The 57,671-nt window shown below is 38.8% G+C and carries 46 protein-coding genes and 2 pseudogenes (1 of these 48 running past the window's edge); 37 read left to right on the top strand and 11 right to left on the bottom strand.

All coding sequences use genetic code 11. The features are described from left to right. Window positions 1-175, top strand: partial view of a PepSY domain-containing protein gene (locus AC1VU3_RS12880; protein ID WP_482983694.1) — the 3' end only. The gene continues 830 nt to the left of window position 1, outside the view; 175 of the gene's 1,005 nt are visible here — the last part of the coding sequence; its start codon lies off the left edge, out of view; its stop codon occupies window positions 173-175. A 452-nt stretch (window positions 176-627) separates the two neighbouring features. Here the strand turns inward: AC1VU3_RS12880 and AC1VU3_RS12875 are convergent, their stop codons facing one another. Then, window positions 628-1,602 (bottom strand): proline dehydrogenase family protein, encoded by a 975-nt coding sequence (locus AC1VU3_RS12875; RefSeq protein WP_482983693.1) that lies wholly within the window; start codon window positions 1,600-1,602, stop codon window positions 628-630. Window positions 1,603-1,873: 271 nt separating this feature from the next. Between AC1VU3_RS12875 and AC1VU3_RS12870 the strand changes: the two genes are divergently transcribed. Then, a complete protein-coding gene (locus AC1VU3_RS12870; RefSeq protein WP_482983692.1) occupies window positions 1,874-2,743 on the top strand; it encodes a hypothetical protein in 870 nt (289 codons plus the stop codon). Between the two features lie 129 nt (window positions 2,744-2,872). On the opposite strand, the gene menC is transcribed toward AC1VU3_RS12870, so the two are convergent. The 3 genes from menC to AC1VU3_RS12855 are packed head-to-tail and all read right to left on the bottom strand — an operon-like array spanning window position 2,873 to window position 5,198. After that, the gene (gene menC, locus AC1VU3_RS12865) at window positions 2,873-3,976 is read right to left on the bottom strand and encodes an o-succinylbenzoate synthase (RefSeq protein ID WP_482983691.1); all 1,104 of its coding nucleotides are present in this window, start codon (window positions 3,974-3,976) and stop codon (window positions 2,873-2,875) included. Between the two features lie 15 nt (window positions 3,977-3,991). Next, on the bottom strand, window positions 3,992-4,291 hold the full coding sequence (locus tag AC1VU3_RS12860; protein ID WP_482983690.1) for a hypothetical protein: 300 nt from the start codon (window positions 4,289-4,291) through the stop codon (window positions 3,992-3,994). Between the two features lie 49 nt (window positions 4,292-4,340). After that, window positions 4,341-5,198, bottom strand: a complete 858-nt coding sequence (locus AC1VU3_RS12855; RefSeq protein WP_482983689.1) for a MurR/RpiR family transcriptional regulator — start codon at window positions 5,196-5,198, stop codon at window positions 4,341-4,343. A 524-nt stretch (window positions 5,199-5,722) separates the two neighbouring features. On the opposite strand from AC1VU3_RS12855, the gene AC1VU3_RS12850 reads away from it, so the two are divergent. Then, window positions 5,723-5,920, top strand: coding sequence for a hypothetical protein (locus AC1VU3_RS12850; RefSeq protein ID WP_480390197.1), 198 nt, complete (start codon window positions 5,723-5,725; stop codon window positions 5,918-5,920). Between the two features lie 12 nt (window positions 5,921-5,932). On the opposite strand, the pseudogene AC1VU3_RS12845 reads toward AC1VU3_RS12850, so the two are convergent. Beyond that, a pseudogene (locus tag AC1VU3_RS12845) lies at window positions 5,933-7,915 on the bottom strand (thioredoxin domain-containing protein). 228 nt (window positions 7,916-8,143) lie between these two features. On the opposite strand from AC1VU3_RS12845, the gene guaC reads away from it, so the two are divergent. The 3 genes from guaC (at window position 8,144) to AC1VU3_RS12830 (ending at window position 11,075) form a co-directional block, all read left to right on the top strand. After that, complete coding sequence (guaC, locus tag AC1VU3_RS12840; RefSeq protein WP_482983688.1) at window positions 8,144-9,127, top strand: GMP reductase; 984 nt, start codon at window positions 8,144-8,146, stop codon at window positions 9,125-9,127. A 726-nt stretch (window positions 9,128-9,853) separates the two neighbouring features. After that, on the top strand, window positions 9,854-10,324 hold the full coding sequence (locus tag AC1VU3_RS12835) for a hypothetical protein (protein WP_482983687.1): 471 nt from the start codon (window positions 9,854-9,856) through the stop codon (window positions 10,322-10,324). A 94-nt stretch (window positions 10,325-10,418) separates the two neighbouring features. After that, window positions 10,419-11,075 (top strand): Type 1 glutamine amidotransferase-like domain-containing protein, encoded by a 657-nt coding sequence (locus tag AC1VU3_RS12830; protein ID WP_480390201.1) that lies wholly within the window; start codon window positions 10,419-10,421, stop codon window positions 11,073-11,075. Window positions 11,076-11,292: 217 nt separating this feature from the next. Here the strand turns inward: AC1VU3_RS12830 and AC1VU3_RS12825 are convergent, their stop codons facing one another. After that, window positions 11,293-12,669 carry an FAD-binding oxidoreductase gene (locus AC1VU3_RS12825; protein WP_482983686.1) on the bottom strand — a complete coding sequence of 459 codons (1,377 nt, stop codon included), beginning with the start codon at window positions 12,667-12,669 and terminating at the stop codon, window positions 11,293-11,295. 103 nt (window positions 12,670-12,772) lie between these two features. Here AC1VU3_RS12825 and AC1VU3_RS12820 point away from each other — a divergent pair, with 103 nt between their 5' ends. The 19 genes from AC1VU3_RS12820 (at window position 12,773) to AC1VU3_RS12730 (ending at window position 32,127) form a co-directional block, all read left to right on the top strand. Continuing rightward, window positions 12,773-13,438 (top strand): GntR family transcriptional regulator, encoded by a 666-nt coding sequence (locus AC1VU3_RS12820; protein WP_480390203.1) that lies wholly within the window; start codon window positions 12,773-12,775, stop codon window positions 13,436-13,438. Continuing rightward, a complete protein-coding gene (locus AC1VU3_RS12815) occupies window positions 13,435-14,445 on the top strand; it encodes a DctP family TRAP transporter solute-binding subunit (RefSeq protein ID WP_480390204.1) in 1,011 nt (336 codons plus the stop codon). The genes AC1VU3_RS12820 and AC1VU3_RS12815 overlap by 4 nt, the downstream gene beginning before the upstream one ends. A 15-nt stretch (window positions 14,446-14,460) precedes the next feature. Beyond that, window positions 14,461-14,955: a TRAP transporter small permease gene (locus tag AC1VU3_RS12810; RefSeq protein WP_480390205.1), complete on the top strand. Its 495-nt coding sequence runs from the start codon at window positions 14,461-14,463 to the stop codon at window positions 14,953-14,955. Next, window positions 14,952-16,235 (top strand): TRAP transporter large permease, encoded by a 1,284-nt coding sequence (locus AC1VU3_RS12805; RefSeq protein WP_482983685.1) that lies wholly within the window; start codon window positions 14,952-14,954, stop codon window positions 16,233-16,235. Before AC1VU3_RS12810 ends, AC1VU3_RS12805 begins: the two co-directional genes overlap by 4 nt. Before the next feature lie 235 nt (window positions 16,236-16,470). Beyond that, the gene (locus AC1VU3_RS12800) at window positions 16,471-17,628 is read left to right on the top strand and encodes an aminotransferase class I/II-fold pyridoxal phosphate-dependent enzyme (RefSeq protein ID WP_482983684.1); all 1,158 of its coding nucleotides are present in this window, start codon (window positions 16,471-16,473) and stop codon (window positions 17,626-17,628) included. A 76-nt stretch (window positions 17,629-17,704) separates the two neighbouring features. Beyond that, entirely contained in the window at window positions 17,705-18,817 is a 1,113-nt protein-coding gene (locus tag AC1VU3_RS12795; protein ID WP_482983714.1) for a CdaR family transcriptional regulator, read from the top strand. Between the two features lie 68 nt (window positions 18,818-18,885). Continuing rightward, on the top strand, window positions 18,886-19,212 hold the full coding sequence (locus AC1VU3_RS12790) for a hypothetical protein (protein WP_480390208.1): 327 nt from the start codon (window positions 18,886-18,888) through the stop codon (window positions 19,210-19,212). A gap of 924 nt (window positions 19,213-20,136) precedes the next feature. Continuing rightward, complete coding sequence (locus tag AC1VU3_RS12785) at window positions 20,137-21,546, top strand: FAD-linked oxidase C-terminal domain-containing protein (RefSeq protein WP_482983683.1); 1,410 nt, start codon at window positions 20,137-20,139, stop codon at window positions 21,544-21,546. Continuing rightward, window positions 21,543-22,877 (top strand): (Fe-S)-binding protein, encoded by a 1,335-nt coding sequence (locus AC1VU3_RS12780; RefSeq protein WP_482983682.1) that lies wholly within the window; start codon window positions 21,543-21,545, stop codon window positions 22,875-22,877. Before AC1VU3_RS12785 ends, AC1VU3_RS12780 begins: the two co-directional genes overlap by 4 nt. Then, on the top strand, window positions 22,874-23,887 hold the full coding sequence (locus AC1VU3_RS12775) for a DctP family TRAP transporter solute-binding subunit (RefSeq protein ID WP_482983681.1): 1,014 nt from the start codon (window positions 22,874-22,876) through the stop codon (window positions 23,885-23,887). The genes AC1VU3_RS12780 and AC1VU3_RS12775 overlap by 4 nt, the downstream gene beginning before the upstream one ends. A 19-nt stretch (window positions 23,888-23,906) precedes the next feature. Continuing rightward, window positions 23,907-24,392 (top strand): TRAP transporter small permease, encoded by a 486-nt coding sequence (locus tag AC1VU3_RS12770; protein ID WP_480390212.1) that lies wholly within the window; start codon window positions 23,907-23,909, stop codon window positions 24,390-24,392. Further along, window positions 24,389-25,711 (top strand): TRAP transporter large permease, encoded by a 1,323-nt coding sequence (locus tag AC1VU3_RS12765; RefSeq protein WP_482983680.1) that lies wholly within the window; start codon window positions 24,389-24,391, stop codon window positions 25,709-25,711. The genes AC1VU3_RS12770 and AC1VU3_RS12765 overlap by 4 nt, the downstream gene beginning before the upstream one ends. Before the next feature lie 24 nt (window positions 25,712-25,735). Beyond that, on the top strand, window positions 25,736-26,497 hold the full coding sequence (locus AC1VU3_RS12760; protein WP_480390214.1) for an SDR family NAD(P)-dependent oxidoreductase: 762 nt from the start codon (window positions 25,736-25,738) through the stop codon (window positions 26,495-26,497). Then, entirely contained in the window at window positions 26,490-26,963 is a 474-nt protein-coding gene (locus AC1VU3_RS12755) for a PPC domain-containing DNA-binding protein (RefSeq protein ID WP_482983679.1), read from the top strand. The genes AC1VU3_RS12760 and AC1VU3_RS12755 overlap by 8 nt, the downstream gene beginning before the upstream one ends. A gap of 6 nt (window positions 26,964-26,969) precedes the next feature. Beyond that, a complete protein-coding gene (locus AC1VU3_RS12750; protein ID WP_482983678.1) occupies window positions 26,970-28,451 on the top strand; it encodes a class I adenylate-forming enzyme family protein in 1,482 nt (493 codons plus the stop codon). Next, window positions 28,448-29,581, top strand: a complete 1,134-nt coding sequence (locus tag AC1VU3_RS12745) for a thiolase C-terminal domain-containing protein (protein WP_482983677.1) — start codon at window positions 28,448-28,450, stop codon at window positions 29,579-29,581. The genes AC1VU3_RS12750 and AC1VU3_RS12745 overlap by 4 nt, the downstream gene beginning before the upstream one ends. Before the next feature lie 5 nt (window positions 29,582-29,586). Then, on the top strand, window positions 29,587-29,895 hold the full coding sequence (locus AC1VU3_RS12740) for a Zn-ribbon domain-containing OB-fold protein (protein ID WP_480390218.1): 309 nt from the start codon (window positions 29,587-29,589) through the stop codon (window positions 29,893-29,895). Window positions 29,896-29,991: 96 nt separating this feature from the next. Continuing rightward, the gene (locus AC1VU3_RS12735) at window positions 29,992-30,966 is read left to right on the top strand and encodes a bile acid:sodium symporter family protein (protein WP_480390219.1); all 975 of its coding nucleotides are present in this window, start codon (window positions 29,992-29,994) and stop codon (window positions 30,964-30,966) included. A gap of 108 nt (window positions 30,967-31,074) precedes the next feature. Then, a complete protein-coding gene (locus tag AC1VU3_RS12730; RefSeq protein WP_482983676.1) occupies window positions 31,075-32,127 on the top strand; it encodes a CAP and S-layer homology domain-containing protein in 1,053 nt (350 codons plus the stop codon). Window positions 32,128-32,901: 774 nt separating this feature from the next. On the opposite strand, the gene AC1VU3_RS12725 is transcribed toward AC1VU3_RS12730, so the two are convergent. After that, window positions 32,902-35,151: an S-layer homology domain-containing protein gene (locus AC1VU3_RS12725; RefSeq protein WP_482983675.1), complete on the bottom strand. Its 2,250-nt coding sequence runs from the start codon at window positions 35,149-35,151 to the stop codon at window positions 32,902-32,904. Window positions 35,152-35,380: 229 nt separating this feature from the next. Here AC1VU3_RS12725 and AC1VU3_RS12720 point away from each other — a divergent pair, with 229 nt between their 5' ends. The 4 genes and pseudogenes from AC1VU3_RS12720 (at window position 35,381) to AC1VU3_RS12705 (ending at window position 40,459) form a co-directional block, all read left to right on the top strand. Further along, window positions 35,381-37,264 carry an N-acetylmuramoyl-L-alanine amidase gene (locus tag AC1VU3_RS12720; protein WP_482983674.1) on the top strand — a complete coding sequence of 628 codons (1,884 nt, stop codon included), beginning with the start codon at window positions 35,381-35,383 and terminating at the stop codon, window positions 37,262-37,264. A gap of 316 nt (window positions 37,265-37,580) precedes the next feature. After that, window positions 37,581-38,474: a C40 family peptidase gene (locus AC1VU3_RS12715; RefSeq protein WP_480388872.1), complete on the top strand. Its 894-nt coding sequence runs from the start codon at window positions 37,581-37,583 to the stop codon at window positions 38,472-38,474. 411 nt (window positions 38,475-38,885) lie between these two features. Then, on the top strand, window positions 38,886-39,509 hold the full coding sequence (locus AC1VU3_RS12710; protein ID WP_482983673.1) for a zinc dependent phospholipase C family protein: 624 nt from the start codon (window positions 38,886-38,888) through the stop codon (window positions 39,507-39,509). 165 nt (window positions 39,510-39,674) lie between these two features. Continuing rightward, window positions 39,675-40,459, top strand: a pseudogene (locus AC1VU3_RS12705) (GNAT family N-acetyltransferase). Between the two features lie 439 nt (window positions 40,460-40,898). Here AC1VU3_RS12705 and AC1VU3_RS12700 read toward each other — a convergent pair. After that, on the bottom strand, window positions 40,899-42,863 hold the full coding sequence (locus AC1VU3_RS12700) for an S-layer homology domain-containing protein (RefSeq protein WP_482983672.1): 1,965 nt from the start codon (window positions 42,861-42,863) through the stop codon (window positions 40,899-40,901). A 184-nt stretch (window positions 42,864-43,047) separates the two neighbouring features. Here AC1VU3_RS12700 and AC1VU3_RS12695 point away from each other — a divergent pair, with 184 nt between their 5' ends. From AC1VU3_RS12695 to AC1VU3_RS12670, 6 genes are all read left to right on the top strand, one after another. Continuing rightward, window positions 43,048-44,511: an O-antigen ligase family protein gene (locus AC1VU3_RS12695; protein WP_480388868.1), complete on the top strand. Its 1,464-nt coding sequence runs from the start codon at window positions 43,048-43,050 to the stop codon at window positions 44,509-44,511. A 699-nt stretch (window positions 44,512-45,210) separates the two neighbouring features. Further along, window positions 45,211-47,466, top strand: a complete 2,256-nt coding sequence (locus AC1VU3_RS12690; RefSeq protein WP_482983671.1) for an S-layer homology domain-containing protein — start codon at window positions 45,211-45,213, stop codon at window positions 47,464-47,466. Between the two features lie 1,039 nt (window positions 47,467-48,505). Continuing rightward, on the top strand, window positions 48,506-49,648 hold the full coding sequence (locus tag AC1VU3_RS12685; protein ID WP_482983670.1) for a polysaccharide pyruvyl transferase family protein: 1,143 nt from the start codon (window positions 48,506-48,508) through the stop codon (window positions 49,646-49,648). Further along, window positions 49,648-50,742, top strand: a complete 1,095-nt coding sequence (locus AC1VU3_RS12680) for a glycosyltransferase (RefSeq protein WP_482983669.1) — start codon at window positions 49,648-49,650, stop codon at window positions 50,740-50,742. The genes AC1VU3_RS12685 and AC1VU3_RS12680 overlap by 1 nt, the downstream gene beginning before the upstream one ends. Next, window positions 50,739-52,259 (top strand): murein biosynthesis integral membrane protein MurJ, encoded by a 1,521-nt coding sequence (murJ, locus tag AC1VU3_RS12675; protein WP_482983668.1) that lies wholly within the window; start codon window positions 50,739-50,741, stop codon window positions 52,257-52,259. The genes AC1VU3_RS12680 and murJ overlap by 4 nt, the downstream gene beginning before the upstream one ends. 91 nt (window positions 52,260-52,350) lie before the next feature. Continuing rightward, on the top strand, window positions 52,351-53,400 hold the full coding sequence (locus AC1VU3_RS12670) for a glycosyltransferase family 4 protein (RefSeq protein WP_480388881.1): 1,050 nt from the start codon (window positions 52,351-52,353) through the stop codon (window positions 53,398-53,400). Window positions 53,401-53,496: 96 nt separating this feature from the next. On the opposite strand, the gene AC1VU3_RS12665 is transcribed toward AC1VU3_RS12670, so the two are convergent. Next, entirely contained in the window at window positions 53,497-54,552 is a 1,056-nt protein-coding gene (locus AC1VU3_RS12665; protein WP_482983667.1) for an LCP family protein, read from the bottom strand. A 111-nt stretch (window positions 54,553-54,663) separates the two neighbouring features. Beyond that, window positions 54,664-55,299 carry a YigZ family protein gene (locus AC1VU3_RS12660; protein ID WP_482983666.1) on the bottom strand — a complete coding sequence of 212 codons (636 nt, stop codon included), beginning with the start codon at window positions 55,297-55,299 and terminating at the stop codon, window positions 54,664-54,666. Window positions 55,300-55,435: 136 nt separating this feature from the next. Here AC1VU3_RS12660 and AC1VU3_RS12655 point away from each other — a divergent pair, with 136 nt between their 5' ends. Next, the gene (locus tag AC1VU3_RS12655) at window positions 55,436-56,581 is read left to right on the top strand and encodes a sensor histidine kinase (RefSeq protein ID WP_480388861.1); all 1,146 of its coding nucleotides are present in this window, start codon (window positions 55,436-55,438) and stop codon (window positions 56,579-56,581) included. A gap of 35 nt (window positions 56,582-56,616) precedes the next feature. Then, a complete protein-coding gene (locus AC1VU3_RS12650; RefSeq protein WP_480388860.1) occupies window positions 56,617-57,291 on the top strand; it encodes a response regulator in 675 nt (224 codons plus the stop codon). A 163-nt stretch (window positions 57,292-57,454) separates the two neighbouring features. On the opposite strand, the gene AC1VU3_RS12645 is transcribed toward AC1VU3_RS12650, so the two are convergent. Next, window positions 57,455-57,671, bottom strand: a 217-nt coding sequence (locus tag AC1VU3_RS12645; RefSeq protein WP_482983665.1) for a hypothetical protein, incomplete at its 5' end; no start/stop codon positions are given.

Genomic DNA, 57,671 nt, shown 5'->3' with positions numbered 1-57,671 from the left:
TGAACAGTACAAAGGCTCCTTTGAAAAATTGAGTTTTGAAAAGAAAGAGGATGGCGGTTTTTATTTAGTTACGTTAAAGGACATCACAAGCGAAAAAGACTCCAAGGAAAAACAAAAGGCTACCGTACAAATACATGCTATCTCTGGCAAAATCCTTTCAGTCACATGGGAATAGATATTTCTCATGAATTTCTCATTTTTCTCTAAGGTTCCTCTCATCTAGAAGAATTATGATGGAGTTACAAATAAATAAGTATTCTGTTGCGAAAGCAACACATTATAAAAGGGGAATTTCATAAAGGCAACCAACCATTTTTTATGAAATTATAAACGACCTACCAATATGACCATGTTCTATTTTCCCCGTAGAATATGGTTTTTTATTTTGGATAAAGCACAACAAATGTGATAGTTGCTTTTGATAAGAGATAAGAATGGGTATAAATAAAGAGACGAAGGGGATTATGCTGGATGATAGACTCTTAAAATTCGTTGCAAGTAAAGTAGCCTATCGTGCAGTTAAATATCTTGTTATTTAGTATTCTAAGTCTAAGCACTTTTTTAAAACGAAGAAAGAAAAGAAAACTGCCGTTCACCAGATGAACGACAGTTTTTTTAAATTTATACTTATTTTTTCTTTCCTTTTGTTAGTCTTCCTAATAGGAATGCGCCTGCTGCAACACCAAGGACTGTGTTTGTGCGTTTGTTGAATACTTGTTTTGCAACTAAATTTAAGTTGGCAGGACGCTCTGCTAAGCGACGCATGAAATATCCGTACCAGTCTTTCCCGAACGGAACATAGGTTGTAAAGTTATAGCCTTCTTTTGCAAGCTGTTCTTGCATATCAGTGCGGAAGCCATATAGCATTTGGAATTCAAATTTATCGTAAGGAATGTTATGTTCCTTTATAAATTGCTTTATTTCATTAATCACATGATGATCATGTGTAGCGATGGAAGTAAATTTCCCGTTTAGTAAGTGCCATTTAATTAATTCAACATAGTTTTTGTCGATTTCCTCTTTTGTTTGATAAGCTACATCTGCAGGCTCTTTGTAAGCACCTTTTACAATACGAAGACGGAAGTCCTTATATTTTTGGATGTCGTCTGCTGCACGGAAGAAATAAGCTTGAATCACTGTACCAACATTATCAAAATCCTTTGATAGCTCGTCTAATATATCAAAGGAAGGCTGAAGATGCTTGTTCGACTCCATATCGATATTGATAAACATATTATATTTTGCAGCAGCCTCTACAATTTCCCGAAGATTTTGTAAAGCAAAATCATAATCTATATCTAAGCCTAGCTGAGAAGGCTTTAGGGAAATATGAGCGTCTACTTGATGCGTATGAATAGCTTCTACTACGTTTAAAATTTGTTCTTTCGCTTCTAGCGCTTCCTCTTTTTCAAATACAAATTCTCCTAGATTATCAACAGTACAAGAGATTCCAAGTGCATTCAATTTTTTAATGCTTTCTATTGTTTCTTCTATATTAGTTCCTGCAACTACACTTTGTGCACCCATTTTTAAACCATATTTTTTTGCTGCTCCATTTAACAGCTGATTTTCAGATAAAGCCATAAAGATATCTTTTAACATAATGATGCTCCTATCTCTATATTGATGTCTTATTATATCATATAAATGATATTCATGTGCACGTTATGCAAGGGGAACCCTTCTATTTATGACATGATGCAACAAGAAGATGAAGTTCATGTCTAGTATATTACTTTTTTATTACTGATAGTATATTTGTGTTTTCTTAGCTTAGCTCAGGGTATTCAAAGGATGAGTATCGTGTTTTTTAGTGTGTACAAAAGTGTACTTTTTAGTCGATGCTTACACTGAAAAAGGAGGCATAAATAGTATGAAGCAGAAGGGTATGAAAGCAACGGCAGCTACTGCGTTACTATCAGCAGCAATCTTAGGAGGACCTATTGCTGGGAGTGCTCACGGAGGGCCAGGACATGATAAAGGACACTCAAAGGATCACAAACAATCCTATCAAACAATGGAAAACTACAAGCAAAAGGATAAGCGAGATAAACACGGGAAAAGGGAAGGGCACAGAGATCGAGGAGATCATGGCTTCCGCCAAGCAAACTTTGATAGACATGGTGAGAACTCAAAGCATGTCGAGCAAGTACAAGGTAGAGACAACGGGAGAGTGGAAAGTGCAAATTCCCAAAGAAAAGAGAATGCTAAGAGCAGAGCGGACAAGGTAAGAGCAGACAAGCCGAATAAAATTATTCCTACTCCTGCACCAGTACCAGCAGTAACAGTCGCCGATGTGACTGCCTTTGGAGACGAACATCTCTTACCATATGTGAATGCGCTGGATAAAGCGGAGGTAAATGTAGATTGGGAAGGCATTCAAAAGAATTCTAGAGTCCTTTCTGCAAATGTCAAGCAAGTGGCAAAGTTAATCGACAAGCTAGAAAACAGTGAAGAAAAAGCGAATCTGATCAACAGCTATGTAGTTCCTGGAGAAGAGGCGTTGTCAGACGTAAAGCTTGCGCTTAAAGCACATAAAACCCTACAAAATGCTGAAAATCAATATGCAAAGGGGAAGGCAAATAAAGCGGTATGGAAGTTAATCAAAGCAAAGGTTCTAACAAACAGACTAGATCGTGGAGCCGATGACCCGCTTCTAGCAGACCTGCAATCTAGAATAAATAGTTTACAAGCGAAGATTAAGGAATCTTACAATACGAATGTGGATGAGGTTTCTCTCTAGTGGCTTAGCTTAAATGGGATAAAACACGGAAAGCACTTATGATTCTTCTGTACTGGCAAGAATCATAAGTGCTTTTAAGCTACTACTGTAACTGGGGATTCCAGTTAGGTTTGAAGGTGTTATAGGCTGTCACCAGCTATGTTCCTCGACTGTAAATTGATTTATTGCTGAGTAATCAAGCTCATATCCAATGCCGTATCCAGAGGGAATAGCTATACAGCCATCTACTGCTACAATCTCTGGGGTAATTATATCCCTCTCCCAATATCGTGAGGAGCCTGAGATATCTCCAGGAAATGAGAAGTTCGGTAGGGAAGCAAGAGCAATATTATGGGCTCTTCCAACTCCTGCCTCTAGCATTCCTCCGCACCAAACAGGTACGCCAGCTTGCAAGCAGTAGTCATGAATCTTTTTAGCCTCTGTTAACCCTCCGACTCTTCCGATTTTAATATTGATAACCTTTGCGCTGCCAAGCTCAATAGCCTTTCTTGCATCCTCTAAAGATTGAATGCTTTCGTCTAAGCAAATAGGTGTTTTTAGTTTCTTCTGTAATGCCGCATGGTCCACAATATCATCAAAGCCAAGAGGCTGCTCAATCATGAGGAGGTCAAATGGATCTAGCTTCTGTAATAGCTCAATATCTTGCAGAGTGTAAGCAGAGTTAGCATCAGCCATTAACGGAATATCAGGAAATACCTCTCTAATAGACTGGAGCAGTTGGACATCTTCTCCTGGTTTAATTTTTACTTTTATTCGTTTATAGCCGTCTTGTAAATGGGCTTTGATTACCCTTTGTAATGCTTCGAAGCTATTCTGTAGACCAATGCTGACACCAACCTCGATTTTCTTTCTTGTACCGCCTAAGGCTTGCGACAGGGTTTGCTTATTCCTCTTTGCATATAAGTCCCAAACAGCTCCTTCCAGTGCTGCCTTTGCCATATTGTTTCTACGAATAGAAGAAAAGCGTTTGCTAATCTCATCTGGATGTTCGATATTTTGATGAAGTATTAGAGGGATTAAAAATTCCTTCATTATATGAAAATTCGTTTCGACCGTTTCTTCGGTATACCAAGGGGCGTGGAAGGCGACAGATTCTCCGTAACCGATGTTCCCCAGCTCATCCATCACCTCGATTAGATAAAATGGCTTGTCCTGGATACTGCCAAAGCTCGTTTGAAATGGGGATTTTAATCGCATCTTGAGTTTTCTTAGGCTGATCTCCTGAATATACATCTCTCTGATCTCCCTCTAGGATGAAATTTTTTCTTTCTTTATAAATTGGTAGTAGTTAACAGGCTCGTCTGTTTTACGTACCGCTATGATTGAATAGTCTTCATTGAATAAAATTTGCATAATCCTTTTAATTTGTAATCGCCATTTTAAAGCTAACGGAGGGTCGGTAATCTTCATCTCCTCTATTAGTTGAGGGATGGGTACTTCATAACCCTCCTCGGTTGGCTGGAAAGTCGGGGGCTCTACTAAAATAGGATAATTTTTTTCTGTAATTGTAATTTGAAATGGCTGCATAAATGTCTTATTGTCCTTCATGCGTTTGTTCCTCCGCTCGTTCACTTTAAAACTGCCAACATAAGTTCCATCAAGACTCATCTGCTTCTTCAAACAAAAAGTGGCTAGGTATATTTTGATACATTTGCTGTCTGTGCTTGAATGCTTCCTTTTGTTCTACTATTAATCCTGCAACAATCGCATTCATAAATGAAAATAAAGGAGATACTACATCGAAGGTAGATTTGTTTTGAGAATAAATAGGGAAAAGTACGTCACTATGTACATGGATCGGAGCGAGCATAGAGTCGCTGATTCCTATGATATAAGCCTTTTGCTTTCTAACAAGTTCGGCAATTTGCAGTGTTTCCTTCAAGTAACGATGGAAGGAAATGATAATTACCACTGAATTCGCATTCATTTGGGTAATTGTTCGAATAATGTCTTCTGTATCTGGACGCATGAAATGCACGTTTTCTTTTACTAGACCAATAGAGAAGGATAGCCAATTGGCAGCGGAATACGATGTACGAAGGCCGAGTACGTATACTGTTTTTGCTTTTGAAAGTCGTTGTACAGCAGCGTAGTAGGAAGCCTCGTCTATCTGGTTCATCGTTGTCAGGATAGATTGGCGGTCCTTTTCCATCACCTGCTTGTGGAAACTACTTTCTTGCTCTAGTTTGATTTCCGTATGCTGGTATGGAGTAAAGGTGGGCTCGTTAATAAAGAAGTGCTCGCGCATTAATTTTTGTAGCTCTACATATCCCGAGAAGCCAAGTGTGTAGGAGAATCTGATAATAGTTGATTCGCTTACCCCTATTCTCGCCCCTAATTCCGAAGCTGAGCAAAGAGCAATATCTCTGGGATGATCCAGTACATAACTAGCTATTTTTTTTTGGCTTTTGGACATAGAGACGAAGTTATCTCGGATAAGATCATGAAGTATCAATGTTGTTCTCCTTTTTGAAGCTATTTCGTTATTTGTATTGTCTTTTGAAGTATGCGCTTCATTTTCTATTATTGCTTAATTTATCATAATATTCCATTAAAAACAATGTTATTTTTATATTATAGAGAGAAAGAAAGAAGCCTCCCGGGGTGGGGAAGCCTCTCTGACATTCGACCATTTATTTATCCTCTTCATCAGGTCCATCTTCCTCTAGGGGATAGACAGGTCCTCCTTCTCCAATCATATTAAGAGCTGCTATCTCATCCAAATCCATACGTCTGTTCATTTCTTCTGAATCGACAGGATTTCGCTTAATTGAAAATGACCTCCTAGATTTTTTACTAATATATTCGAAAAAGGGTCATTAAAGTCCAAAAATATTTTAAACAGCGAAAATTTTGATGAAAAACCCATTTTGGTGTCTAACTCTCTATAGAAATAAAGAAGATGCTTAATTTACACAATTTTGCTTGGTTGAAAGTATACAGAAAATTGTTAAAATGGAGGTGGGAGGAGGTTATGGAATGAATGCGACGGATTTTGTAAAAGGGATGAATAGTAGTATTCATAGTGTGGAAGAGAGTTTTCAACAACTGAAGAAAGGCTCAGCACTAACGAAGACAGAGCAGCTTCAAATGATGCAGGCGCTTTTAGAGCTTAGCCAACGTATCAAGCTTCTTGAGATGCATATCGAAATACAAAAAAACGAGGGAGACCATTAGCCCCCTCAAGTTTTATTTAGAGAGCTCTGCAAATATGTCAGGGAGCTCTGTTATCTTTGCGTGGCAAACATGCTGTTCACATATTTCTATTTCCACTTGCTTAGTAGCATCATGACGAATAAACCAAACGTCATAAGGTCTGAATGTTGTATTTAAAAGCATTATAACCTTCTCTATATTGGACCCAGTAATTTTAATTTCCCTATTCTCTGAATAAAGTGCTAGCTGTGTGCATAGCAAGGTTAATGTGGAGGAAGGATAGTTAGTTATTTCGTCGGCAAATGTAAGGAGTGTTTTCTCCACTTTATTCATTAAATCTATATCGTTTGTTAGTTTGGCTAATCTCCAAAGTTGAAGAGACGCAACCCCGTTTCCTGATGGTAATGCATTGTCAAACGCTATTTTTTGGCGAACAAGTAGTTTTTCAGCCTTGATATCTGTAAAAAAGAAACCACCATTGATGGGATCTGCAAATTTCTTCTCTATTTTGTCAGCGATGTCCTTTGCTTTCTCTAGATAGTGGACTTTGCCCGTTGCCTCATACAATTCTACGTAGCTCCATAATAGGAAAGAATAGTCATCCAAGTAGGCAAGATATTTCTTCTCTCCGTCTCTATATCTGGCATATAGTTGATCATGATCCATTAAATATTTCTCAAGGAAGGAGATGGCTCTTTTTGCCTTTTCTAACAAGCTGCTCTCATTAAATGTACCAGCAGCCTTGGTCAGAGCTACAATCATTAAGGCATTCCAAGAAGTCAGTATTTTGTCATCCAGGTGCGGGTAACTTTTGGCTGCTCTTCTTTCTAATAAAATCTTTCGTGACGCCTCTAAACGTTCCTCTAATTCATCCAGAGAGAGTTGGAATTCTTCTAGTAGAGCATCGACATCCGTAAAAATAAGGTTAGGTATATTGTTACCCTCAAAGTTTCCTTCTTCGGTAATATCATAAGCATTGGCAAATAACGAACCCTCTTCTTCTCCAAGCAACTCTATTATTTAATTGTAGGACCAAATATAATAGGCGCCTTCTTTTCCATCACTATCCGCATCAATTGCTGAATAGAAGCCCCCTTCTGGTGAAGTAAGCTCTCTATCTATAAATTCCACAGTATTTAAAACGATTTCCTTATATTGAGGAATCTTTAAAATTTGATAAGCCTCCGTATATGCAAGGATGAGGAGGGCTTGATCATATAGCATCTTTTCAAAGTGAGGGACTAGCCACATTGGGTCGGTTGAATATCTGGAAAATCCGTATCCTATATGATCATATATGCCACCTCGTGCAATGCTGTTTAAGGTAGTTTCCACCATATTTAATGCCACGGGGTCCTTCTTCACCTCATAATAACGCATGAGAAAGAGAAGCTGACCAGGGGTAGGAAATTTAGGTGCACCACCAAATCCACCGTACTTTTCGTCATACATACTTCTAAGCTGTTGAAATGCCTCCTCTGTTATAGTCGGAGGAAGGGTTCCAGGGTCTTTTGATGAGCTGTTATGTAATGCAGTCATTAATCTTTTTGTGATGTCTCCGATCTTTTTATGATTTTTATTAAACGCATTGGAAAGTTGCGGGATGAGCTCTAGTAAGCCGGGACGACCGTGTTTATCTTCCTTGGGATAATATGTTCCTGCAAAAAAGGGCTCTTGCTCAGGAGTCAAAAAAACATGTAAAGGCCAGCCACCTTGACCAGTCAGCATTTCACATACATTCATGTAAAGCGAGTCTATATCTGGACGTTCTTCTCTGTCTACTTTTATGGAAATAAAGTGCTTATTCAGTAGTTCGGCAACTTCTTTGTCTGCAAATGATTCTCTTTCCATCACATGACACCAATGACAAGTGCTATAGCCTATGCTGACAAATACCGGTTTATTTTCTTTTTTTGCTATTTCAAAGGCTTCTTCTCCCCAAGGGAACCAATCGACCGGGTTATGCGCATGCTGTAAGAGATAGGGAGACTTTTCATGTAATAATCTGTTTGCCATCTGTTCACCTGCTTTTTTAGATTCTATTTAAACCATTACCCTATTACACATCAACTCACACAGGAAGAGGAGAAAAATGCTAATAAGTTGTGTCAACTTTGGAACGCAAAAAAAGTTAAACCTTTCAAGAAAATATTTGACACTCTATAGTAAATCCTGTAAATTAACCTATGTACGAACGTTTTAGTTATAATTTATATAAAATATTCGGTTTTAGGAGTGTTTTAAATGGAAAATGTGTTTGATTACGAGGATATTCAATTAATTCCTGCAAAATGTATAGTGAAGAGTAGAACAGAATGTGATACAACCGTTACACTAGGCGACCATACCTTTAAGTTGCCTGTTGTCCCTGCGAATATGCAGACAATTATAGATGATAAGATCGCTCTTTATTTAGCGGAAAATGGCTATTTCTATATCATGCATCGGTTTCATCCAGAAACACGCACGAATTTTATAAAGAAGATGAAGGAGAGAGGATTAATTGCCTCTATCAGTGTAGGCGTGAAGGACGAAGAGTATCAATTTATCGAAGCGCTTGCTGAAGAAAATTTGGTACCCGATTATATTACAATAGATATTGCACACGGTCATTCAGATGCGGTTATTCAGATGATCAAGCATATAAAAAAATATTTGCCGAAAAGCTTTGTCATAGCAGGAAACGTTGGAACTCCTGAGGCAGTAAGAGAGTTAGAGAATGCTGGTGCTGATGCAACAAAGGTAGGGATAGGACCAGGTAAAGTCTGTATTACAAAGATAAAAACAGGCTTCGGCACAGGAGGCTGGCAGCTGGCAGCATTACGCTGGTGTGCAAAGGCAGCAAGTAAACCGGTTATAGCTGACGGAGGAATTCGAACACATGGCGATATAGCAAAGTCCGTACGTTTTGGAGCTTCCATGGTGATGATTGGCTCTCTATTTGCCGGTCATGAGGAATCTCCGGGAGAGACAATCGAAAGAGGCGGGAAGCTTTACAAAGAATATTTTGGTTCTGCTTCTGAATTCCAAAAGGGTGAGCGTAAAAATGTAGAAGGTAAAAAAATGTTTGTAGAGTACAAAGGAAGCTTAGCGGATACACTGCAAGAAATGGAGCAGGATTTGCAATCTTCTATTTCCTACGCTGGCGGCAAGAAGTTAGACGCTATCCGTACCGTGGACTATGTGATTGTGAAGAATTCCATCTTTAATGGGGATAAAATTTATTGATTTAAACTAAAATGTTTTGGGCAAAAGAAGCACTTATGATTCTGATCTTACAGACTCATAAGTGCTTCATTAGTTTTTAGGCTCCTCCTATGCATTGGACGCTTTTTTAGAGAGGCAAACTAGATGGTGAGTGGAAAATTTAATGCTGAACCTTAGGTTCTCCGCATCGTCGGATGCTTGAAGTGGAGGCCAACAGGATGTTGGTCAGGAAAACGTTGTCACACGATGTGACGTTCTTAGTTTTCCCTCCCGTAAGCCAGCACCCATCGCTAACGCGCATGGCTGTGCTGTCATACCTACCACCCTGCTCCCACAGGAGTCGCCGACGCTGCTCCGAACCAATAAAGTATCTTACAAAAAATTTTTGAACAAAAAATTTTAAAAAGCCATAATCCATTAAGAAAGGAATAGGTCTTGTCCTAACGGATTAGGAATAAGTGGAGAAAATAGCAAATAACAATGGTTTTGGAGGTGCAATTAGCAAGCTAATTCGCACTTCCTTTTTTGTGTTTATCAACGTAAATAAATCTTTAAGGAGAGTCTTTAACATTAAAACCGCTGTCAAACTGGTGTTAAATATCCGCATAATATCAATCGAAACTTTTCTTTTGAAAATAAAAATGGAAATTTATGATAAAATGAATTTATAGATTGTGAAATAATGTACTTAAACAAACGGGGCAGTATAACTGTGATTGTTAAAGTTTCTATAAGGTGGTGGATATAGTGCAAACAAATGCTTTATTTTATAAAATCCAAAATGGGACTGTTTCTACTAAGGACTATATCAATTGGTCTCAAACCTTATTAGAAAACACTGTGTCATCGCCATCCGTAAATATTATATCTTCCTTATCTTTTAACGGAAATATTTTCAAAGCGGAAGCTTATTTTAATAGAGCTTTAAAAGAGTTGGCGTTACAGAAACCATCATATGAGAAATGTGCGAGAGCCTATATAGGTCATTTAGCAAATAAAATTATAAAAGAAAATGACCATACCGTAATACTTGATTTAGCTTATATGATTTTTCGGATTGTGTCTGTGGATTTACGCTATCCAGATGATTTGTTTGGGTGGTATGAAATAAGTGAAATGATTGACGAGCTACGATATGGTGATAATCCTTTCAAGTTTAATAAGGAAGAAGTAATATCGAGGATTAAAGATGAGGCAGACGAATACTTTGATAAATGATTAGTACTGCTTATTTCGCTAACAAGTACGTTGATCTCGGAAGGTCTAATGATGTGATATGTTTAAATTTCATCAACTTGCTACGGGGGAACTTATGAAGACTCATTATTATTTAGGTTGGTTTAATAATTTTTTTCCAGATAATCTAGGCAGTGTATTACAGGAGGATATTACTGATAGAAAATCGCTTGCTATGATTAGCTCGAATCCATTATGTTCTGAAGATGATGGTGCTACTGAACGCTCGTGGTTGGACCAGGCCGGTATTATATTTGATGAATATCATGTAATTAATTACCGTATACAGAAGGAAGATGCCCAAACCTTCATACAAAATGCTTCAGTTATTTTCTTGTTGGGTGGAGATACACTTAAACAAAATAGGTTTCTAATGGAATATGGATTGTGGGATTCGATTAAAAAAAGCAGAGCTGTTGTGATGGGAGCAAGCGCTGGTGCGATCAATATGTCAGCTAAATGGTTATGTTCAAAAAACTTTGGCTATCCAGTAGAAAAAAGCTCGGTTTACGATGGAATTGGCCTTGACGATTTTTCCGTCCTGTCTCATTTTGATCTAGAAAATAACATGGCAATGGTTCAAGTAGAACTGACTCTCTTATCGGAAGAAATTAATATTTATGCGTCTAACAAAGATTGTGCAATACGTGTAAAGGGAGATAAAATCGATATTTTAGGCAATGTATATTTAATTTCCCACTCAAAAATTCAGAAATTGGATGCGACGCTTTAGTAATGTGGTAAACCAATCCGATTTGTAGGTTAGTTGCATAACGTAGCGGAGAACCTAAGCGTAAAAAGGAAGAAGCCCTTATGATTCTTATCAAGATTAAGAATCATAAGGGCTTTTCACTTGTTTTGTCCCGGCCTATTTTGCTTGCTATATATTTTGTTAAGTAGCAAGGGGAGTAGGCTTCTCCCACCAACCTATTGGTTTTGTCACTGCGTCTCTATTTTTGCTTATCATAAAATATTTTCCCGGGGTTCAGTATTCCTTTGGGATCGAATACCTTTTTTAACTCCTTCATAATGTCTATTGCTAAACCATGCTCTGCATCTTGATATTTTCTTTTTCCTAAGCCTACACCGTGTTCACCTGTGCAGGTTCCTCCGAGTTCAATAGCCTTCAGAGCGATTTTCTCATTGGTAAATTCAGCTTTCTCCAACTCTTCTTTGTTGTTAGGGTCATACATGACAATCGTATGGAAGTTGCCGTCTCCCACGTGACCAAAAACCCCACCCATTAATCCACTTTCTTCTATTAAGATGCGACCGAACACAACCATGTCAGCTAGCTTGGAAATTGGAACGCATGCATCTGCTCCGGTATTCACTTTTCCTTTTATATGCTTGTAGGAATATGCAAGCTCATGTCGTGCTTTCCATAGGTCTGCACGTTCCTTTGGAGTTTGGGCTCTTACCCAGTTCTCACATCCAAGCTCCTTCATCAGCTCCTCCACAACGAAAGCCTCTTCCTCTGCTATGTTAGGTGTACCTCCAAATTCAAAGAATATGGAATGCTGCTCTGGAAAGTGGTAGCCCCCATAGCTATTCACTTGCTTAATACTATCTGCATCTACTAATTCCATCCGCATAACAGGAATTCCATAAGATAGTACCGCTTGAGCTGCTTCGGCACATGCCCTCGGTGTTTCAAAGGTACAGCGTGCTGCAATTAATTTTTCTGGTATGCCGTGCAGCTTCAGTGTGACTTTGGTGATGATGCCCAATGTTCCTTCAGAGCCTGCAATAATGCCATTTAGATGATAGCCGGAGGAGGATTTCTTGGCTTTGGACCCAGTGTGTATGATTCTTCCGTCTGCAAGGACTAGCTCCATATCTAAAATTTGTTCTCGCATGGAGCCGTACCGTACTGCCGTGGTCCCACTTGCATTGTTCGCTACCATCCCGCCAATAGAGGCATCTGCACCTGGGTCGATTGGGAAGTATAAACCATGCTTGTTCACGTACTCGTTTAATTGGAGTCTAGTTATACCTGGCTCCACCGTTATCAATAAATCCTCCGGTGAAAATTCTACTATCCGATTCATTCTCTCTAAATTAATCGAAATGCCTTTTTTTATTGGAATCGCCTGCCCCTCTAAACCAGAGCCCACTCCAAATGGCGTAACGGGGATTTCATATTTGTTCGCCAATTTCATCAAAGCTTGAACATCTTCCACATTCTCTGGGAAACATACAAAGTCTGGCTCCACAAACTCATAAGGAGATTCGTCATGGCTATGACGGAAAAGCTCTGATTCACTGGTGCTTATTTTTTCTTTTCCAAGTTCAGCGATAAAAGTATTTAATAGGTCCTGTTGCATCATAACTCTCCTTCTATTCGAAAAATTCTAAATATATATTTACAAGGATAATAGCATACTATATTATTTGTGTATACAGTATACAGGAAGGAGATAACTTCTCTTGAAAAAGTTGTTACCACGGGAGTCTCTGGCTGATCAAGCATATAAAGCGTTGAAGGATGCGATTATTCAAGGGACACTTGCTGAAGAAGAAGAGTTACCAGAAGAAAAGCTAGCATTAGACTTAGGGATTAGCAGAACTCCTATCAGAGAAGCGATAAAAAGGCTTGCTAGCGAAGGACTGGTCCTGCTGAATAAAGCCAAGCCTGCAACTGTCGCAACTTTTACAATGGAAGACGGTTTGCATTTCATGGAAATTAGAAGACTGCTAGAGCTATATAACATCGAGAAAAATGCCCAGCTTATCTCGGATTCTATACTGTTTGAGCTACAAGGAAATTTAGAAGAGCAGGAACAATCGATCAAAGAAAAGAAATATCATGAATTTATTGATTTAGACCGAGAATTTCATTTATTGATTGGGAGTATTGGAGAAAACAAAAAGCTTACCATGCTGTTAAGAGATGCAAACACAGGGGTAAACCGAGCGTTTCTTTTGCTTTCCAAAACACTAGAGATGGCTGCGGATGACGCATATCTAGAGCATAAAGAAATTTATAAAGCTCTTCGGAATAAAAGTACGGAGCTTACAAGGCAACTCATGTCCAATCACCTAGAAAAAGTAGAAAAAAGATTTTTATTATACTTTAAGGAGGAAGAAAAATGAGAAAGCTACTAGGTTTATTGTTAATTGTTACGATGATTTTAACTGCTTGTGGAAGACCGACTGCATCCAATTCTGGAGACGGGGAAGAATACAAGATTCGAATAGCCTATCTAGTGTCAGAGGAGCAATCTACACATTTGGCGGCACTGGATTATAAAGAAAAGCTTGAGGAACGATCTGAGGGAAGAATAAAAGTAGAGTTATATCCAAATGGTCAATTATATGCATCTGACCGCGAAGCAATTGAAGCAGTTCAATTAGGGAACATTGAAATGACCATCCCAGCGGTAGCACCGCTTGCATCCTTTAATGATAAATTCATGGTTTTTGACCTACCATTCTTATTTAACGACCATGATGCAGCCTACCGAGCACTGGACGGAGAGCTTGGACAAAAGCTTTTAGCAGAATTAGAGAGCAACGACATGAAGGGACTTGTATTTGCAGAAAACGGCTTCCGCCATATGTCCAATAATAACGGACCAATTGAAGGTACTGCAGATTTAAAAGGATTAAAATATCGAACACTTGAAAACCCAGTACATACAGATACCTTTAAGGCATTCGGGGCGAATGCTTCACCATTTGCATTTGGAGAGCTTTATACAGCACTTCAGCAAAAAACATATGATGCAATGGAATCTCCAATCTCTTTATATTACACAAACAAATTTTATGAAGTACAAGAATACTTAACATTATCAGGACATGTGTATGCAGCAACAATTTTGTTAATGAATAATGACTTTTACAATGACTTGCCAGAGGACCTTCAAAAGCTAGTAGTAGAGGCTTCAGAGGAGTATAGAGAAGAGCAGCGTTTGATTGCACAGAAACAAGACGTAGAATTTTTAGAGAAGCTAGAAGAAGAGGGCATGAAAATAAATGAATTAACAGAGGAACAAAAGAATGAGTTCCGCGAAGCAACAAAGTCTATCTACGATAAATATACCTCTCAGATTGGAGAGGACTTGGTAAACATGGCACAGGAGGCAAATAATCAATAAAGAGGTGATTAGTTTATGCTCAAGAGATTATCAAAAATAGAGGAGTTTTTATTAGTCATCTCTCTAGCAATTATGGTTATGCTTATTTTCGGCCAGGTTGTCGGGAGGAAAGTATTTTCTTCGGCTCCTAGCTGGACAGAGGAAATGGCTCGATATATTCATATTTTCCAGGTATGGATTGGAGCAAGCTATGCGGTAAAGCTGAGACAGCATATACGAGTGGGAGCGTTTATCACACGCTTCCACGGCAACTTCCGAAAGTTCCTGGAAATTTTATCTGCTTTAGTGTGGTTTGTAATGGCCTTATTCTTAGCGGTTTTTGGAACGGAGCTAGTACTTAGCAGTATAGAGCATGGACAGCTGGCACCCGCAATGCAAATCCCTATTTGGATTGCTTACCTAGCAATTCCTCTTGGTGGAGCAGGCATGGCTATTCGATTGTTGTTCCAAATTAGAGATGTGCTAAGAGGGGATTATGAGAAGCCGAAGGATGAGGAGATGATCGCATGACAGTCGCTTTATTATTCGGGACGTTATTCATTTGTTTATTAATCGGTGTTCCAATAGCTATTTCACTAGGAGTTTCAGCTTTGGTTGCCATTTATTTTGGGTCCACACTGCCACTTGGAATTATTGCACAAAAAGCATTTACATCATTGGATTCCTTTCCGCTTCTGGCAATTCCTTTCTTTATGCTTGCTGGTGTTTTGATGAGTAAGGGTGGGGTTTCCAAAAGATTATTGGATCTCGCTGCAGCAATGGTTGGTTGGATTGTCGGGGGACTTTCCTTGGTTACGGTTGTGGCTTCGATGTTTTTTGCTGCGATATCAGGATCGGGTCCTGCAACTGTTGCAGCAATTGGTGGTTTCATGATTCCTGAGATGAAAAAGAAAAAGTATGACGGTGGTTTTGCAGCAGCTGTTTCTGCATCTGCAGGCTCTATCGGTGTAATTATTCCGCCTAGTATTCCGTTTGTTCTTTACGGAGTAATAGGAAGTGTCTCTGTTGGCAGTATGTTCTTGGCTGGGGTAATTCCTGGGATTCTTGTTGGGATTATGCTGATGATTACTGCATACTTTATTTCAAAAAAGCGTGGATACAAAGCAGAAGCCACAGAGGTTTTTACATTTAAGCGAGTATTAATAGCTACATATGATGCTAAATGGGCACTTCTCATTCCCGTAATTATATTAGGAGGAATATATGGAGGATTCTTTTCTCCGACAGAGGCTGCTGTTGTGGCAGTGGTGTACTCTTTAATTATAGGATTGTATGTTTATAAGGAGCTTACCTGGAAATCTGTTTATGAGTGCTTCCGAGAGGCCGTTGTAATTAATGCGACTACGATGATTATTATTGGACTTTCTGTGTCGTTTGCCTATTTTATGACGTTGGAGCAGGTGCCTAGCGATATTTCCGCATTTTTAACTGATTTATCTACGAATCCGATAGTTATTTTAATTGCAATTAATATTTTGTTGCTTATCGTTGGTATGTTTATCGATACAATTTCTGCATTGGTTATTTTAACGCCAATTCTATTGCCGATTGTGACGGCAGTAGGGGTGGATCCGATTCACTTTGGAGTAATTTTAGTGACAAACCTGGCTATTGGTTTTATTACGCCACCGCTAGGTGTCAATTTATTTGTTGCTTCGAGTGTGGGGAATGTGAAGTTTGAAAAGATTGTGATGGCGATTATCCCATTCTTGTTATCGATGATTGTGACGCTTCTTGTCATTACGTTTATTCCTAGTCTTTCGACGTGGTTACCGGGGTTGTTTAAGTAAGATAGTAGCTTTTGATAGTTGTTAGTAGTTACTAATAGTTGTTGTCCACTTCTGGCGGACTCTTTCCGTGGGGTGAGCGATGAGCCAGCACCGAACGCTCACGCGTGCCGATGTGCTGTCTCATCTGACTCCCTCATCCCACAGGAGTCGCCGCCATCGCTACCAACAACAGGGTGGGATTTTTATAAGTGAAATCAACTCTGTTGATTATTAATAAGTTGAAAGAAGGGTTTGTATGTCTTTATCTATTAACCCTAGAGCGAAGGCTTTAGAGCAACCAGGGATTCGTCAGTTTTCCAATCAATTAGTCCATTATCCTGATGCAGTCAATTTGACAATCGGACAGCCGGATTTTCCTACGCCTGTAGCAGTGAAGAATGCTGGTATAGCTGCCATACAGAATGATTACACTGGCTATTCTCATAATGCAGGCTTATTCGAACTGCGTGAGGCTGTGAATAACTTTTTCACAGACAAGTATGGATTTTCTTATGATCCTATGAAGGAAATTGTCATTACCAATGGGGCTAGTGAAGCAATAGATTCTGTGTTTCGAACAATTCTGGAAGAAGGGGACGAGGTTATTTTGCCAGCTCCTATCTATTCTGGCTACGAGCCTGTCATTGAGCTTTGCGGTGCAAAGGTTGTTTATTTGGATACAACAGATACTGGTCTTCAGCCGAATGCGAAGCGACTAGAAGGTTTAATTAATGAAAAAACAAAAGCTGTTCTTTTTAATAATCCTTCCAACCCTACTGGAGTAGTTATTCAAAAGGAACAGATGGATGAATTGGTGCAAGTGCTAAAGGACAAGGATGTATATATTCTTTCAGATGAAATATATAGTGAAAACACATTCTTAGGGGCGCATGTTACCTTTGCTGCATATAAAGAAATTCGCTCTCAGCTTTTCTATATTCATGGTGTTTCGAAATCACATTCTATGACGGGGTGGAGAATCGGATTTATCATGGGTCCTGCAGAGACGATGGAACATGTAGTAAAAGTGCATTTATATAATTCGATTTGTGCTTCCTTACCAGCTCAATATGCTGCGATTGAAGCGCTAACAAATTCTAAGGATGTTCCAGAGGAAATGAACAAGGAATATATAAAAAGAAGAGACTTTATTTACAGTAGGCTTCTCGAAATGGGACTGCCTGTGGAAAAACCAAATGGAGCGTTTTATATATTTCCATCTATAAAAAAATTCGGTATGCCTTCGTTTGAATTTGCCACCAGATTATTAAAGGAAGGTGGAGTAGCGGTAGTACCAGGGAGTACCTTTACTCCATATGGAGAAGGATATATCCGTATTTCTTATGCTTATTCCATGAGCATTTTAGAAGAAGGACTTAATCGGTTAGAAGCGTTCATTCAAAAGTTAACGTAGGCCAGCGACATGCTTCGCTGGTTTTTTCTATTAAAGTATTGTTTTCCTGAAATAGGAATTGGAGGGTTGATTGTTTGTGTTTAAATTTGATGAGCTGGGACAGGAAATTATCAATGAACTTAGTCACTTAATACAGGATGATGTGATTCTGACAGATTCAAGAGGGTTTATTCAAGTAAGCACAGACCCTTCCCGAATTAATCAATTCCACGAAGGGGCACTTTTAAGTCTAAGGGAGGAACGTCTTATTTTAATATCGGATGAAGAGGTCGCTAGGCTAAAGGGAGTACGAAAAGGGATTGTCATCCCGATTATTACAGACGATACTCCAATAGCAGTTATCGGGATAACGGGGGAGCCTGAAAAAATAAAGCCTCAGGCGCAACTCATTCGCAGAGTAGTGGAGCTGTTTATACAGGATTCATTAAAAAGAAAGGAAAGAGAAGAGAAAATAAGAGAGTTTGAATTTTTTATGATGGAATGGCTTACGTCTTCGACTAAGGACCGTACATTTTATAATCGAGCGGAGCTGTTAGGAATTGAAGTTACCAACTATAAACAGATAGGCGTTCTTCAAGTAGAGGAAACTCATTATCGCTTTACGAATGAGGATGTGGAATTTTTACATTCGGTTCAGAGTATTCATCCAGAGCTTCTAATAAGTAGAAGGGGACATGATAAACTGGTAGTAGTCCTTCCGAAGATAGAGCAAACCTTTTTAAAACAAGAAGTTGAAAACCTCATTTTGCATATGAAAAGAAAGGCTAAAATAGTACTGGCAGCAGGTATAGGAGAGCCGATTGAGGACCATGAACTTAGTGTGTCCTTCAATCAAGCCGAAAGAGCGGCAAGAGTGTCTCTTAAACAAGGTAGAGTCATATTTGAGCGAGAGCTGTTATTTGATTTGATCTTACATAGCCTTCCAAAGGAGACAAGAGATCGATATATCCAGCGAACAGTTCAATCCTTAAAGAAACAGCCGGAACTCTTAGAAAATCTAAAGGTTTGGTTCAATGAAAATCATTCGATGAAAAACACGGCAGAAAAGCTACACATTCATAAGAACACGTTAACGTATCGCTTGCAAAAGGTAGAAGATTTAACAGGACTCTCTATATCAAAATTTCATGATTTGTTTCTTATCTATTTAGGTGTTCGTCTAATAGAGGAGTATGGGGAAGACTTGTAGAAAATGGAATAGATAAATCATGGAAAGGTAGGAGAGTTCTTATAAAAAAATTACTCCTTTTATTCTCTATGCTGTTTTTGTTTGGCTGCAGGGAAGACAGTGTTGGAGGTAATACGAAAGAATTTCATAATCCTAACAACGACCCGGTCAATATTACAATAGAAGAAGCGAACCAAATTGCATTAGAGCAAGCAGAAATCGATGGAATTGATAACCCAATTCTGTCAGAATGGCTGGAAACAAAAATTCAAAACAAGTATTCCATAAAGTATGACCGGGATATGAAGGTGTATACGGTTAATATTAGATCAGGTAATCGTGCAGAAGATTATACTTTGGATGGATCTTATTACATTAGTACAGAAACAGGGGAGTTTATTGACTCCACTCACTAATATAGTAGTAATGGAAGCAACTGAGGTTAGAAAGTATATCTCAAGTCCTTTTATTTTTTGGAACGATGACAGCATTTAAATTTCAATGATAGGCTCGGGATGGTTAATAAAATGGAGAGTAAATCTATGATGGTGGTGATAGGAGCCAAACCGTAGAAGCGCTAGAAGTGATATTACCTGAGCTTTAAAAACAAGGTTATGAGTTTGTAATAGTATCTGAGCTAATCAAAATGAAAAGCTTGCAATAAGGGAAGTATGTTGTGATGAATATCGCCCGAAGAGCGGACAGCTATTCGGATTCATTAATAAGAATTTTAATGCCATGATTCCAGCAATCATGGTTTTTTTTGTTCAGCTGTAATGCCGAGGCCATCGTGTCAACATGCGCCTCCTCATCCAGTTCCATTAGATTGTGGAGGACAATGACAGGAGAGGTTATAAACCAATGTTTATACTTTTTTATTCATAAAGGAAATTTTTAATTTCCAGTAAATTTCCGATAAGTGACTAAACTAGTGGCGAAAGTGACTAAATGGATATTTAAAATGACTATTTCATGATGAAAGCGACTAAATGTGCTTCGAAAGTGACTAAACCAGTTATGAAGATGACTATTTAGAAAATGCAGGTTTGAGAATCTAAAATATCCATTTTTCGGCAAGTGAGAAGTGGGAGATTGTCAAAGAGAAGAGACATCCTGTTTCGGATGCCTGAGGAAAAGCTGTAATGATTGTTCCTTTAACTTCCAGGAATCTTGCTACTTGAACAACAATGGTCGGGTGCTCTGTACCGGCTTTTTTGTTTCTCCACACAAAATATGCGTCTAAATTTACGCAAAACTTTGTGTGCTTGACTATATATTCTTAATCGTTTGAATATTAAAATTAGTGAAAACGTTTTCGAAATGTGACAAGGAGATGGCAAATGGATAACAGTGCAATGAAGAGATTAATAGCTGTGACTGGTGAACAGTTTGCAAAGCATACAGTGGCACAAAAGCTTGCCTATTCCTATGACGCGACTGCGAACTTTCAGGCGATGCCAGATTTAGTGCTATCACCAGGTAACACGGCGGAGATACAAGAAATTGTGAAAATCTGTGGAGAATATAACATCCCTATTGTGTCCAGGGGATCTGGAACAAATCTAGCAGCAGGTACAGTTCCGACTTCGGGGGGAGTCGTTCTTCTGTTTAATAGAATGAATAATATACTCGATTTTGATGAAGAAAACCTGACGATTACGGTTCAGCCAGGTGTTATTACGAAGGATATTAATGAAGTGGTTCAGATGAAGGGCTTGTTTTATCCTCCAGATCCAAGCTCCATGAAAATATCTACAATCGGTGGTAATGTCAGTGAAAACTCTGGAGGGCTAAGAGGTTTAAAGTATGGTGTTACAAAGGATTATGTCGTTGGTCTAGAGGTTGTACTACCAAACGGAGAGGTCATTCGTACTGGTGGAAAGTTAAACAAGGACGTTGCAGGCTACGATTTAACAAGCTTATTTGTTGGCTCAGAAGGAACGATTGGAATTATCACAGAGATTATTCTTAGCTTGATTCCTCTTCCAAAAGCAAAGAAGACGCTGCTCGTTTTCTATGATGAGCTAGACAAAGCGGCCGAAACCGTTTCTTCGATTATCGCGGCTAAGATTGTTCCTGCTACTTTAGAATTTATGGATAAAGGGACGATTGAGCAGGTAGAGGAGTATATGAAGATTGGTCTTCCAACGGATTGTGAGGCGATGCTGTTAATTGAACAGGATGGTGATCCACATACCGTAAATGCTGACATGGAAGCGGTCCACAAGATTTGTATGGAGCAAGGGGCTCGTTCGACGCAGCTTGCACAATCAGCTGAGGAAGCGGTCATGCTAAGTACAGCTAGAAGAGTAGCGTTATCGGTTCTTGCTAGAAAGAGGCCAACTACTATCTTGGAGGATGCCACAGTACCGCGCTCAGAAATCGCCAATATGGTAAGAGAGATTCAACGAATTGCCAAAAAACATGACGTGATGATTTACACGTTTGGTCATGCCGGGGATGGCAATCTCCACCCTACTTGCCTTACGGATGTAAGAGATAAAGAGGAAATGGAGAGAGTAGATGCTGCTTTCAGTGAAATTTTCGAAGCTGCCATTATGCTGGGAGGCACCATCACCGGAGAGCATGGAGTTGGTGAGATGAAGGCGCCTTATCTTGAATGGAAGGTTGGAGCTGCTGGGATAGAAGTGATGAAAGGTATCAAGCAAGCTTTAGATCCTAAAAATATCATGAATCCAGGAAAGATATTTGCCAAGGATCGTAAGCAGAGGGTTGTGGTTCAGACATGACAACGATTCAAGAAAAAATGAGACAATCCTTTGTAACCCATGTGGACGAAAATAGGCTGATGGATTGTATGAGATGTGGCTTTTGTCTTCCTCATTGTCCTACTTACTTACACAGTAACTTCGATGAAACACAGTCACCTAGGGGAAGAATAGCGCTGATGAAGGCGGTGAGGGATGGTCAGGTCGCCTGGGATGGTTCGATTGAAGAGGCATTCGACCTTTGCTTAGGCTGCCGAGCCTGTGAGCCGGCATGTCCAGCAGGAGTACAATACGGTTCTTTAATTGAAGAAACAAGAGATGCGATTGTAGCTGTAAGCCTAAAATCCTTAAAGGAAAGAATCGTGCGCAAGGTCGCCTTTGATCATCTATTCGCAGAGCAAAAGAAGATGGAGACAGTCGTTGGCCTGGTAGGCTTTTATCAAAAGTCAGGACTTCAGAAGGTAGTAAGAAAAATAGGTTTCTTAGAGCTCTTCCCACCCTTTATGAAAGATATGGAAGCAGTTCTTCCTGCCCCACCTAAAAAGGATCAGCCAACATTACCAAAGGCAGCGACAAAAACAAGGGTCGCATTTTTTACAGGATGCTTGATGGATACGATGTTTCAGGAGACGAACAAACATACAATCTCTCTCTTAGAAGCATTGGGATGTGAAGTAATTATTCCGAAGGGGCAACAATGCTGCGGTGCATTACATAGTCATAGTGGCGAGCTAGAAAAATCAAAGAGAAATGCAAAGAAGAATATCGAAGCATTCGAGCTAGAAAATATCGACTACATTGTCAATAACGCTGGAGGGTGTGGTGCCTTTTTAGGAGAATACCATAAGCTTTTTCATCAGGACGAAAAGCAACAGGCAAGGGCGAAGCAGTTTACGGACAAACAAATCGACATTAGCACGCTGCTTGTGAAACTTGGAGTTATGAGATTACTAGATAAACTACCTCGGTCATTCTCTGCTGGTCTAGTGACCTACCAGGATTCCTGCCATTTGCGCAACGTTAGTGGTGTGAAGGATGAACCGAGAGAAATCTTACAGGCAGTTCACCAGTACACCTACGTGGAGTTACCAAATGCAGAGCTTTGCTGTGGCTCAGCTGGGATATACAACATCCTTCAGCCTCAGATGGCATCTCTTATATTGGAATCAAAAATGCATGAGATTAAAGAAATCCAAGCAAGCACTGTGATTACGACTAATCCGGGCTGCTTACTGCAGATGAAGGTTGGAATTGAGCGAGAAGGGCTTTCCTCAACTACTAGGGCAATGCACTTAGTTGATTTTTTATACGAGCTAATACAAAAAAATGATCAATGGGAGGATTCACAATGAAAAGAAGATTTAAATGGGGTTCTTTAGGGTTAGCTGCAATGTTATTACTTGGAGCATGCTCCGATTCGGGCGGTTCGGCAGATGCAGATGGCAAGGAATACAAGCTGAAGATGTCTGTCACAGTAAATGATACTTCTACTTGGTTTGAAGCGGCTCAAAAGCTTGCAGATGATGTGAGTGAAGAAACGGATGGACGTATCCAAATAGAAGTTTATCCGAATGAACAGCTTTCAGGTGGAGATTCCGGGAAGGCAGTAGAGATGCTTTCGAAAGGCTCAACCGATCTGACGTTTAACTCTACCATCATTTATTCCATTTTAGATGATCGTTTTGGAGTTGCTAGTGCACCTTTCCTATTTAATAACACAGAAGAGGTAGACAAGGTATTCAACGGAAAAGGTGGAGAAATGATTAACGAAATTTTAGAGGAAAAGGGAATCAAGCCTCTAGGGTTTGGGGAAAACGGATTTAGACAAATTACGAACAGCTCAAAAGAAATCAAAACGCCAGATGATATGAAGGGGATGAAGATTCGTATTCCTGGTATTACGATGTATACAGATCTTTATAGAACGCTGGGTGCAGATCCAACAACAATGACTTTCTCTGAGGTATTTACGAGCTTGCAGCAAGGTACAATCGATGGGCAGGAAAATCCAATCGATGTCATCCACTCTTCTAAACTAAACGAGGTTCAAGAATATTTAACTGCTTGGAACTACTCTTATGACCCATTAGTTTTAGGGATGAATAAAAAGCTATTTGAATCAATGAGTGAAGAAGACCAAGAAATATTCACAAGACTTGGGAAAGAAGCGGCAGAATACCAAGTGAAAATCGCACGTGAGAAGGAAGCAAAACAGATTGAAGATTTGAAATCAAGTGGAATGAAGTTTTATGAGCCAACCGAAGAAGAGATAGCTCAATTCAAAGAGGCAGTTCAGCCGCTATATGACAAGTACACTTCCATTTGGGGAGAAGAATTGTTGAAGGCTTTCCAAGAACGTTAATTCTTAGGGGGATAAAGAAATGAATCAAGTGCTCAGCAAAATAGAGGAAGGAATCGTAGTAATTGTTCTCTCTATTATGTCATTAGTTGCGTTTGTCAATATAATCTCTCGAGAGACGGCAAATTATTCTTGGTCCTTTACAGAGGAAATTACGATCAATCTTTTTGTTTTTTTAACCTTTGTGGGTACGGCGATAGGTGTGCGTGAAAATGCACACCTTGGCTTTACATTAATTTTTGATCGAGCAAACGGGGCTTTCCGTAAAGCGATTACGATACTAGTTGGTGTGTTAATGGGTGGACTCTTTGTTATCTTAGCTTATTTTGGCATACAGATGGTCTTATTCCAAATGGACATGGGTCAGAAAACACCATCGTTGGGCTGGCCACAATGGGTATTCTCATTGGCAATGCCGGTAGGATCTATCTTATGTCTTATTAGGACCGTTCAAGCAACTATTATCGAGTTTAAGGATGATCAGCAGAAAGGTGGGGAGATAGTATGACAGCGATACTATTATTTTCGGTTTTTATGATTTTAGTTTTCCTAAAGGTTCCGATAGCTGTCTCTCTTGCTATTTCCTCAGTCGTCATCTTGTTTACGGGCAGCGGATTATTTGGCTTAGAGCTAGTTGCGGATATTATGTATACGAGTGTTGCTAAGTTTACGTTACTTGCCATTCCATTCTTCGTTCTTGCAGGAGTCATTATGGAGCAAGCAGGCATATCGAAGAGATTAATAGACTTTGCGCAGTCACTAGTCGGACATCGAAAAAGCGGAATTGTGTTTGTAACCGTAATGGTAGCTATTTTCTTTGCAGCAATTTCCGGCTCAGGTCCAGCAACAGTAGCAGCAATTGGTGGGATTTTGATTCCAGCGTTAATAGGTAATGGATACAAGAAAGAAACTGCAGGAGGACTTGTTGCAAGTGCTGGAGCAATTGGTATTGTTATTCCACCAAGTATTGCTTTTATCGTCTTTGCCGTAGTTGCGGGAGACCAACTCCCTGTTTCCATAGCTCGGTTATTTATTGCTGGTATCATTCCTGGGATTATGCTAGGAATCGGATTTGTTCTGGCAGCAATGTTTGTGAGATGGAGACAAGAGAAAAAGGAAGGCCCTCTTGAAGGATTTATTCAAAGAAAAAAAGCTACTGGAAAGGAACGCTGGAAAGCATTTGTAAATGCTATCTGGGGACTAATGATTCCAGTTATTATCCTTGGAGGGATTTATGGAGGATTTTTTACACCAACAGAAGCAGCGGTTGTTGCAGTATTCTACGGTCTGTTTGTCGGATTCTTTGTTTATAAAGAACTAACGTTAAAGAGCTTATATAAGATTCTTATAGATTCATCTGTTCAAACTGCGACTGTAATGTTCATCGTGTCTGCAGCATCTGTTTTTGCTTATATCATCACAACGGAGCAGATTGCTAGAACGATTTCCGATGCAATGCTAGGAATTTCGGACAACGCGATTATCATTTTACTATTGGTAAATGTTCTATTGCTGATTGCTGGGATGTTTATAGATGCTATCTCTGCATTCTATATATTGGTTCCGATTTTAGCGCCGGTAATGCTAATGCTTGGTGTCGATCCAACTGTTTTTGGTGTCTTTATGACAGTGAATCTTGCAATTGGTCTATTCACTCCGCCAGTGGGACTCAATCTTTATGTGGCTACGGGAATATCAAAAACCTCATTGGGTGAAATTTCAAGGGGAGTTGTTCCATTTGTTGTTTCTTCCGTGATTATTCTGATGCTCATCACATATGTTCCGTGGTTTTCTACATTTTTACCAGATCTATTAAATGTGAAATAGGATGCTTACAAAGGGGATGACAGGATGAGAGTAAAGGGACAAACGGCAATTATAACAGGGGCAGCAAGTGGAATCGGGGCAGGGATCGCATTAGCTCTTTCAAAGGAAGGAGCTAATGTCGTGCTAGTCGATTTAAATGCTTGTACAAAAACGATTCAGTCGATTCAAGAGCAAAATAGCGAGGCAAGGATTTTAGAATGCCTTGGAGATATAAGAGACCCTGAATTTGTGAAAGCGACGATAGCGCGAGCTGCTGATACATTTGGGGAGCTACATATTTTAGTGAACAATGCAGGTACTTGTGGACGCTTAAACATAGAGGAAATGACCCTAGACGTATGGGATAAGGATTTGGACACAAATGTGAAGGCTGCCTTCTTATTCATCCAGGCGGCTGTGTACCCACATATGCTAGAGCAAAAATACGGAAGAATTATAAATATAAGCTCCATTTCAGGGATAAATGGTGGAGTCACTTCTGGTGGTGGAGAAGATTCCAAACGGTCAGGTCCAGCGTATGCAGCCTCTAAAGGAGCAGTAATCGCACTGACGAAATGGGTGGCGAAGGAATTAGGCGTTCATGGCATCACCTGCAATTCGGTGGCACCAGGGGCAGTGGAGTCAGCTATTACGACTGGGATTCCATACGATTTAAGCAGACAGGTCGTTAAACGGATGGGTAATCCTACAGACATAGCGGAAGCGGTCCTTTATTTTGCTTCAAGTGAATCTGGATATACGACTGGCCAAGTCTTGCAAGTAGACGGGGGTTATAGCTTTGGTTAATGGTATCCAAGCAGTACTAGACAAAAATTCTAACCGTATTGCCGGAAGACTAGCTAAAGGAGTAGACCTATTTGGTGGAATCAAGGAGGTCTGCAGCAGACATGGAATAAAGGCTGCTCAATTTCAGTGTATGGGATCCTTAGAATATGCGACCTATGTGCAGCTAGAAAAAACAGTAGAGGGGAAGCTTCAATACTCTTCAAAGATTAAAAGTGATTCAGAGGTAGAGCTGCTCACCGGGACAGGGTTTGTGGGATTAAACGCGAACGACGAGTTAGACGTTCATTTCCATGGAATGTTTGTTGACTGTGATCAGCAGATTAGCGGGGGACACTTTTTAGAAGGGGAGAATCCCGTAGCTATTACGATTGAATTTATTTTGTTTCCTTTAGATGGTATAGAACTTAAAAGAGGGCCAGATGAGATAACCAAGCTACCGATATTTCAATTCAAAGAAAAGGAGTGAAAGGACTTGGAAACAATAGCTCAGCTAGCAATAAAATCAGCAGCCGCTTACCCTGATAAACTGGCTGTAAAGGACAAGGATCGTTCCTTTTCCTATCAGGAATTAATGGAAAGAGCATATGCATTGTCCTCCTACTTTCATGTAAAGGGGTTTCAAAAAGGGGATAGAATTGCCATTCTTATGCCAAACAGGCTAGAGCATATCGAGCTAGATGTAGCAGTGGCGCTAAGCGGACTGATTAAGGTTCCATTAAATTATCGCTTACATCCAAAGGAGCATGAGTATATGCTTCAGGATGCTGCTCCGAAATTAATTATTGGAGACACCTCTCTAACAGAACCTATTGAAACATCTATTGAAGTGCTGGCACTTGGAGTGGACTATGAGTCAATCGTCAACCAATACAATGGGCAGAGGTTCGTAGAAGAGGTAGGGGAAAACGATTTATTTGCCATCATGTATACCTCTGGCACTACTGGTAACCCAAAAGGGGTTATGCTTTCCCATCGTAATATGATTGCTGGTGCATTATCTCTATCACAGGTTTGTGAGGTAGACTATGACGATATTATTGGTCATGTGGCACCACTCACCCACGGCAGTAACTTTCTTTCTCATGTGTCATGGCTATATGGACTTTCTCAAGTAGTTTATAACAAGTTCGAGCCAGAGGAATTTATTCAAGACTTACAAAAAGATTCGGTCTCTATCATCTTCCTAGTTCCAACAATGGTCAATTTGATGATTCAGCATCCTAATTTTGATCCATCCAAGCTTTCTACTTTAAAATCTATCAATATGGCCGGCTCACCGATTGCTGCTAGTAAGCTAGAGCAGGCATTGAAGCTTGCAGGTCCCGTATTTGCGGAGACATATGGTCAGGTCGAGGCACCCATGTGTATTACGATGATGCCGAAGAAGGAGCTGCATGCTCATCTTGAATCCTGTGGCAGAATAGGTCCTTTCGTGCAGGTGAAGATTGTTGACGATGAAGGCAAGGAAGTGGCAGATGGTGAGGTAGGCGAGATTATTTGTAAGGGCTCCCTTGTCATGCAAGGCTATTGGAATAATGAAAAGGCAACGAAGGAGACGCTTCAGGATGGATGGCTTTACACTGGCGACTTGGGCTGGAAAAATCCAGGCGGGTACGTGCATATTGTAGACCGTAAAAAGGACGTTATCATTTCAGGAGGAGTAAATATCTATCCTCGTGAAGTAGAAGAAGTGCTAAATATGCATCCTGGTGTGAAGGAAGCGTGTGTGATTGGAGTTCCTGATGAAAAATGGGGCGAGTGTGTCGTTGCATATGTTGTATCAAACGGCAAGGAGGATGTGTCGGTTGAGGCACTTTATACCTTATGCGAGAGTAATATGGCTAGATTTAAAAAACCAAAGTCCATTCATATTGTCGACGAGCTACCAAAGAGCTCCTACGGAAAGATATTAAAAAGAGAAATGCGAGACCAGCATAAGGAGGTCAGTGTATGACAAATGTTTATATTCACGGAGCAGGAATGACACGTTTTGGAACATTTGTTGATCGTACGATGAAGGATATGCTACTAGAAGCATGTATCCAAGCGTTAGAGGATGCTGGCAATCCAAAGGTGGACGCTGTCTTTATTGGTAATTTTATGGGTGGCTCTATCTACAACCAAGAAATACTTGGTGCGATCGTTGCAAATGATTTGGGGCTGGGGTTTGTACCCACTGCAAAGGTAGAAGGTGCCTGTGCCTCAGGTGGAATTGCATTACGCCAAGGAATTCTTGGGATTTTAAGTGGAGAATATAACACAGTTTTAGTGGCAGGCGTGGAAAAAATGAAGCATGCGAGCACGAATGATGTCACCCAAGCGATTAACGCTGCAATGGATAATGATTCGAATGAAAAGCATGCAGGTTTAACATTCCCAGGCTTTTTTGGAGTTCTTGCGAATCGGTATTTTTATGAAACGGGAGCTTCTAAGGAGCACCTTGCGATGGTCGCACTGAAAAATCGTGAAAATGCGAGTAACAATCCACTAGCACAGTTCCAAAAGCAGACATCTATTGAGGAAATTATGCAAGCAAGAATGATTACCAATCCACTGGGTCTGTTTGATTGTTCACCAATGACAGACGGGGCAGCAGCGCTTGTTATTTCTAAGGATAAATCTGCGATTCATATTCGATCTACTGCCCAAGCATCAGGTCCAACGCAAATGCAGGATGCAGATGATTTACTTTCTATCCCAGCTATTCGAGAGTCTGGTCGTCTTGCCTATGAAAAGGCTGGGGTTGGACCAGAGGACATTGATGTAGTAGAAATTCATGACTGTTTTTCCATGACTGAAATTATCGCGACCGAAGAGCTTGGTTTTTTCCAAAAGGGTGAGGGTTGGAAGGCAGTAGAGCAGGGAAGGACGAAGCCTACAGGAGATAAGCCGGTTAATACAAGTGGGGGTCTTTTATCGAGAGGACATCCAATTGGTGCAACCGGTATAGCACAAATCTATCAGTTGGTTCAGCAGCTACGAGGGAATGCAGCGAACCAGGTTTCCAGTCCTCGTCTTGCACTTTCGCAAAATCTTGGTGGAACAGGCTCCTATTCTACCGTGCATATATTAGAGAGGGTGTGACGGATGTGAAAATCTTTTCTTGTAACGACTGCAGCTATGCAAGCATGACGAAAAAATATAGCTGTCCAAAATGCTTAAAGGGCAAATTAGAGGAGCAGGAGGTAGCGACAGAGGGAACTGTTTATAGTTTTACAGAGGTTCACGTGGCACCTACTGAGTTTGCAAGTCTTGCCCCATATTTTGTCGTACTAGTAGAGCTGGATGACTGTAACGCAAAGGTTACCACGAGACTCACGGAACCAGTTTCCATCGGAGATAGGGTTGATCTTGACCGAGTCGAGAATGGTGCTTATATCTATAAAAAAATCGGATGAATTTATTCCTGTGCTTTTGTTATATAGAAGCACAGGTTTTATTCTTCTAAAGAGGAAACTTTGATAGGAGATTATTTAATTGGAAGGGGTATGGAATTGAGACTAATACAAATATGTTCTCGCATTATTTCAACTTACATGCCGTTGTGGATTGTTTTTTGTGCATTGGTCGCTTTTCTTTTTCCTGCATTCTTTTTTCCCATTCAAGGCTTTACAGAGATAGGACTCGGGATCATCTTTTTGCTAATGGGACTGTCACTTTCCGCTGAGAAATTGTTTAAGATAATAAGAAAACCTAAAAACGTGTTAATAGGTGTTGCCTTAAAATGGAGCATCATGGTTACGGTCACAGTGGGGATTGCATTTCTTTTCTTTCGACATAGCGAGGAGCTGGCTACTGGTATCATATTAGCTGGAACAGTTCCGAGTGGCACCTCAGCGAACGTCTATACTTTTATAGCAGGCGGGGAAGCAGCGCTTAGTCTTACCATGGCTACACTTGATACGTTTATCTCTCCAATACTCACTCCTTATCTGGTTCAAAGTTTTGCTGGAAAGCTTATACATATAGCGTTTTGGCCGATGTTTTTTAATATTCTCTATGTAGTGTTTTTACCATTGATTTTAGGGCTACTAATTCAATGGAGATTCACAAAGCAAGTGGAAGCAATACGACCTCATACCCCTATATTATCTCAGATATCTCTATTTGTAATTGTGCTCTCAGTGGTATCAAGTGCACAGGAATCCTTGGCTAGTAATTTGTCCATTTTACCCATTCTTTTCTTGGCAGTTTTTTTACAGGTTTTTATTCCAATGGTGAGTGGGTATTTGATTGCTAGATGGCTCAAAATGGAACAACCAAATGCCATAGCTATTTTATTTCATACGGGAATTTGTAACAGTGCACTGGCGGCTACCTTGGCAATGGAACATATCAGCTCATTATCAGCAGTACCAGCTGTTGCAAATATGGTGATGAATTTAACATTAGGGGCAATAGCGGCTAATTTTTTCTCTCATCGAGTACGATTGCAAGAACAGGAAGAAAAAACACTCGGAACTAACTAACATTTCACTATGAATTTATTACTATTTTTTCATTTTTCTCTACATGAAAGTATTGAGCATACAATCCTTTTCGCTTTTTTAGTATACTAATAGAAAGGAGGTAAATGAATGAAGACTTTTAGTAAATTCCTTATCGTGTTTATCGCTTTGCTTATGCTGCCAATGGGGGCAAGTGCATCCATTTTCAAAGATGTGAATGAAAAGGCTTGGTACTATCCGTATTTGGTATCTAATCAAGAAAAGCAGATTATCACTGGATATGAGGATGGCACGTTTAGACCTCAAGAATCTATCACAAGGGCTCAGGCTGCTAAAATCATTAGTAGAATTATAGATGTACAAAGTGTTGGTGGGACGTTTAAACCGAAGTATAAAGATGTAAGTACGGACCATTCAGCTTACAATGAAATAGCTGCATTGACGAGAATCGGGATTTTTCAAGATGGAGATTACTTTCATCCGAACAATTCATTAACTAGAGCGCAACTCGCTAAAATAATTGTCATGATGTATGACTTTAAGGTAAATACAAATGAATCTGTACCATTTAAAGATGTCCCAAAAGATTATTGGGCAAAGCCATATATTGCTTTTCTAACAAAGACGGGGATTTCAACCGGTACAACTAAAACTACTTTTGAGCCCACTAAGCCAATAACAAGGGCCCAAGCATTAGTCTTATTAGATAAGAGTGCAAAATATAAAGAGGATCCTAGCGCTTTTAATGGCATATACGATCCTTTCACAAAGCAATATAAAGTTGTAAAACAAGCAAACCCAACCTTTGTGACAGAAACGATTCAGCTAGTGAATAAAGAACGAGAGAAAAAGGGACTTCCTAAGCTGAAGGAAGATAAGGAATTAAACCAAATAGCTTTCATCAAAGCGGATGATTTAATTCAAAATGAATATTTCGAACACTATTCACCTACTTATGGACAACCATGGGATATGGCTCAAGGCTTTGGCTATTCTTATCGTACGTTTGGGGAAAACATTGCTCACGGCTATAAATCATCTAGTTCCGTTGTGAATGCATGGATGAACTCAGAAGGACATAGAGCAAATATTCTTAGCAAAAAATATACAAACATTGGTGTAGGAATTGCGAAAGATTCCGATGGCCAATATTATTTTGTTCATATGTTTTCTAGTAAATAAAGATGGAGTCGGGACAAAACAAGTTAAAAGCATTTATGATTCTTCAATTTGATAAGAAGAATCATAAGTGCTTTCTTATTTTTTGAACCTCAGGTTCTCCGCTGCGTCGGACGGTTGGAGTGGAGGCCAACAGGATGTTAGTCAGGAAAACGTTGTCACACGATGTGACGTTCTTAGTTTTCCCTCCACAAGGTAAGCCAGCACCCATCGCTAACGCGCGTGGTTGTGCTGTCTTACCTACCACCCTGCTCCCGCAGGAGTCGCCGACGCTGCTACGAACCAATAGAGTTACTCCCTAAGAATAAAAAGATATGATTTGTTGGTTCGCATAAATTTTCATCGCTCAAATATTAGAGTGTTATAGCTTTGTTTCTACTTTCCTATTCAATAATCCTACTTCGTTAAGTTAAAGAGAGAGTTTTAACAATACTTGATCTATTTTTACATAGACTTCTTTTCTTCTCCCCGAACAATGTGTTTTTTATTGTTTTCTCCCCATCAACCGAACCCGTTAGAAGAAGCTCAATTTATAGGACGCTATTAAGATTGATGATCATTTAGCAGAATTCATAGTAGGGGATGGTTGTATATCATTCAGATGGAAAGAACAATTAAATGAATAGTAAAAAGCTGTCTCCAAAAGTCACATCACGTGCATTTTGGGACAGCTTTTTTTGTGTTTTATTGCCATGAAACCTAGTGTATGTCTAGCTCCAACGCTTTGCCAATCCCCATTTGCTTATCGGGGCAGAACAGGCGCTTACGCATTTCGTGTTAGTTTGCGTCTGTGAATTCAGAGCCAGCTGGTAATAAATGAAGCATATCTAGTCTCTCAAAGCCTTGTCTCATTTTAGTAGAATACCCTAGTTTATTCTTATCGAGGTATTTCACCTTTGATTCTATTAATTCCTTGATTACAGGGAGATGCTTTGGATTAATATCTTGCCATAGCTCATAAGAGTTGATCAAGTCTTCTACTGTTAAATGATTATAATCCCGACCCACAAATTCTTTTTCAGGAGAGATTTTGTACCAGATATCATGGTCTGGTCTAATCCATTTTTTCTTGTCCTTCTCAATTGCTGTTTGAATGCTAGTAGCTGTGTTTAGATACCTTGCATCTCCAAACTCTTGATATGCTTGAAGTAAAATGTTCATTCCACCAAGTACATGGTTCATAGAAGAGTGTGTTTTTACCTTTTGAGCCATTGGGAAGTAGTCGGAAATATAGTAGGACTGTGAATCTACTGAGATGATATTTCCTTGACTCTTTTGCTTTACTAGCAAGTCTGCATAATCCTTCAGGGCTTGATTGTAATCAGGCATGTTAAAATCTTTCCCGGCTCTGTATAAGAATAATGCAATTTGTTCATTAAATCTTGTATCGATAAACGGTGCAGTAATTCCATAGAGACTCTTTAAGTAGGTGCTTGTTACCTCTGTTTGCCAGAAGAGTTCATCTCCCTTAAAGATTTCTAAGTTTACAAAGGAGTTCATTAATAAGTTTTCAAAGTAACGCTGTGGATTTTCTTCGTGTCGTAATAATACTCGATCCTCTTTGACCATTAAGAGATTTCTCCCGAAGCCGTTAAAGGATAATGGCATTGGCTCAATAGTGGTTGCCATTTTATTATATGGCCCCTCAGGGGTATACCAATCATTACGTTTGCGATAGTTTATTGCAGATTCGTGCATCCAAGCGTCCATTGCTTCTCTTGTTTTAAATAAAAGGCCATCTGAGTGCATAAACCAGTAATCCACGATATCATTGCCAAGAGAGGAAAGAGGGATAACTGTCATCTGGGTTGTCCCCAGCAGAACATTTGAGAATGCATCAATCTCTGCTTGCAGATCTCTTGTAGTACTTACTGCTTTATTAGGATAGACAAGCTTCAGCTCTTTTGAACGATATAATCTACTAAACATCGTTTGATTTGGCTCAGCGTCTACTGAGGTATTTTCGACAATTCCTTTTGGATAAGTGGTAGGGTCATAGCCAAATGTATCGTCTTCATTCTTCTTAATAGGATAACGATCATAGCTGATTAGCTTAGAGCTCTCTACCTGGGAATCCTTTAAAATAAAATCAACATTTACTGCAGATTTTGAGGTATTCACTAGATTCGTAAAGACCATATAATCGTCGTTTGGAAAGACTCGCTTGGTAATTTTTATACTTGCGCCTGTATTCGAAATACGATAGGTATGAACAATGTCAGTAGCATAGCTATGCTTAACTGTTTTCTCTCCAAGGTAACGCATCTCATTTTGGGAACGTAGAAGAGTGTCGAAGTCCTCCGCTAAAGGTACAGAAACGATATTTTGAATTTCTCTGCTTACAGTCATATTGCCATTTTGTTCAGGATTATTAAAGGTTACGTTGTAAGTAGGCTCAATCATTCCTGTTGAAACCATTGCACGGTGTAGGAACACAACGAAGGTTGCACGGTTTACTCCAGTTTTCGGGTCAAAGGTTCCGTCTTCCTTACCAGTTGTGATTTTATGCTGAGCTAACAGCTTTACACCTTCACGATGTGATTCACTGATTTTCGCATCATCCTTGAAGGTGATAGTTTCTCCAGTGTCTTGCAGATCAAATGCTCTAGCGATAACGGAGGCCATTTGCTCTCTAGTTAGCGTGTCTCCAACTCCAAAGGTTTTGTCGGGCTTACCATTAAAGATTCCAGCCTTATATGTTGCCATAACCCCCTTTAGATGACTAGACTTGCTGCTTACATCCGTGAAAATTGGTTGGTAGGGGGCATCTTCTAGCTTTAGAGCGCTAGTTAGGAGATTAGCAGCTTGTCCACGTGAGACATCTACAGAAGGACGAAAATGGAGGTCTGGATAGCCATTGATAATCTGTAAATCTACTAATTTTGTTACTTCACTTTTTGCCCAGAAATTGTTATGTATGTCTAAAAACTTTTGATCAACATTCTCTGCGCGTGTATTCATAGGTTGGAATGTGACAAAAATCAATACGAAAACGAAAAGAATTACAGGTAACTTCAAATTTTTCAAAAATTATTCCTCCTTAACAATTATTACATTTTAATTTTATCAAAGTTCGACTATAAATTATATGGTCAATAACTGTGTAATAGACAAATTCTTATTCTTTTACCCCATTTTTTCACATTTAAACTTAGAAAAATAGAGGAGAAAGCGAGAATTGAGTAAAAATGTAGGATATTAATTACCAATAACTTTTGTTACTATCTAGGTATATTAGTAAGAAGGGAGAAGAATAGTGAAAGTATTTTTCAAACAGTTGGTCGTTGCAAGTCTTGTTCTTTTGGTCGCAGCCTCGTTTTCATTGAACGTGAGCGCAAATCAAACGTTTTCAGATGTTTCTGTTTCCGCTGATGGATATCAAGAAATTGAATACATATATAAGAAAGGTATAATCAAAGGTTACCAAGTAAATGGTAAAAGATTATACAAGCCAGGTGAAGTTTTAACTCGCTCTCAAGCGGCGAAAATGTTAGTGGAGGCAAGTAATCAAAAGCCTCTTATTGTAAGTAAATCACAATTTAGTGATGTGAAAGTTGGAACAGAGGCATCTGGTTATATTGAAAGAGCCGTTAAGTCGGGCTTCATGAAGGGAAAAGCAGATGGAACCTTTGGGATTAATAAACCTTTCTCACGCCAGGATATGAGTACTGCTCTAGTAAAAGCATTCAATTTGAGCTTAACCAAATATCAAAATCAAAAAATGCCATTCTCTGATATCAAAGAGAGTGCATCTATTGCAACCCATGTAAAAGCATTATATTATTATGGAATTTCTCATGGTGATGGAGGGAAATACCTTCCTTCTCAAGGTGTGACTAGAAAGCAATTTGCACAATTTGTCGCTCGTGGATTAGATGAAAGCTTCCGCGTGAATAAGGATGTAGGTGGAATTGCCGTTCCAGATAGTTCGCAAGCAATTGCTATTGCAGTGGTCACTGTTGAGAATGACACATTAAACGTACGATCAGAGCCTAGTATGGATGGACAAGTAGTTGGCAAGCTAAAGAACGGTGATGTAGTAAACGTTTATGAAAAGGTAGATGATTTGTGGCTTCAAATCGATTATAATGGTGAGCTACATTACATCAGTAGTGCCTATACAATGTTTTTAGATGGGTTTGGGCAAGTGATTGGAAATTCTACTGGAAAAGTGACAATCACTGCCGTAGATTTAAACGTACGTAGTAAGCCAACTGGAACAGCTCCAATACTCGGCACCTTCCCTAAGGGACAAGTTGTGGACATTTATGGAGAAAAGGATGGCTGGTACTTAGTAAAGGTTGACGGTATGCCAGGCTATATTAATGGAAAGTATGCAGAAAATCCAAATGATAAACCTGTAGATAGCCCTTCGACAAGCAGCTTAAAAGGGAAAGTAACCGTAGCTTCATTAAATGTTCGTAGCGGTCCTGGTTCTAGCTATTCCACTATTGGAAAGCTAACGAAAGGGAATATGGTTTCTGTAAAGAGTATCAACGGATTTTGGGCGAAAATTGAGTATGCTGGTGGTGTAGGCTATACACATAAGACTTATCTTAAACTATTAAACCAATCCGGAAGTGTTTTAAAGGATAGAATTATCCTCATCGATCCTGGGCATGGTGGGACAGATCCAGGAGCTACAAGAAAAGGCGTCATGGAAAAAACGATTGTGATGAATGTTGGAAAACTAGTAGAGCAAAAGTTAAAAAACCAAGGCGCTAAGGTTATTATGACGAGAAAAGGCGATACTTACCCGTCCTTACAGGATCGAGTAGCATTAGCAAAATCATCTTTTTCAGAGATTTACGTGAGTATTCACGTAAATGCTAGTACTAGCACGTCAGCTAAAGGTACGGAAACATACTATAATCTTTCTTCCAATGAAAATGGAGCAGAAAGTAAAGTGCTTGCAACGAAAATTAACAGTCAAATAGTCAAAAATGCATCAATGGCCGATCGTGGTGTAAGAGAAAATAGTTTCTATGTAAATAGAATGGTTGATATACCATCTGTGTTGGTGGAGCTAGGTTTCATATCAAATGAAGCAGATTTTAATAAACTCGTAAACAGTAAATATCAAGAAATCTATGCACAATCTATTTATAACGGAATAGTTCAATATTATTCCGCTCCTTAATAGGAAAGGGAGTCTGATAAGTGAATTTGAGACTAACCCTTTGTGAGCGACGGAAATGAAACGAACAAGGCAGAAACATACGACATAGCAGATAGCTGTCAAAGTAGAAAGAGGCATCCCCTAATGGGATGCCTCTTTCTTTATGAAATAAATCTAGAATACGCCATCTTTTTTGTGCCATCTTTTAAGGGATTTCCCAAAACTATGAAACTTTATGACGTTTACTGTTATCCAATTGAAATATAACTGTAATGTTTAACTAGCTTAATACATGTTAGTATAACAGGGTAGAAAGTTTAAGGAGAGATATAAGAGAATGTTTAAGAAAATCGCTCAAATATGTTTACTTAGTTCCTCAATCCTTTTGATTAATAATGCAGTGGTAGCAGAAGCAGCTACACCAAGTGAAATTAAAACTCAGGCATATACTTATTTAGGAGTGCCTTACTTATATGGTGGTACAACAACTAAAGGATTTGATTGCTCTGGTTATGTACAAAGAGTATTCAAAGATTTAGGAATCGATTTACCTAGAACGGCAGCGTCTCAATATCAAGTTGGGAAAAGCGTAGCAAAGAGTAATTTAGCAGTTGGAGATTTAGTATTTTTTAATACAACTGGAAAAGGAGTTTCTCACGTAGGAATTTATGTGGGTGGAAATCAGTTCATCAACTCGTCAACATCAAAGGGTGTTAGTGTAGCATCCATCAATGACCCATATTACTGGGGAAGTAAATATGTAGGTGCAAAACGAGTGTTAACAGAAGAAGTAAAATCGGCTTCCATCGACATGAGTATCTATGCAAGCAGAGCAGAAGTAGCTCAAAAGCTTACAAATTCACTTAATCTAAAAAGTAAATCTAGCTCTACTTATTACAAAGATGTAAAAGTATCCTCAAAATACCTTTCAGCAATCAACGCTGTAACAGAAGCAAATATCTTCGCCGGTGATCAAGGAAACTTCAACCCATCTAAACCAATCACAAGAGCTCAAATTGCAAAAGTATTAGTAGAAGCATATGATCTAAAACCAGGAAAAGGTTCTTGGAAATTTAAAGATGTAAAATCAGACCACTGGGCTTATGACTATGTCCAAATCTTAGCGCAAAATGGTATCACAATCGGTAAAACGGACGGTTCTTATGGTCTTAATGACTATGTAACATTTAAACATATTAATACATTCATAGAACGAGCAGAAAACCGTTAATACTATTAATCTTGTACCCGGTTATCAAATAAATAAACATAGAAAAAAGTCATTTCGCCATTTTTGGTGAGATGGCTTTTTTAGCTATTTTGATTACAGAAATATGGAAAATAACAAGGGGTGTTTGCTAGGTGGGAGATTAAATGGTAAGTGTAAAAATGGAAATAAATAAGGGGGATTTATAGGCTCTGATTATTTTCAGTGGCTGACGTTTACGACCGGTTCTGAAAGTGGAATTCAACTAGTTTAACCGTTTATAAAAAAAAGATTGAATAAAATCTCTAAGGTTTGTTTTATTTAACTAAATCAGATAATGCTTGTTAATAAATACATTTAAACAAACGGGACAGAATAGTTCAACAAGGATACAGATAATAATGTTAGAATATTCATGTAAAGGGGATGAGTATTTTGGGTTCAAGAATAATGCACTTGATTATTGGTAATAAAATTGCAGATTCTTTATTGATAGAAGATAAAACATCATTTTTGCTTGGAAGTATTGCTCCAGATGCGGTTTTTTCATATGAAGAAAAGAATTTATCACATTTCTTGATAGGTGAAGTCCAAGACTATTCAAGAAGCGTAGATTATAAAGGGTTTTTACGTAAATATAGTTCACGAGTAGAACATACAAATCATTATTTATTAGGGTACTATACTCATTTAATTGCTGATGATATATTTCTAAGAGGTTTTAACCTTTCTTGGTTAAGGAACAGAATGGATGCTGATGAAGGATTATATAAGTTGTATCATAATGACTTCCGATTACTAAATGGAAAATTATTAGAGTACTATGGTTTTACAGATGAACTTAAAAAACACCTTAGTTATTTCCCTACAATTCTAGATTTAGAAGAAGTTAAATCTAAAGATGTAGAAAAATTTGTTCCTTTTGCATTAGGAGATATGGAGTACGATAAGGAAGTTATAAATGAACAACTTAATGTATTTACATTCAATCAGATAATAGGTTATATAGAGACATCAGTTGACTTGGGATTACTGAATATCAAACCAACTCTTACATAATAAATCTTCAACTAACTGTGTGCTTTAGTAAAGATCAATGGGCTGCTTAGGGAACTCTTTTTCATATTGATCTAACGGGACAGGTTAGCTTGATAAATACTTGGAATATTTATGCTATAATTCGAATGATATTAATTAAATTTTTGAGAACTTAAGGGGAACCAGATGCTAAATTTACAAGAAATGCTGATGCTAGATATTTCATACTATGAAACCTTTTCCAAACGAATTGATACTAGCTGGGGAATGTTATTTTGTAATGAAAATCAACCAAATTATTATGATTCTAATCACGCCCATATTATTGATGAGTGTTTACAACCACAGTCAGTTATAGACGAGGTTATTGGTTACTATCAGTCTAAAAAGATCATACCAAGGTTTTATATTTATAATATAGAGAACCAGCAAAATCTCATTACTGAATTAAAAACAAGAAATTTTAGATATGAGGAACTTATTAGTCCTGTTCAATTATGGAATAACCGAGTCGTAGAAATTCAGAATAATAAGAGAGTTACTATTGAAAAAGTGACAAAAGAAAACTATCAGGTAGCTTTAGATATAGAATGTAGTATTAAAGAATTTGGGGGAAAAGAGACTATTGAGAAAGTTTATAAAGAACAATTCAATCATTCCTCCTTCACACACTATCTTCTTCGCTTGGATGGAGTAGCTTGTTCAACTGCTTGTATTTTGAAGATGGAGAGCAAGCTAGAATGGAAAGCGTAGCTACAATTGATGAATTCAGAGGTAAAGGATTAATTGGTGAAGTTATTCAGTTTATACAAAAAGAAGCAATAAATAGAGGCATAAAAAGGCTTTGGGTTTTTCCGATAAATGAATCAATAGAAAAAGTTTATCAAAAGTATGGATTTCAAACAGAAAAAAAGTTAACAATGGGACACGCATTTTTAAGTGGAAAAAGTATAACTGAAATCCGCGAATAATATATAAAGGTTTGGGAGCGTTACTGAAATAAGGAGTTTTAAAATAATCAATCTTTTTTATAAACAACAGTCCTTAAAAATAAAAGAAAGCTATCGTTTTGATTAATCTTTATTCAAAACGATGGCTTTTTATATACAGTAAAATCAAGAATTTAAAATGATTTTTAATCAAACTTTATTCTAAAGCTAGAAAAACTAAGAACGTCACATCGTGTGACAACGTTTTCCTGACTAACTTCCTGTTGGCCTCCACTCCAAGCGTCCGACGATGCGGAGAACCTAAGTCCACAAAAAAAGAAGTCACTTATAATTCTATTAGATAGAAATACCAGTGCTTCTCATTCAATTTGTCCCAGCCTCTTCCTACACCAGATATAAAAGTATTTTTTATAAATATAAAAAAGACTGAAAACATAGCTGTTTTCAGTCTTTCGCCCTGTTACTTGGTAATATTTAATTCTTTGATGTACTGATTAGAGATATATAGTGGGGTAGGGTCTACTAAGTCTGAGCCTACCTGTACCCATCCAGGAATGCTTGTATCATAAATGATTACTGGCATGTTGCTGTTGGTATATTTATAAGCTGCTGCCAGATTAGTAGATGGATCTCTACGTACATTTAAACCAGCAGTGGTCGTCATACCGATTCGATAAGCGTTTCTAGCATCCTTAAATCCTAGTGCTTTATCAATATTATAGAAGTGACCAGCTGCCTTTGCTCCCCAATAAGGGTCAGAAGCATACTTCACATTAAAACCTATGTTTTTATTACCAAACACGGCACCATTTGCATAAGGTGCATTTGGTGGGATGTAATTCTTATTCCAAAACTTTTGAATCAATTCTAAAACGTTTGCCTCTACAGAAGCGAAGTTTTTATTCGCTGGATTCGAGTCATAAACATATAAGCCAAACAGGTTATTATAGTTTTGAGCATGACTACTCAATCCATACTGACTTTCATGCTGAGCTAAAGCTAAAATCATTAACGCATTTATGTTGTGCTCAGCCTCTATCTTTTTAAGAATTTCTCCTAAGCCAAGCAACTTACTTTTCTTCGTTGCGTCCTTATAAACAAGAAGGTTTGCGTTATTTGGGTTAACCATATAGCTGCGCTCTAGTGCTGCAAGCTTCTCATTAATATAGCTATCTATTTCCTTAGCGGTATAGTTCGTTTTAGATCTTACCGGAAGGAATTGATAATAGTTATAGCTTTCTCCAACTTTCACGCTGTTGGTATTAATAAAGTTCACACCGTCCCAGCTATAATATTTTTTTCCGGGCACTAAGAATGTAGGAGCCACACCCATTACATAGCTAACACGTGTTTTCTTAGAATGGTTATAGATAGAATGACGTAGCTCCCCATTACTTACTTCATAGTAAGCTCTGTTTTCGCCTACCATCGTATAAGGTAATAGGTTTACATCGTTCTGTTTCACATAGCCTTCTCGGCCTGCGATTTTAATTTGCACCCAATCCTTATCACTACTAATATATTGAAGCTCAGTATCAGTAGTTGTATAGGTAGGGGAGGTAATTTTATCTGCATTATATATATTTGTAAAACCTTTTGTAACAGCGAGTCCAGAATTCATTTTAATGATCTTATCATTAAGAGTAATCACTTGATTACCACCAGACCATGCTTTTAACGCTTCTTCATAGGTATTATATTTCTTCCCTTTAATAATCTGTCCATTTACGACTGTATCCAACTGATAAGTTGTTGTTTCAACGGGCGGTGTTGTCGGATTTTCAGGAGTCGGCTCTTCGATTTCAGGCTTTAACAGATCAATTGCAGCTACTGTTCTATATAAGAATGCTGCAGCATGTGCGATGGTAGCATTTCTTTTTGGATAGAAGTAAACACCAGCCTTCTCATTACTTCCTCTGATAATATTCAAATTTACATTAGCAGAGACTGCTTTTGTAAAAGAAGGATCGATTTTAGCAGAGTCTTTAAAGGTAAGTTGAACTTCTTCTACTGGAAGTTGTAAGTATCTAAAAACTTTATAGAGCATCCCAGCCATTTGTTGACGAGTAATTTCTTTTTCTGGCTTAAATGTTCCGTCAGGATATCCGCCAAGTATTCCAGCTCCAGCTGCATTTTGAATCTCTATTGTTTGAGAAGTATTTGGCTTTAAATCTTTAAACTGATATTTCGTAGAAGCTGGTAATTCGAAAGCTCTTGCTATGTAAGAGGCAAATTCTCCACGAGTTACGGCTTTGTTTGGATTGTAGTTGCCTTTTGAGTCAGGTCTAATAACATTTTTATTAGCCCAATAGGATAATTCATGCCTCATCTGATGATTATCTATGTCACTGGCAAGTGCAGAGTTTAAAGATAATTGGCTAAAAATGACAAGAATAGCCAACAAAGTAATTATGCTTTTCTTCAACAATGTCTATTCCCTCCCTTTTTCGAACTATTTTTAGTTTAACAGAATGGTTAGGAGAAATTAAGGGTATATTGACTGGTTTAATTTGTTTGTCAATTTGTTATGAATTCTTTGCGTCAATAAGTAAAAATGATGTTATAATGGGTGAGTTATAAAGTTACGAACTAGAAAGGGTAATAAATCAATGTCACAAATAAATAAACATCTAATAAAGAAGGATTTATATACCTTCATCGGGGCATGTTTGTTCATGGCTGTCAGTCTACTATTGCCGACAAATATTGCTCTTGTACTGACATCGCTATTTTTTGTCGTATTCTCTTATTTGAAACCTTTTCAGGCGCTTCTATTTTTAATTCCCTATGTATCAATTAGACCAATACTAATTGAAATAAATCCGGGCTTGAAGCTAATAGGAGATTTAGTAATCTTTACAGCCTTCGCAAAGCTGGTTATATCAAGTAAGTTCAATTTGAAAAGCTTGCTTACGTTTAAATGGTTTGAATGGATCTATTTCACTTTTTTAATTTTCGGCTCAATTATAGGGCTTTTAAATGACGTAAGTATAAGCTCCGTAATATTTCAGTTAAGAACCTTCTTAATTATGTATTTAATCTATTACATCTTGTCACGTTCCTTGTTGCCAAATACTTGGCTCGTGAGATTAGCATGGGTTACTGTATTTACCTCGTGGCTTGTATCTCTTCATGGGATTGTCGAAAAGCTTTCTATGAGACAATGGCTATTGCCTGACGTGTGGAAGTATAAAACACTTTCTGCTACAAACATTGTGCGTATTTATGGACTACCTGGAAACCCAAACTCACTTGCACTAATACTGATGTTTGGAATTGCAGCAGTACTATTCTTGATGTATTTATATAAGTATAAATCGTATAAGATTTTCTTAACAACTAGTCTCGTACTCTTCTTAGGAGTATTCACGATGACCTATTCTCGTGGTACTTGGATTTCAGCAATTGTGTTAGCGGTTGTATTCATTCTTCTTTCAAAAGAGTGGAAGCTCATTAAGCAACTTGTCATTGCGGGAGTTGCTGCAATGATTTTAGTTTACTTCCCAGTGAACTGGGGACTAAGTTATTTTCAGAGTCTCGGCTTAGAGGCCCCGAAGGACAACGTAGGAAGTATTGGCGGTCGTATCGAAGAAACCTTTGCGAAGGAAAATCTCGAATTGATGACGCAAAGCGGACGTTTCTTCTATATTAAAAAAGGATTTGAGGTTCTGTCTGATTATCCATTAACAGGAGCCGGCTTCGGAACATTTGGTGGTGCAGCCACTTTATCCTATGGCTCGCCAATTTACGATAATTACGGTATCCGGTCCGATATTTATGGAGGCAAGAACTTCTATTCAGATAACCAATACATTCAGGTAATCGCAGAAACTGGTGTGGTTGGTGTCCTATTATTTGCAGGATTTTTACTTGGAATGCTAGGCTTGTTATGGAAAGAAAGACATACAATGCTTGGGAAGTTCATGATTGCTCTCTGGTTCTCAACCGGATTCTCCGGCCTGTACTATAATATTTGGGAGCTAAAAGGCTATACCGTCTTCTTCTTCCTTTTATTCGGAACGCTTGCAGCAATGCAAAATTGGTATCCAAAAATTGAATTCAAAGATAAATAATGAAAAGCCAGGTTCTCTCGTGAACCTGGCTTTTTCGTATGTAAAGTACTGAAGGGAGGGGGATAGGAGAGAGAGACTATTGTAGTGAGAGCTGACCGTACAGTCGAAAATTTCTGGTGAGACCACATTTATATGAGCATTGTAAGTAAATCAGTAGGTTTCACAAGTAACTACCCACGTTGTGCAAGTAAACAAACAGCAATAGCAAGTAATATTCCAATAATAGCAAGTGACCTCTGAGAAAGTGCAAGTATTTCCTTTTTACTTCCATTTCTGTGGAGGATGAGTGAATGTCGATGGTTACCACTTTATTCCATTTCGCCACTAAAAACACGATAAGCACACAAAAGTATAGATAAGCGCAACTAAAACAAAGAAAAGTGCAATGAAAACAGAAATATTTGCAACTAACCTAAGAACCTCTAACCCCAGAAAATCTCCCATCCTATAATGGATAGAAAGCCAAGTAAACTTTCCTGTAGGGGTCAAATCTTCCTTTTGCAACTAGAAACTTACTATATGTAAAAATTATCAATTTACAGACAAAACACATCAAATTACCTACTTTTCTCTAAAAAAACTCCCTTTTATTTCAAAATGTATCGATAGATTCATAGAAAAGTAAGGGTTATTTTGTTATGCTTAGGAAAAATGAGAGAAGGATGGTGTTTAGCTTCCATATGAATGAAGCGAATTGACATGCTAAAAAGAAAACTTCAAGTAATATCTGTGGCAATTGTTGCACTAATGATTTTGGTGATTCCTGTCGAAGCGATGGCTTTTCAGGTAACAAATAAGGATATGCCTTTGTCCTCGGGTGTACAGTATAAGAAATATACTTCTGGGAGCAATTCTGTCAATCATATAGCTGTTAATCTTCAAGATCCCTACACAGCATTAAAGATAGGATTACCTAAACCTATTAATAGTTTAGCAACGACTACTGCTATCGCGAATAGAGACTCGGTTGAGGGACACAGAGTAGTTGGGGCTATAAATGCAGGTTTCTTTGAAATGAGTTCTAGTGCAAATAACTACAAAATGCCGATGTATTTACTATCACATAATAATGAGATTTTTAATGGTGGAGTAATCTCTACTTCAGAGTCCTATTACGTTAGTTCACCTATTGCATTTGGAATAAAAGAGGATGGCTCAGCTGAAATTGAAAGCTTTGATTTTGATGTAAATCTTACATATAACAATCAAACCTATGAAGCTAGCGGTTTAAATAGAGAAAGACAATCAAATGAGGCAATAGTATTTACTCCTCAATACTATAAGGGCCGTACTGGATCAAATGAATATGGGATGGAAATTGTAGTTGTTACAGATGAACCAGTTACTAGCAATTATTTTGGTCAAACGCTTACTGGGAAAGTAACAGAGATACGCGATTATGGTGTAAAACAAACTACGCCTATCCCAAAAAACGGCTTTGTTCTTGCGGTAAATGGCTCCAAATGGATTAATATTTTCCGTAACGTAAAGGTAGGAGAAACACTTACTGTTGGATTTGATATTAATAAAATTTGGAAAAATTCTCAGTATATGCTGGGAAGTGGTCCAATGCTTGTAAGAGATGGTAAACGTTATATTACAATGAATACAAACAGTTCAAGGGCAAAAGCGATTGTCCCTAGAAGCGCGGTTGCTATCAGCAGTGATAAAAAGCAGGTTCATCTTGTTACGGTAGAAAAGATGTCCTTAACTCAGTTTGCTGATTATCTGGTGAAGCTAGGTGTCGATCGTGCCATTAACTTGGATGGTGGCGGCTCTACTACAATGGGTATCCGTGACTATGGAAGCAACACGGTTGTATTAGCAAACAGACCTTCAGGTGGCACGCAGAGAAAGGTTTCTACTATTTTAGAGGCAATTAGCACTGCGCCAACTGGAAAGCCGGCTATCATTAGCGCATCTCGAGATAAAATTGGAACATTGTTAGTAGGGGCTTCGGTTACAGTAGGCGTGAACTATGTGTTGGATGCACATTATAATCCGATTAAATTTAACCCTGCACAGGTAACACTTTCTTCTAACAACAATCTTGTGACAACAAGAGGGACGACTTATACTGCTGTATCTCCAGGAGAAGATCGAGTATATGTTAACTATGATACGGCAACTCAAAGCTTTCCGGTGAGTGTCGTAGCTGCACCTTCCACTTTATCAATTGGTTCAGCGAAAACAGTGAATACAGGAGGCTCGCTTTCATTCTCAGCTACTGCAAAGGATGCAGCGGGGAACAACTTAATTTATAATGCCAATCAGCTATCTTGGTCTGTTGAAGGCGATATCGGCCAAATTACTGCTAATGGTAAATTTACAGCGGGCAATAAGCCAGGTAAAGGGAAAGTAACTGCACAGCTTGGAACGAAAAAGGTTTCTGTTGCTGTGGAAGTACAGGTTCCTGCATCTGAGCTAAAATCTCCATTCACGGATATTAGTGACGAAAATGTATATGTAAAAGAAATTGTGTATTTAACGAGCAATAATTATATTAATGGTTATGAAGATGGAACCTTCAAGCCTTCGGAGAACCTGACAAGAGCACATGCGGCTGTTTTAATTAGCAGGGCATTGAACTTAGACTTAGAAAATGTGACCGACCCAGGTTTTGCAGATGTTCCAAAAACTCATCGTTATTATAAAGAGATTGCTGCAGTAGCAAATGCTCGTATTGTAGGTGGGAAGGAAAATAATCTGTATGACCCACAAGGAACATTAACAAGAGCTCAGATGGCTGCTATTCTTACAAATGCTTATAAGCTTACAGGTACTTCTGCAATAACATTCACGGATGTGAAGCCAGACTATTGGGCACACAAATCTATTTCTTCATTAACTTATAATAAAATCACGACTGGATATGAGGATGGTACATTTAAACCAAGTAAGCCAGTAACCAGAATGCACTTCAGCGTATTCTTATATCGTTCGATTCATCGATAAAAAACTGCGACTGATGCAAATTTATGGGAAGTACTTATGATTCTATCTAATAGAATTATAAGTACTTTTTTTATGGACATAGGATCTTCGCATCGTCGGACGCTTGGAGTGGAGGCCAACAGGATGTTGGTCAGGAAAACGTTGTCACACGATGTGACGTTCTTAGTTTTCCCTCCACAAGGTAAGCCAGCCCCCATCGCTAACGCGCGTGGTTGTGCTGTCTTACCTACCACCCTGCTCCCGCTGGAGTCGCCGACACTGCTCCGAACAGATGGTGATCCTACTAATGTTAAATTTTGATTAATAAATTCTAAAAAGACAGAGCATATCAAGAAAAGACATAGTTTTGTTCCGCCTCTTCTCTGATTAGTGATTTATAAGATCGAACAAAACAGAAGCATTATAACTATCTGCGTCATAAGAATTATAATTGCTTTCTTATTGGTTAGAGGCTAGGATCTCTGTTACGTTGGACGCTTTCTACAGGATGAGCGGTAAGCCATAGCCGATTGCTACGTGCTATGTCTTACCTGTCTCCCTCATCCTGGTTGAGTCGTCGACGCTGCTCCGACCAATAGTGATTCCACTAATTCTAACTTTTAATTATTAAATTACAAAAAGAAGGTTCATCACCAAAAGCTAGGATTTACCTATAAGAAAAAGTTGATTGAAGTGTCGGCTGGCGACTCCTAGGGGATAAGCGCGTGCGGAAAATCCAATTGTTTCGTAAGCATGCGAAACAATTTAGTTGGAGCCGCGCCCCCAGGAAAGCGTCCAGCCAGAACGGAAATCAACCACAAGTAATGGCGAATAACCATATTCGTTTCCTTGCTTTTGAGATGTTTATCAAAGGAAAGTGAACATTAGGTGAGTGTTCGATAATCTCAAACAAATTGCCTACTAGAAATAGAATGAAAACGACTGTGGTGGCTGAGGGAATGGCTACTTGGCGCTCCTCGCTTGCTTGTCGGGACAGAATAGGCGGATGCCCTTTTCTTATGTTATAATCAATAATCATGTATCAAAAAGGATGGAATTTATGAAAATAGGTATTGTAGGAAATTACGGAAACGACAACAATGGCGATGAAGCTATTTTATTAAGCATTATAGAGCAATTACTTCAGACTTTCCCCATTAAAAGTGAGGATATCACCGTATTTAGTAATAACCCCGCTCAAACTGCTGAAAGATACAACGTGCAAAGCTATCCGCTTTATTACAAAAACGGAAATGCCCCAAAGACATTTATCAAAACATATCAGACAAACAAAAAATATGTAGCTGGTTTTGATTTGCTTGTTATTGGTGGTGGCGGTATCCTAATGGACCTTTATAAAAGAGAGGCTCCGCTATACGGTTCTTACGCAATGATGGCGAAAAATGCTGGGACTAGCTATGTTGTATATGGCTGTGGAGCTGGCCCACTGAATACCTCACTAGGGAAATGGTTTATCCGATATATGTGTAAGCATGCAGACAGTGTGTCGGTTCGTGACCCGCAGTCGAAGGAGCTTTTACAGGCAATCGGAGTGAAAAAGCCGGTAGCTATTATTGGAGACCCAGCCTTCACGCTTCAAAGAGAAGGCAAGGTGCATGCAGAGACTCCTAAGAAAATTGGAGTAACGGCAGTTCCTTATTACAATACAAGTTATTGGCCAGAGGGTAATGATGAGAAGTATGACGCTTATATTTCTGGGATGGCCAAAAACTTAGACAATCTTTCTGCAGAGCAAGACGTAGAGATAACATTTTTTGCGACAAAATATCCACAAGATGCTGATGTCACAAAGGATATCTTGAAGAAGATGAATTCTAAGGAGAATGTAACGATTGTTGATCGAAATCTTCCTCCACAAGCTATTTTAGAAATGACGATGGAGCAGGATGTTGTGATAGGAACGAGATTACATTCTTTAATTCTAGCAACTGACACACAAACACCGATTATTGCTGTGGCATACCATAAAAAAGTAAATGACTTTATGCAATTAGCGAAGTTAGGGGAGTATTGCTTCTCTATGGATGCCATCGAACAGGATAGCAATCTGTTTGCCCAAGCATTTGGCAAAATGAAAAACGACTGGGCTGATACAGTGGAGAATACGAAAAAGATTTCCGCTCATCTTCATCAGGAAGCAATGGGTGGTACAGTTCAATTTCAAAAGGCTGTGAAAAAATAATGAAAAAGGTTTTTGTCATTAGCAATATGTACCCTACCCAGCAACACTTATCATACGGTATTTTTGTGAAAAATCAGGTAGAGGCACTTCAAAAAGCTGGAGTGCAAACACTAGTAGGGGTTAATACGAATCCAGCAACAGGTGCTAAAAATGTATTAAAAAAATATCTTAAATGGGCACTTCAAGTATTGAAAATAGGTGCTGCTAATAAAAGCTCTATTTCTATTACACATGCTCATTACGTGTTTCCTTCTGGTATGTTCTCTTTATTACTGAAAAAGCTCTGGAAGATTCCTTATGTAGTCACGGCTCATGGCGGAGATATTGAACGTATGGCGAAAAAAAACGAGCGAATTCGTAATTGGACAACGAAAATATTAGAGGAAAGTGCTCATATTATAGCGGTGGGACCAGTTTTGGCTGATCAAATTCATGAGGATTTTGGAATAGATCGCAATAAAATTACCGTCATGAGTATGGGAGTAAATAGAGAGGTTTTCAAGCCGGGAAACAAAGACGAGGCAAGAGCCTCTCTTGGCTTGAATCCGGATGAGTTTCTATTTTCCTTTGTCGGTAATGTGATTGAGCAAAAGGGAGTAGAGGAGCTATTAAAAGCCTTTGAGATGGTACAAGCTAAAACGGATAAAAATAGCAAGCTAGCAGTCATCGGCTCTAGAAGAGATACTGCCTTTATTGAAAGAATTCAGCCTCTTGTGAATGATAAGGTTCTATTTGTTGATCCAGTACCACAATCTCAGCTTGTTACTTGGTTCCAAGCGAGTGATGTGTTTGTTCTACCTTCCCATATAGAGGGCTTTGGGCTCGTGGCGTTAGAAGCACTTGCTACAGGAACACCTGTCATTGCTTCTAGAGTTGGTGGGCTTGTTTCGTTACTGGAAAATGGAGCAGGACATCTAGTAAATGCGAAAGAGGTAGAATCGCTTGCGAATGAAATGCTGACGGCCGTTCACTCTGCTGACTACTATAATAGAGAGAAAGCGGAGGAAGTGCTGCAGCTGCATGATGAGAAAAACATCATTACAAGATTGAAAGCTATCTATGAAACTGCGATAGAACAAGGAGTAAGATCATGAATAAGTTTGTCAAAATTATTGGTGCTGTCGCAGTCATTAATGTAGTTGCAAAGATGTTTGGGTTTTTCCGAGAAATGGTCATCGGGTATCAGTTTGGGACAACTGATACGGCAGATAGCATCATTTCGGCCTATATGATTCCAAACTTTTTATATTTAGTGGTAGGGGGAGCGTTTACTACCGCTTTTATTTCGGTATATAACCGTACAAAAACGAATCAAGGGGCGTTTGTGAAGCAAACCTTTACAACAATCAGCAGTGTTATCTTAGTATTAACTGCATTGATGTTGATATTCATTGACCCATTGCTTCACTTACTGTTTCCAAAGTTTGATGGCGATGAATATATTCTATTAAGAAATCTATCCTTTTGGATGATTCCTTCTACGGTTTTCTTAGTATTATCTTCATGGTATAGCGGGCTTTTAAATGTGAATGCTAAGTTCCATCTATCCAGTGTCGCTATTTTAATTTACAATGCTGCATTTGTGATCATTGCTTTATTTGGTTTTTACTGGATTGGGGCAATGAGCTATGGTGTAGGGGCACTCTTGAGTGCAGTGCTGATGATTTTCTTCTTAATTGTGGGCTATCGAAAGCTGAAAATAAATCCTGTCGGAATTTCTTTTGCACAAGATGAATCGACGAAGAAGTTTTGGATCATGGCACTCCCGATTATGCTTGGAGGAGCAACCATCCAATTTTATACGATCATTCAACGTATCTTCTCTGCGTTTTTAGAAGATGGGTATGTATCAGCGGTTAACTATGCAACCAAGCTTACGCAATTTCCACAGGCCATCTTAATGACGGCTGTGACAACAGTCATTTATCCACTGCTAAGTAAAAAGGTAGCGGAGAAAGATTATACATCGATTAAAGCGCTTTATACGAAGGGATTACGCTATTTAATCATCCTTTTAGTGCCGGTTACTGTTTATGCATTCTTTTATGCAGAAAATTTAGTGCAAATTATATTTGAATACAGCAACTTTACAGCTGAATCAACTGCCATTACTGCACCTGTTCTAAAAACATTTGTACTGACAATGTTTTTCTTGGCAGCTAACACATATGTGACCAGGTTCTATTATGCAGAAGGAAACTCTTATGTACCGGTAATCTTCAGTTTGATTAACGTATTCCTCATTAATATTGGATTTACTTACTTTTTCTTAGATTCTCTAGGAGTTCAAGCGATTGCTTGGGGAACGCTCATATCCTCCGCAACCAATTATATGATGCTTACTCTTTACGCAAAATATAAATTTGGATTAACTTTCTTCAATTCGGGTAATAAGGGAATTGGAAAGATAGCTATTGCTATTGTGCTCATAGGTATTGTTACTTATTTATCAAATAGGTATTTTATTTTCGACTATAAATGGTTAACATTTATAGTGGGATTAGTTATATTTACCATTACCTTTGCGGGAGCTTTTCTTTTATTAAAAATTGAAGAAGCTACTACCATTTTCATGAAACTAACTGGGCGACTTAAGCGTCCAATAAATTAAATTGAAAAAAATCTGGGTAATGAGCTATTTCCATGCTATAATACAGAGAGTTTGAACATAATAATAGACATTGTGAGGAGGAGAAGAATTGATGCTTGCCTTTACATTGGTTCTGGCATTTGTTGCATCCATCTTATTTACTCCACTTGTAAAAAGATTAGCGTTCCGCATTGGTGCAGTTGATAAGCCAAATCACCGAAAAGTTCATGCGCGCATTATGCCGAGACTTGGAGGACTAGCTATATTCCTGGCTTTTGTAGTAGCGTTCGCTGTATATCGACCTGACGGTGGACACGATAAGGCGTTACTCCTAGGTGCTTTAATCATAATTATTACAGGTGTTTTGGATGATATGTTTGAAATATCAGCAAAAGCGAAATTACTCGGCCAGCTTTTAGCAGCTGGAAGTGTTGTAATATATGGTGGATTACAAATTGAATTTATTAACTTGCCGTTTGGCGACTTTCAATTACAATTTGGTTACTTTGCAATTCCTTTGACGATCCTTTGGATTGTAGGAATTACCAATGCAATCAACTTAATTGATGGCTTAGACGGTCTTGCTGCAGGAGTATCTGCAATTGCTTTAGTTACATTGTCCGCAATGGCGGTAATTATGGGTAACCCATTCGTTGCAGTGATGGCAGCAATTCTTGCCGCTAGTACGTTAGGTTTCCTAGTATTTAACTTTTACCCAGCAAAAATCTTCATGGGTGACACTGGAGCATTATTCCTCGGATTTATGATCTCCGTATTGGCACTAGAAGGATTTAAAAACATAACAGTGATTGCGTTAATCATCCCTGTTATTATGCTTGGTGTTCCAATTTCTGATACATTCTTTGCAATCGTTAGAAGAATTCGTATGAAGCAGCCACTTGGCTCTCCAGACAAATCTCATTTACACCATTGCTTATTGAATGCAGGTTTTACTCATCGTCAATCCGTATTGATTATTTATGCAATTGCAGCGATGTTCGGCATCGCAGCATTGATCTTCTCCCAAGCAACAGTGTGGGGAGGAATTCTATTATTAGCTATCATTCTCTTAGCTATTGAATTATTCGTAGAAGTTGTTGGCTTGGCCGGCAAAAACTATCGACCTATTCTAAACTTAGTAAAGATTATTGGAAACCGATAATACGAAAGAAAGCCTTCTATTCTTGTACAAAGAATAGAAGGCTTTCTCTATGAATGAAAAATGCTCTAGGAGAATTATATCCTCCTAGAGCATTTTTTAGTTGATGGAATCATCCTCTACTGCAATACCTTCCAAAGTATTATGGGTATCGCTATCTGATACATTGTCTAACCCAGGAATGATACCAAGATGTGTCTTTAAGATATCCCTTGTTTCTTCCAGGCTTTCTTCTCTGAGCTTCCAATAGTAAACACCTGTGCTCATATCATCATAGCCTTCAAGAGTCAGTGTATCGATTTGAGGGGCCCCCCCCTTGATGTATTCAAAGAAGGATTTCATTTCATCGAATGTCATATCTGTCTTCATGTTGTTCCCTACTGCTTCAATCACTTCGCCATATTTCGTAAAGGAAGTAGCAGAGCTCGCTTTTTTCACGATAGCTGAAAGAATCATTTGCTGACGTTTCCCACGTTCTATGTCATTATCAAGCTTTCGAGTTCTAGCAAGTGCCAATGCCTCACGTCCGTCTAGTTCCTGTAAACCTGGCTCTAGAGCCACCGTATTTTGATCGTTTTCATCTTTTTCTAGAAGCTTATAAGGAACCTCGGCTTCGATTCCTCCAAGTGCATCTACCACTTCGATGAAGGCATTGAAGTTCATTTTTACATAATAGTCAACAGGTACTTCTAGTAAATCCTCTACTGTTTCAATGGTCGCCTTGGTGCCACCAAAAGAATGTGCATGGGTAATTTTATCGTTGTATCCAACCTCATCTATATAGACATAGGAGTCACGAGGAATGCTCACAAGCTTTACAGATTTTGATTGATTGTTTAAGGTAGCAAGAATCAATGCATCTGTACGTGTGCCTTTTTCTCCTTGGTCGCGCTTCTCGCTGTCATCGACCCCTATAAATAGGACAGATACATTGTCATTAATCGGCTCTACCTTCTCGGCACGAAACTCGGAAGTATCCCGACCTTCTACTTTTTCATAAGCCTGGTCAGCCGCGGTTTCTGCTTTTTTGGTCAAATAAGCCGCATAGGTCGACAAAGAAATTAGCAAAGATGCAACAATGATTAAAGAAATCTGTAAAGCTAGCCGCTTTTTCGATCCCTTTTTCTTTACCTTTTTATATGATTTTCTATTCATGTTTTAATCTCCTTAGGGACATTGTTAGGTAAACTGACGTTTTTCAACAAATTAAGTTTCAAAAACATTACAATACCCTTTATTATACATTGGAAAAGAGATTAGGTAAATTTAATTTATTTCTTCTTCTAAATACTCTTTTTCGACAAGCTCTATCATTGCTTGTCCATTTGTCATTTCAGTGACCCAATCTGAAAAGCTGTCCTGTTCTTCTTGCTTCGTATATACGTATAACTCGACTAATTCTGCATAGGCAATGTCTTTGAGTAGATAGGTGGATTGTCTAACTTCATTCTCGACCTTCCCTAGCCAGGTATAGTCAATCGATATTTTCATTAAACAATGTACTTGTCTTTCTACAACTTTCGCCGCATCAATCCCTTCTGTCGTTGCTTTTCCGTAAGCTCGAATGAGTCCCCCGCCTCCAAGCTTAATTCCTCCAAAATATCGAGTCACTACTACAACTGTGTTTTTTAATTCCCGTTTTTTTAGGACTTCAAGCATCGGAACTCCTGCTGTACCAGAAGGTTCCCCGTCATCATTTGCTTTTTGTATGTGATCATTCTCTCCGATCATATAAGCAGAACAATTATGAGTTGCATCTTTATGCTTTTGCTTGATGGTGTTAATAAAATCTTGTGCTTCCTCTTCTGTTTCCGCCCGCTCTACATAAGCGATAAAACGGGACTTTTGAATAATGATTTCCTTCTCTCCATAGCCTTTCACAGTTCGGTAATTGTTTTTCATGATAAATATCCCTCCAGATTTGTTTGAAATATAGTTGTAAAGTAATTTTAATTTATTTTTAGTAAATTAGTGCTATAATAGATTTGTCAGAAAGAATGAATGAAGTCTCATTTGCAACCAAAAAAGGGGAAAACATATGACGAATAAGCACTTTGCAGTCCAATCGTTAGATGTTATTTTCGATCGGATGGTCGAAGTAATGGATCATTCGAAAAAGGATATTTTCATTATAAGCGAACAAAGCCGCCAAAGCTTTGAGGAAATGAAGGTGGAGTTAGAAATAATTCGGGGAAACATCGAATTAGTGATTGTGGAAGGGGACACATTAGAGGCAAAATCTAGGCTTGCTCGTAATAGACTAGCAGAGGTGTCAAAGAATTTCGATTCTTATGACGAGCCCCAGGTCCGACTTGCATATGAAACAGCTAATGAACTTCAAATTAATCTACTAATTAAACGAAATGAAGAAAAACAACTTAGGCACAGAAGAGATGAACTCGAAAGAAGACTACAAGGCTTACTTGAAATGATTGAACGAGCGGATCAGCTTGTCACACAAGTAAATATCGTCATGAATTATTTAACTTCCGATTTAAAGGAAGTAGGAGTGGCGCTTGAGAATGCAAAAATCAAGCAAGACTTTACATTAAAGATAATTGAAGCTCAAGAGGAAGAAAGAAAGAGACTTTCACGTGAGATACATGATGGACCTGCACAAATGCTTGCTAATGTGTTACTTAGAACAGATTTAATAAACCTTACATATCAGCAGCGTGGCGGTGAACAAGCAATGGAGGAAATTACGGAGCTGAAAATGATGGTCCGTAATGCCTTATCCGAGGTTCGACGAATCATTTATGATCTTCGCCCTATGGCTCTAGACGATTTAGGCTTGATTCCGACTCTTCGAAAGTATATCTCTACAATGGAAGAATATAATCCGAACCACAAAATATATTTCCAAACCTTCGGAGAGGAACAGCGACTTCAGCCGAATTTTGAAGTAGCAATTTTTCGTTTAATCCAAGAATGTCTAACCAATGGTGTCAAGCATGGTGCATTCACGGAGGCATGGGTGAAGCTCGAATGGGCCAAACACAAAATGAATATTATTGTGAAAGACAATGGTATTGGCTTCGATCCAAAGGTCGTAAAAGAAAAGTCCTTTGGATTGATTGGTATGCAAGAGAGAGTGGATTTACTTGAAGGGACAATGAAAATTGTTTCATCGCCAGGCAATGGCACGACAATTTTGTTTAGCATCCCGCTAAATGAGGAATAGTAACTACAGCCGTTTTTAATAGGAGGAAATGACCAATGACAAAAATAATCATTATAGATGACCACCAACTTTTCCGTGAAGGAGTTAAGAGAATCCTAGACTTTGAAGATACTTTTGAAGTAGTAGCGGAAGGTAGCGACGGTGATGACGTGCTACGCCTTTACGAACAACATTTCCCAGACGTAATACTAATGGACATCAACATGCCAACTAAAAATGGGGTAGATGCTACACAAGAGCTAATGGAAAAATACCCAGAAGCAAAAGTAATCATGCTCTCCATCCACGACGATGAGTCTTATGTCTCTCACGCACTAAAAACAGGTGCACTAGGATACATGCTGAAAGAAATGGACGCAGTAGCAATCGTCTCTGCTATCAAAGTAGTAGCAAAAGGCGGATCTTACTTACATCCAAAAGTAACTCGTAATCTAGTACAAGAATTCCGTCGTTTAAGCGAACGTGAAAATAAAGGCAATTTCCATCAAACCGAAATTCGCCGCCCATTCCACTTATTAACGAAGCGCGAATGCGAGGTTCTACAATTACTGACAGATGGACAAAGTAACCGCACCATCGGAGAAACTCTATTTATCTCTGAAAAAACAGTCAAAAACCACGTATCCAGCATCCTACAAAAGATGAACGTCAACGACCGCACCCAAGCAGTCGTAACCGGCATCAAAAATGGCTGGGTCGAAGTGCGATAATAGATGATTGGACCCCCTCACTGTGTGAGGGGGTTTTTGGTTGGTTTAGGCAGTAGGTTATCTAGCAGGAGTGGGAGGTTATAGCTGGAAAGATAAGAACACTTTGATCTATTGCTCGGTATGGAGGGGCTACTGCTCGGAAATGAGCCGCTAGTACGCGATACTAGTAGTCTATTGCTCGAAAACCAAGCGCTATCGCGCGGAAGATAAAGACACTTCGGGTTACCGGTAAAGCGGGTTTACTGCTCGGAAATGAGCTGCTACTGCGCGATACTAGTAGGTCTATTGCTCGAAAACCAAGCACTTTCGCGCGGAAGACAAAGACACTTCGGGTTACCGCTCGGTAAAGAGGGTCTACTGCTCGAAAATGAGCCGCTACT

The organism is Psychrobacillus sp. Z16_25 (assembly GCF_056856695.1).
This window is presented reverse-complemented; position numbering and strand designations above follow the sequence as displayed.

Excerpts from the sequence above, each read along its gene's own strand:
- AC1VU3_RS12875 (WP_482983693.1), bottom strand. The coding sequence starts at position 1,602 with ATGTTAAAAGATATCTTTATGGCTTTATCTGAAAATCAGCTGTTAAAT.
- AC1VU3_RS12870 (WP_482983692.1), top strand. The coding sequence starts at position 1,874 with ATGAAGCAGAAGGGTATGAAAGCAACGGCAGCTACTGCGTTACTATCA.
- menC (WP_482983691.1), bottom strand. The coding sequence starts at position 3,976 with ATGTATATTCAGGAGATCAGCCTAAGAAAACTCAAGATGCGATTAAAA.
- AC1VU3_RS12860 (WP_482983690.1), bottom strand. The coding sequence starts at position 4,291 with ATGAAGGACAATAAGACATTTATGCAGCCATTTCAAATTACAATTACA.
- AC1VU3_RS12850 (WP_480390197.1), top strand. The coding sequence starts at position 5,723 with ATGAATGCGACGGATTTTGTAAAAGGGATGAATAGTAGTATTCATAGT.
- guaC (WP_482983688.1), top strand. The coding sequence starts at position 8,144 with ATGGAAAATGTGTTTGATTACGAGGATATTCAATTAATTCCTGCAAAA.
- AC1VU3_RS12830 (WP_480390201.1), top strand. The coding sequence starts at position 10,419 with ATGAAGACTCATTATTATTTAGGTTGGTTTAATAATTTTTTTCCAGAT.
- AC1VU3_RS12825 (WP_482983686.1), bottom strand. The coding sequence starts at position 12,669 with ATGCAACAGGACCTATTAAATACTTTTATCGCTGAACTTGGAAAAGAA.
- AC1VU3_RS12815 (WP_480390204.1), top strand. The coding sequence starts at position 13,435 with ATGAGAAAGCTACTAGGTTTATTGTTAATTGTTACGATGATTTTAACT.
- AC1VU3_RS12810 (WP_480390205.1), top strand. The coding sequence starts at position 14,461 with ATGCTCAAGAGATTATCAAAAATAGAGGAGTTTTTATTAGTCATCTCT.
- AC1VU3_RS12805 (WP_482983685.1), top strand. The coding sequence starts at position 14,952 with ATGACAGTCGCTTTATTATTCGGGACGTTATTCATTTGTTTATTAATC.
- AC1VU3_RS12800 (WP_482983684.1), top strand. The coding sequence starts at position 16,471 with ATGTCTTTATCTATTAACCCTAGAGCGAAGGCTTTAGAGCAACCAGGG.
- AC1VU3_RS12790 (WP_480390208.1), top strand. The coding sequence starts at position 18,886 with ATGCTGTTTTTGTTTGGCTGCAGGGAAGACAGTGTTGGAGGTAATACG.
- AC1VU3_RS12785 (WP_482983683.1), top strand. The coding sequence starts at position 20,137 with ATGGATAACAGTGCAATGAAGAGATTAATAGCTGTGACTGGTGAACAG.
- AC1VU3_RS12780 (WP_482983682.1), top strand. The coding sequence starts at position 21,543 with ATGACAACGATTCAAGAAAAAATGAGACAATCCTTTGTAACCCATGTG.
- AC1VU3_RS12775 (WP_482983681.1), top strand. The coding sequence starts at position 22,874 with ATGAAAAGAAGATTTAAATGGGGTTCTTTAGGGTTAGCTGCAATGTTA.
- AC1VU3_RS12770 (WP_480390212.1), top strand. The coding sequence starts at position 23,907 with ATGAATCAAGTGCTCAGCAAAATAGAGGAAGGAATCGTAGTAATTGTT.
- AC1VU3_RS12765 (WP_482983680.1), top strand. The coding sequence starts at position 24,389 with ATGACAGCGATACTATTATTTTCGGTTTTTATGATTTTAGTTTTCCTA.
- AC1VU3_RS12760 (WP_480390214.1), top strand. The coding sequence starts at position 25,736 with ATGAGAGTAAAGGGACAAACGGCAATTATAACAGGGGCAGCAAGTGGA.
- AC1VU3_RS12745 (WP_482983677.1), top strand. The coding sequence starts at position 28,448 with ATGACAAATGTTTATATTCACGGAGCAGGAATGACACGTTTTGGAACA.
- AC1VU3_RS12730 (WP_482983676.1), top strand. The coding sequence starts at position 31,075 with ATGAAGACTTTTAGTAAATTCCTTATCGTGTTTATCGCTTTGCTTATG.
- AC1VU3_RS12715 (WP_480388872.1), top strand. The coding sequence starts at position 37,581 with ATGTTTAAGAAAATCGCTCAAATATGTTTACTTAGTTCCTCAATCCTT.
- AC1VU3_RS12695 (WP_480388868.1), top strand. The coding sequence starts at position 43,048 with ATGTCACAAATAAATAAACATCTAATAAAGAAGGATTTATATACCTTC.
- AC1VU3_RS12690 (WP_482983671.1), top strand. The coding sequence starts at position 45,211 with ATGCTAAAAAGAAAACTTCAAGTAATATCTGTGGCAATTGTTGCACTA.
- AC1VU3_RS12685 (WP_482983670.1), top strand. The coding sequence starts at position 48,506 with ATGAAAATAGGTATTGTAGGAAATTACGGAAACGACAACAATGGCGAT.
- AC1VU3_RS12680 (WP_482983669.1), top strand. The coding sequence starts at position 49,648 with ATGAAAAAGGTTTTTGTCATTAGCAATATGTACCCTACCCAGCAACAC.
- murJ (WP_482983668.1), top strand. The coding sequence starts at position 50,739 with ATGAATAAGTTTGTCAAAATTATTGGTGCTGTCGCAGTCATTAATGTA.
- AC1VU3_RS12670 (WP_480388881.1), top strand. The coding sequence starts at position 52,351 with ATGCTTGCCTTTACATTGGTTCTGGCATTTGTTGCATCCATCTTATTT.
- AC1VU3_RS12665 (WP_482983667.1), bottom strand. The coding sequence starts at position 54,552 with ATGAATAGAAAATCATATAAAAAGGTAAAGAAAAAGGGATCGAAAAAG.
- AC1VU3_RS12660 (WP_482983666.1), bottom strand. The coding sequence starts at position 55,299 with ATGAAAAACAATTACCGAACTGTGAAAGGCTATGGAGAGAAGGAAATC.
- AC1VU3_RS12655 (WP_480388861.1), top strand. The coding sequence starts at position 55,436 with ATGACGAATAAGCACTTTGCAGTCCAATCGTTAGATGTTATTTTCGAT.
- AC1VU3_RS12650 (WP_480388860.1), top strand. The coding sequence starts at position 56,617 with ATGACAAAAATAATCATTATAGATGACCACCAACTTTTCCGTGAAGGA.